We start from the raw sequence: 57671 nt of genomic DNA on the forward strand, positions 1-57671 counted from the left end.
AGCCGCGCGGTGATAAGTCCGGCCTTCTCGGTATCGAGATAGAGGATCGTGTCCGCGCCCAGATGCTCCACATGCAGGACGATGCCTTTCCAGTCGCCCGAGGCGGGATCGACGGTTATGTGCTCTGGCCGCACGCCAAGGGTGCTCGCCCCTGACTCCCCTAGCCGTTCCGCTTCGATGAAGTTCATTTTGGGCGATCCGATGAACCCTGCCACAAAGAGATTTGCCGGGCGGTTGTAGAGGTCCATTGGCGTGCCGATCTGCTCGACGCGGCCGGCGTTCAGGATCACGATGCGGTTGGCAAGCGTCATCGCTTCGACCTGGTCGTGCGTGACATAGATCATCGTGGCCTTTAGTTCGCGATGAAGTTTTGCGATTTCCAGGCGCGTGTTCACGCGAAGCGCCGCGTCGAGATTGGAAAGCGGCTCGTCGAAGAGGAAGAGCTTCGGATTGCGCACGATGGCGCGCCCGATGGCAACGCGCTGGCGCTGGCCGCCTGAGAGCTCGGCAGGGCGGCGATCCAGATATTCGTCAAGGCCGAGCATCTTGGATGCGGTGGCCACACGCGCTTTGATCTCTTCTCTTGGGCGGCCGGCCTGCTTCAAGCCAAGGCCCATATTGTCGCGTGCGTTGAGGTGGGGATAAAGGGCGTAGCTCTGGAAAACCATGGCGATGCCGCGTTTGGCAGGCGGCACGTTGTCCACCGGCTGTCCGTCGATCAGCACTTTGCCGGAGGTGGCGTCTTCAAGCCCTGCGATGACGCGGAGCAGGGTTGATTTCCCGCAGCCTGAGGGACCGACGAAGATGACGAATTCGCCATCCCGGACGTCGAGATCGATGCCCTTCAGCACCTCGACGCTGCCGAAAGATTTGCGGATGTTTTCGAGCGTCAGCGAACCCAAAGTGTCCTCACAATTTCACGGCGCGCCCGGTGCGCACGCTTTCGTCGGCGGCAAGGCAGATCTTCAGCGACTGCACCGCATCTTCCATGTGGCGGGTAAGGTCCAGGTCCTCCCGGATCGCCTTTAAGAGAAAAGCCTGCTCGCGCTCGCAAAGCTCCTGGTGGCCAGGCTCACCTTCCATTCGCAGGATCTCGTCGGGTGCGGCGAAGCGGCCGTCCGCTCCACGCTGCGCGCGATGCACGCGAATGGTGGCGGTCTTGGTGTGCGTGTCGATGTCGTCGGACTTGGCGCCCTCGTCCATGACGATGGAAACGCTGCCCTTGGGCGACATGATGTCTTTCACGAAGAAGGCCGTCTCCGAGATCATTGGCCCCCAGGCTGCCTCGTACCAGCCGACCGAGCCGTCATCGAACAGAACCTGCAGGTGGCCGTAATTGTACATATCGGCCGCGATCTCGTCGGAGAGCCGCAGGCCCATGCCGCGCACCTCAACGGGCTTGGCGTCGGTGATTTGGCACATGACATCCACATAGTGCACGCCGCAGTCGACGATGGGGGAGGTGGTCTGCATGAGCTGCTTGTGCGTCTCCCAGGTCGGGCCGCTAGACTGCTGGTTCAGGTTCATGCGGAAGACATAGGGGCCGCCCAGCGCGCGGGCCTCGGCGATCAGCTTCTGCCAGGAAGGGTGGTGGCGCAGGATGTAGCCCACAACGAGCTTCCGGCCGTTCGCCTTCGCCGCCGCCACGACGCGCTCGGCATCCTTCACCGTGGTCGCCAGAGGCTTCTCCACGAAGACATGCGCGCCCGCCTCCAGTGCCATCACGGCATAATCGGCGTGGCTGTCGGAATAGGTATTGATGGAAACAGCATCAGGCAGCTCGCGTTTCAACGCCCCCTCGAAGGAGCGTTCGACCGTGTAGCCGGAAAGCTCGCCATCGAGATCCACGGCTGAACGGTTGACGAGGGCCGCGATCTCGAAACCGGGATTGCGGTGATAGGCGAGCGCATGGCTGCGTCCCATATTGCCGAGGCCGGCAACGACCACGCGCAGCTGCTTTTCGCTCATTTGACGGCTCCTGCTGTGATCCCGCGGATGAGCTGGCGGGAGAAGATGAGGTAGAGGATGAGGACGGGCAGTATCGCCAGCGAAAGCGCGGCGAGGACCGCATTCCAGTTGGTGACGAACTGACCCAGGAAGATCTGCGCCCCGAGCGTGATGGTCTTCGTGGATTCTGCGGGGGCCAGGATCAGCGGGAACCAGAGATCGTTCCAGATCGGGATCATCGTGAAGACTGCGACCGTAGCCATGGCCGGGCGAACCAGCGGCAGAACGAGGCGGAAGAAGATGCGGTATTCCGAAAGGCCGTCGATGCGACCGGCATTCTTCAGGTCGTCGGAGACCTGTTTCATGAATTCGGAGAGGATGAAGACGGCAAGCGGAAGCCCTTGCGCCGTATAGACCAGAATCAGTGCGGTAAGGGTGTTGACGAGGCCGCTTGCCACCATGAGTTGGAGGATAGCGACCGTGCCCAGCCGGATCGGGATCATGATACCCAGCGCAAGGTAAAGACCCATGAGCGTGTTGCCGCGAAAGCGATATTCGGCCAGCGCGAAGGCGGCCATGGCGCCGAACAGGAGAACGAAGAAGAGCGAGGCAACCGTGACGATCAGGCTGTTCTGGAAATAGAGGAAGAAATCGCCCTGGGCGAGCACGGTCTGATAGCCGATCAGGCTGAAGCTCTTTTCGTCGGGGAAGGCGAGGGGAGAGCGGAAGATCGCCTGGCGCGTCTTGAACGAGTTGATAATGATGACGATGACCGGGAACAGTGCGATCGCCGTATAGGTGATGAGCGCTGCATGGGCCGCAACGCTGCGCCAGGGGGAATGGCGGGCCTTGCTCATCTTCGCCTCAAAACTGATAGCGGCGCAGCCGCGTCTGGATGGCGAAGAGATAGAGGCAGACGCCTGCCAGGATGATGAAGAACATCATGGAGGCGATTGTCGCCCCCATATTCGGATCGCCGATCTGCAGCTGGAAACCGAAAAAGGTGCGGTAAAGGAACGTGCCCAAAATGTCCGTCGAGAAATTCGGGCCCGCAAGTGCGCCCTGGCTCGAATAGATCAGGTCGAAGGCGTTGAAGTTGCCGACGAAAGTGAGCACCGAAATAATGCCGATCGAGGGCAGGATAAGCGGCAGCTTGATCTTCCAGAACTGCGCCATTCCGGTGATGCCGTCGCATTCGGCCGCTTCCAGGATCTCGTCGGGTATGGAAAGCAGCGCTGCGTAGATCAGCATCATGGGAATGCCCACGAACTGCCAGACGGAAATAAGCCCGAGCGTCGTCAGCGCATATTCCTCCTTGCCAAGCCAGGGAGCAAACAGGCTCTTCAAGCCGACAAGATCGAGCAGGCCCGGCGCGACGCCCCAAATGGGACTGAGGAGCAGTTTCCATACGAAGCCGACTATGACGAAGGAGAGAATGGTCGGCACGAAGATCGCCGTGCGGTAGAAGCCGCGCAGGCGCAGGCGCGGATTGGACAGGAGGGCGGCGAGCAGGATGCCAATAGGGTTCTGCACCAGCATGTGGATGATAAAGAACCAGACATTGTTCCACAGTGCGTTCCAGAAGCTCGAAGACCAGCGGGGATCGCCGAGAAGTGTCCGGAAATTCTCCAGCCCGACGAAAACCTGTCCCCCCGAGGTACCGCGGAACAGCGAAAGCTGAAGCGTGCCGAAAAGCGGCAGGATCATCACGATGGTATAAACGAGAAGCGCCGGCGCCAGGAACACGGCGATGTGCCAGCGGATCGGCCTTTTGTGCGCTAGCATGAGTTACGCCCGGTTAAGCCCAACTGGTTGTCCCATCCGCGTTCACCACCCCTCTCTTACATTCCAAGGACTTAGCTTTGCTAAGCCCAGGAATTGTTTCTCCCGGCCAAGGGGAGATAAGGCGCGCCGCGCGGTCGCTACTGCAAATCGCCAACATTGGTGATTGTCGGCAAAAGCCCGATGCGGCGCATCTCCCCCTGACGGGGGAGAAAGAGATCACAACGCCCTAGCCGAAAGCTAAGTGTTGGAAATCGCAAGAGAGGGACTGATTGGCTCCCGATCGCGAATTCTCAATTCCCCTGCTGCGGCTTGTACCAGCTCGCCAGTCCCTCCTGCAGCCGCTCTGCCGCTGCCTCCGGCGTCTCTGTTCCATTGATCACGTTAGCCGACGCCGTCCAGGTCTCGTTTTCGAGATTGGGCGTGCCACGGGACAGGATCTGATAGGTAGAACGGATCGTAGGCTGGCACTTCTCGCGCCAGGAGACGAATTCCCGCGCCAGCGGATCTTCCATTTCGACGGGTTTCGAGGAAAGGCTGAAAAACCCGGGGAGCGCGTTGGCGTAAATCTTCGCGAATTCGTCGGAAGCCACCCATGTCAGGAATTTCTTTGCCGCCTCTGCATTCGGGCTCTTCGCGTTGAGGCCGATGCCGATATCCGTGTGATCGGAGATATAGCAGGTGTCACCGGCATTTTTGACCGGCGGCGGGAACGCACCCATCTCGAATTCGGCCTGGGTGTTGAAGACGGAGATCTCCCAGGAGCCGGCGGGATAGATCGCAGCGCGGCCAAGCGTAAAGAGGTTCTGGCTATCCGGATAGGTCTGCGCCTCGAATCCGTCGCCCAGATAGTCCTTCCAGCGCGCCAAGGTCCTGAACGGGTCGACCCACTGCGGGTCCGTCAGCTTTTGCTCGCCCTTTATGAGCGCCAGCCGGCCTTCCTCGCCCTTCCAATAATTCGGACCGATGTTCTGGTAGCCCATGGTTGCGGCTTCCCAGAGATCCTTGGTTCCCATGGCCATGGGAATGTAGTTGCCGTCTTCCTTGATCTTGTCGAGCAGGGCGAAGAACTCGTCCTCCGTCTGAGGCACCTGCAGCCCCAGCTCGTCAAAAGCGTCCTTGTTGTAGATGAAGCCATGGATGACGGAGGCCATGGGCACGCAGAAGGTCGCCGAACCGTCATCGGTCTGCCAGGCGGCCTTGGCCACATTGGAGAAGTTCTCCATGCCGGGAAGCTCGGTGAGATTCGCGAGCTGGCCCTTGTTAAAAAGTTCCAGAGAGGCATCGAAGGGGCGGCATGTGATCAAGTCTCCCGCCGACCCCGCATCCAGCTTGGCGTTCAACGCCGCGTTGTACTCGGTCGGTGCGGAAGGAGAGAAGACGACCTTGATGCCCGGATTCTGCGCCTCGAATGCAGGAATGAGCTGTTCCTGCCAGATGGCGAGATCGTCGTTGCGCCAGCTCTCGATGGTCAGCGTCACATCCTGTGCCGCGGCGATGCCTGCCGTCCCAACGAGCATGCTTGATGCCGCCAGAAACATCATCACCCTGTTCTGCTTCATAACTTCCTCCCTCATGGCTTGGACGCCTCTGTTCCTTCCTCCCGGGGGCGCCTCCAGAAACGCCGCATAAGCCAGCGATTGCATTCGTGGTCGGGCGGGATGGCCGTAAGTTCCTCAATATCATTGGGAAAACGGCTACCCCAGCCCCGCCGCCTTCTACGCCTCTTACTTCCGGTTGCGGACATGTTAAGAACATTCCGCTGCGCTTTTCCAGCACCAAAATTAAAGGATTGAGCAATATTGGCAGTTGGAGAATGCACGCGCGGGCCGGACGCGCACGCGCGCGCGTCATGGCTCAACGGTTGGGTGTGCACGATGAATCTCGTAGCTGTGGACGGCGGTGGGACCGGGTGCCGGGCGATCGTTGCCAATGCCGAGGGCGCGGTGCTTGGACGGGGCGAGAGCGGCCCTGCCAATGTGATGACCGATCTCGACGGCTCCCTCACGCATATCCTAGAGGCCGTCGAAAGGGCGGGCAGGCAGGCGGGTATCGAACCGGAGTTCTCCACGTCCAAAGCCGCCCTGGCATTGGCCGGCGCCAATGTCGGGCGTTTCGGCGAGGAGTTGTTGCAGAAGCTGCCCTTCGCTGAAAGCATCGTGGAATCGGATGCAACAGCCGCGGTCCGCGGCGCTCTGGGCCCGCATGACGGGGCGGCCGGCATTCTCGGCACCGGTTCCGTGTTCGGGGCAAAGTCGGGTGGAGAAATCCGAATCATCGGCGGCTGGGGCTTTCTGCTGGGCGACCAGGCAAGCGGAGCAAGACTCGGCCGCGCTCTGCTTGAAGAGACCCTGCTTGCACATGACGGTATCGTTTTGGGTTCCGCGCTGACGGAAGCTATCCTTGCGCGTTTCCAGGAAGATCCTCGCGAGATCGTGGTGTTCGGAAAGCGCGCGCGCCCCGCGGATTTCGGCGCATTCGCGCCGGAGGTCTTCGCTTATGCCGAAAAGGGTGACGCGGTTGCCGGGAGAATTCTAGCCGACGCAGTGGGCTGGATCGAGGCTTCCCTCGATGCGGTGATGCCGGAGGGCTGCGATCGCGTTTGTCTACTCGGCGGACTCGGGCAGCCATACGCGCCTTATCTCAGCGAGCCTTTTAGGAACCTGCTTCGGCCACCGCTTGGGAATGCGCTCGACGGAGCGCTGGCGCTGGCAGTGGAAAAATTCGGGCAATCCTGAATATCCCCATGGCCGAACCCCGAGGCTTCCTGAGTCAAGCCCTTCACTCGAAAATTTTGCGAAGCACCAGCCGTTGACATGACTCCTGCTTGGGCTACTAGATATAGCCATCACGGTGCTGTCGAGTCCTAGGGTCGAGAGCTTAAGAGGGAAGCCGGTGAGAGGCCGGCGCTGCCCCCGCAACTGTAAGCAGCGAGTTGCCGTCGCGTAATGCCACTGGTGCTTTAAGGCGCTGGGAAGGCCTGACGGCAGCGATGACCTGCGAGCCAGGAGACCTGCCGTGATCGAGCTTTTGAACGTCCACGGGCGGGGTGTCCCGGCGGTGCGCTTGATCGCGGCGGTTCATACCTGCTGCTGTCCGGCATGCTTCGCGAAACCCCGTCAACAACCACGGGGGTTTTTCATGTCGGCGAGTGCCGCTCACTTTTCCAACGGAACGGCCGCGATGCCGGTCCTTGCTCATCCGGCCGAAGTCCGAATGGAGTCCGCGTATCGCGTCATCCGTCGCAACGCTTCGGTCACGCCGTTCGATCCGGGCAAGATCACCATCGCCTTGACCAAGGCTTTCCTTGCCGTCGAAGGTTCGGTGGCTGCCGGTAGCCGCCGTGTGCACGAGGTCGTGGAGGAACTGACGGAGCAAGTCGTTTCCGCGCTCACTCGCCGCGGCGAGGCGGGCCGTACCTTCCACATCGAGGAAATCCAGGATCAGGTGGAACTCGCCCTCATGCGCGGCGGCCATCACAAGGTGGCGCGTGCCTACGTGCTCTACCGCGAGGAGCGGGCGCGCGAGCGGCAGGCAAGCAGCGTCGCCGAGATCCCTCAGCCATCTTTGCACGTGACGCTGCAAGACGGCAGCAGGGCGCTCCTCGATGAGGCGCGGCTTGCCGCGATCGTGGTGGAGGCTTGCCACGGGCTGGAAGCGGTCTCGGCCGAGGCCATCCTCACCGAAGCGCGGCGCAACCTCTATGACGGCATCACGCTTGACGAGCTCTCGCTGGCGCCGATCCTTGCCGCGCGCACCTTGGTAGAGACCGAGCCGAATTATGCGCAGGTGAGCGCGCGGCTGCTTCTCGACAAGCTGCGCCGCGAAGCGTTGAGCTTCGTGGAAGGCAGGCCCGCACAGGCCACGCAGACGGAGATGGCCGATCGCTATCCCGCCTATTTCGAAGCCTTCATCAAGGCAGGCATAGAGGCCGAGATGATCGACCCGGAGCTTGGGCGCTTCGATCTCAATAAGCTTGGAGCCTCGCTTCAGCCCGAGCGCGACCTACAGTTCCAGTATCTCGGTCTGCAAACGCTCTACGACCGCTATTTCCTGCACAAGGACGAGGTTCGTTTCGAACTGCCGCAGGCCTTCTTTATGCGCGTGGCGATGGGACTTGCGGTGCGCGAGATCGACCGGGAGGCTCGGGCGATCGAGTTCTACCAGCTCCTCTCCTCCTTCGATTTCATGTGCTCGACGCCGACCCTCTTCAATGCCGGCACGCTGCGGCCGCAGCTTTCGTCCTGCTTTTTGACGACCGTTTCCGACGACCTCGACGGCATCTTTAAGGCCATCAAGGACAACGCGCTTCTGGCGAAATATTCCGGCGGGCTCGGCAATGACTGGACTCCGGTGCGGGGCCTGGGCGCGCGCATCAAGGGCACCAACGGCAAGAGCCAAGGCATCGTGCCTTTCCTGAAGGTGGCAAACGATACGGCGATCGCAGTCAACCAGGGCGGCAAGCGCAAGGGCGCGGTCTGCGCCTATCTGGAAACCTGGCATATCGACATCGAGGAATTCCTGGACCTCAGGAAGAACACCGGCGACGACCGCCGCCGCACTCATGACATGAACACGGCCAACTGGGTGCCGGATCTCTTCATGGAGAGGGTGGAAGCGGATGGCGAGTGGACTCTATTCTCGCCCGACGAGGCACCTGATCTGCATAACCTCTATGGCCCGGCTTTCAAGACCGCCTATGAGGCCTATGAAGCAAAGGCGGCGCGTGGAGAGATCCGTGTCTTCAAAAAGGTCCGTGCGGTGGAGCTGTGGCGGCGCATGCTCACCATGCTCTTCGAGACCGGCCATCCGTGGATCACTTTCAAGGACCCGTGCAACCTGCGCTCGCCGCAACAGCATGTGGGCGTGGTGCATTCGTCGAACCTGTGCACCGAGATAACGCTGAACACGTCCAGCGATGAAGTCGCTGTGTGCAATCTCGGCTCCGTCAACCTTGCCGCTCATGTGAGCGAGAGTGGGCTCGACCTGGAAAAGCTGGCACGTACGGTTTCCACCGCGATGCGCATGCTGGACAATGTCATCGACATCAATTTCTACACCATCCCCGAGGCGCGGCGCTCAAACCTGCGCCACCGGCCGGTGGGCCTCGGCCTGATGGGCTTTCAGGACGCGCTGCAGGCGCTGAAGCTGCCTTATGCTTCGGAAGGAGCGGTGGAATTCGCCGACCGCAGCATGGAAGCTATCGCCTATCATGCCATCTCTGCCTCGGTGGAACTGGCAAAGGAGCGTGGAGCCTATGCAAGCTTCCAGGGCTCGCTCTGGTCGAAGGGCGTGCTGCCGATCGATTCCATTGGCTTCGTGGCCGAATCCCGCGGCGTCGAAGGCATGGATCGCAGCCAGACGCTCGATTGGGAGAGCCTGCGCAATCGCGTCATGGAGCATGGCATGCGCAATTCCAACACCATGGCGATCGCGCCGACGGCGACTATCTCCAATATCTGCGGCGTTTCGCAGTCGATCGAGCCCAGCTACCAGAACCTGTTCGTGAAATCGAACATGTCGGGCGACTTCACCGTGGTGAACGCCGCACTCGTGCGCGATCTCAAGGCGCGCGGTCTCTGGGACGAGGTCATGGTTTCGGACCTCAAATATTATGATGGTTCTCTCGGTCAGATCGACCGTGTTCCGGATGACCTGAAGGCACTCTATGCGACCGCGTTCGAGATCGATCCGGCGTGGCTGATCGAGGCAGCCTCGCGCCGGCAGAAATGGATCGACCAGGCGCAGTCCCTCAATCTCTACATTGCCAATCCCTCCGGCAAGAAGCTCGATGAACTCTACCGGTTGGCCTGGAGGAAGGCGCTGAAGACCACTTACTACCTGCGCTCGCGCTCGGCGACCCATGTGGAGAAATCGACGCTGAAACGCTCGGACGGGAAACTCAATGCCGTGGCGGTGACACCGCAGCCGACTGCTTTCGAGTTGGATGGCGTGAAGGCTTGCGCCATCGACGATCCCGAATGCGAGGCTTGCCAGTAGGCGCGGCGGAGACCCTTACCGTCTCGGGCTCTGCCCGATTCACCTCTCCCATTTGAGACCGGAGCCGAGCTTTGCGGCTAATCCCTCTCCCCAGCATAGCGGGAGAGGGTGCTGGGCATCAGCAAGGCGGCAACCGGATTATAAACCTATGATATCTGGAGAATGGCATGCTGAACTGGAACGAGCCGAGCGCCAATCCTTCTCAAGCAGCACCCGCCGGCGAGGTTGATGCTACCGGCCTTGGTACCATCGACCGGGGTGCGGCGCGCGTATCGGTTGACGACAAGCGCATGATCAATGCGCGGGCCGACGTGAACCAACTCCTGCCGCTGAAATATCGTTGGGCCTGGGAAAAATATCTGTCGGGCTGCAACAATCACTGGATGCCGACGGAAGTTTCCATGCAGGCCGATATCGCGCTCTGGAAGTCCCCCGACGGGCTTACGGACGACGAACGGCGCATGGTGAAGCGCAATCTCGGCTTTTTCGCCGCCTCTGAGTCCTTGGTAGCGAACAATATCGTGCTCGCGATCTACCGCCATCTCACCAATCCGGAGTGCCGGCAGTATCTCCTGCGCCAGGCTTTCGAGGAGGCGGTGCACACGCACACTTTCCAATACATCGTGGAAAGCCTCGGCCTCGACGAGGGCGAGCTGTTCAACATGTATCGTGAGGTCCCGTCCATCACCGACAAGGCGGCCTGGGCACTGGAATATACGCGCCATCTGGACGACCCGAATTTTTGCACCGGCACGCCGGAAGCAGACCGTGCTTTCCTGCGCGACCTTGTCGCCTTCTACGTCGTCTTCGAGGGCATGTGGTTCTATACCGGCTTCGCGCAGATCCTGTCGCTCGGGCGGCGCAACAAGATGGTGGGGATCGCCGAGCAATACCAATACATCCTGCGCGACGAGTCGATTCATTTGAATTTCGGCATCGACGTCATCAACCAGATCAAGCATGAGAACCCGCATCTATGGACGCCCGCCTTCCAGGAAGAGGTGCGGGGCATGCTCCGGGATGCCGCGGAGCTGGAGGCAGCCTACGGCCACGACACGATGCCTCGCGGCTTCCTCGGCCTCAATGCGGGGCTCTGCGAGAAATACATGCACTTCATCGCCAACCGTCGCTGTGCGCAGCTTGGCCTTGCGCCCGTGTTCGCCGAGACGGAGAACCCGTTCCCCTGGATGTCCGAGGCGATGGACCTGAAGAAGGAGAAGAACTTCTTCGAAACGCGCGTGATCGAATACCAGAATGGCGGCGCGCTCAGCTGGGATTGAGTCGCCAAGTTCCTCGCCTCAATGATTTGGGGCGAGGGAAACCTCCCTGCCTCTGGGCAGCATTTCGGATCACTTAAAGATATAAACATTTCTTTATATGGTCTCTTGACTCCTGATCCCGCTTGAGGGACTTTGCCCATGTCGTGGTTCCCCGACGTTCGCGCGTCGGGGCGAAGAGGGAATTCGGTGCGCCGCTACAGCGGTGCGTTCTTCGAGACGCACAACTGTGGGGCTTATGTAATCGCGCTACCTGAAACCGATTCCGGTTTTCAGGAGCGGATGCACTGGCAATGCCGAAGCTGCCCCCGCAACTGTAAGCGGCGAGCCTTTCTCCAACATGCCACTGGGACATCCCGGGAAGGCGGAGAGGGCGATGACCCGCGAGCCAGGAGACCTGCCACGGCATGAGAATGTCCACGGGCGGGGTGTCCCGGTGGCTGCTGGGCGAGCCTGTCTCGCCCAAGCGTCCGCGTGCCCATGCCCCCAATCCAAGGGGTCAGATCCATGTTCCAAATACCTGTTGCTACGCTCGGTTTGCCGCGCATCGGCCGGCGACGCGAACTCAAATTCGCGCTGGAGGACTACTGGGCCGGTAAGAGCTCGGAGGCGGAGCTTCTTGCCACAGCCGCGAAGATACGCGCCGAGAACTGGAGCCTGCAAAAGGCAGCAGGCGCCAGTGTCATTCCGTCCAACGACTTTTCTCTTTACGACCACGTGCTTGACATGGCGGTGACCGTCGGGGCGATTCCCGAAATCTACGGCTGGGATGGCGGCGCCGTGCCGCTTGAGCTTTATTTCGCCATGGCGCGCGGCAGTCAGGGCAGCGAAGACGAATGCTGTCATTTGCACAACGGCGGAACCGGGGTGCCGGCGCTGGAAATGACGAAATGGTTCGACACCAATTATCATTACATGGTGCCTGAATTCTCAGCCGATCAGCAGTTCCGGCTGGCGTCTACAAAGGCGGTTGACGAATTCAGGGAGGCAAGGGAGCAGGGTTTCCATACGCGGCCGGTGCTGCTTGGGCCCGTTTCCTTTCTGAAGCTCGGCAAGCGCAAGGACGGCGGTGATCCGCTTTCGCTGCTGCCGCGGCTGGTTCCGGTCTATGCCGATCTGCTCAAGCGGCTGGCCCAAGCCGGAGCCGACTGGGTGCAGATGGACGAGCCTTGCCTCGTGCTCGATCTTACGGAAGAGGAGCAGCAGGCCTATAGGTTCGCCTATGACGCCTTGGCTGCGGCGCGTGCGCCGAAACTGATGCTTGCTACCTATTTCGGGGCGCTCGGGGACAATCTGCCGACCGTGGCGGCCCTCCCCGTAGCAGGGATCCACGTGGATCTCGTTCGCGCGCCTGAACAAATCGGCAGCCTGGTGGGTGCGATACCGGAGGATCGGATCCTCTCGCTCGGTGTGGTGGATGGGCGCAACGTCTGGCGCACGGATATCGCCCCGCTTCTCGACCGGCTGGAGCTTTTGGCAAAGGACAATCCCGGACGGTTTCAACTCGCGCCATCCTGCTCGCTGCTTCATGTGCCCTTCGATCTGGGCCTCGAAACCGGCCTTGATCCGGAACTGAAGAGTTGGCTTGCCTTCGCGGTCCAACGAATTGAAGAACTCGCGGTTATCTCGCACGCGCTTTCGGTCGATCGCGCGAATGTCAGCTCCTTCATCGCGGCGGCTTCGCGGGCGCTTTCGGTGCGTGCTTCCTCTCCCCGCGTGCACGACGCCCGCGTTGCTGGCCGGCTTGCCGAGGTCTCACCGACGATGACGCGGCGCTCCCTGCCATTTGCCGAGCGCCGAAGGTTGCAGCAGGAAAAGCTGGCGTTGCCCGCCTTCCCGACGACGACCATCGGCTCCTTCCCCCAGACGGCGGAGGTGCGCAGGGCGCGTGCAGCCTATTCCAGGGGAGAACTGAAGCCAGCCGATTACGACACCTTCCTCAAGAGCGAGACGGACAAAGCCATCCGGTGGCAGGAGGAAATCGGGCTCGACGTGCTCGTGCACGGCGAGTTCGAGCGGAACGATATGGTGCAGTATTTCGGCGAGCAGCTGACGGGTTTTGCCTTCACCAAGCAGAGCTGGGTGCAAAGCTATGGCTCGCGCTGTGTCCGCCCGCCCATCATCTTCGGCGATGTCCACAGACCACAGGCGATGACAGTCGAGTGGGCTAGCTATGCTCAGTCGCTCACGGATAAGCCGGTGAAGGGCATGCTCACCGGGCCGATCACGATGCTCCAATGGTCTTTCGTGCGTGATGATGCGCCGCGTGAAACGGTCTGCCGGCAGATCGCGCTCGCGCTCCGCGATGAGGTCCAAGATTTGGAGGAGGCCGGCATAGGCATCATCCAGATCGACGAGCCCGCCTTGCGTGAGGGATTGCCGCTGCGCAAAGCCGACAGGTCTGCCTATCTCGACTGGGCGGTGGAGTGTTTTCGCCTTGCTTCGGCCGGCGTGAAGCCGGAAACGCAGATCCACACCCATATGTGTTACGCCGAGTTCAATGAGATCATCGATGCGATCGCGGCAATGGACGCCGATGTCATCTCTATCGAAACATCGCGATCCAGAATGGAGCTTCTGCAGGCGTTCCGCGCTTTTCGTTATCCCAACGACATCGGGCCAGGCGTTTTCGACATCCATTCGCCTCGCGTGCCGCCTGCGGAGGAGATGACAAACCTGTTGCGCAAGGCAGGTGAAGGGCTCCGCTCCAGCCAGATCTGGGTCAATCCCGATTGCGGCCTAAAGACCCGCAAATGGGAGGAGGTGCGCCCCGCACTCGCCAATATGGTGGCAGCGGCGCGCCAGATGCGAGTGGTGCAATAGGCGCTGAACGTCCTGGTATGGGAACGCCGCCCGGGTGGCGGCGTTCTGCCTGTTCTAAGCAGGACGTGTCATGGCCGCTCGTGCACCGGGAACATCCACAGCTGGAAATAGGGACCGACCGGCAATCGGGCCGGTTCCGCCGATGGAAGCCAAACTGGTGGAAAGCTTGCCGGACGGGGCAGGCTGGGAATTCGAGCCGAAATGGGATGGTTTTCGCTGCCTCGCTCACCGCAGCGGCGATGAGATCGAGCTTTATGCGAAATCCGGCAAGCCGCTGGGCCGCTACTTCCCCGAAGTGATCGAGATTGTGCGGGCGCTGCCGGGCGGCCAATTCATCCTGGATGGGGAGCTCGTCATTCCCGTCGGTGAGACCCTTTCCTTCGATGCCCTGCAATTGCGGCTCCATCCGGCAGAAAGCCGCATCCGCAAACTGGCCCGCGAAACGCCGGCCATTCTTATCCTCTTCGACATGCTGCTGACGCCGGATGGCGAAGATCTCACGGGAGCGCCGCTCACGGAACGGCGCGCTGCCTTGGAGCGATTCCTTGCCAAGGCTGAGGTTCCCGGTATCCGGCTCTCGCCCTACACGCGCGATCGCAAAGAGGCCGAAGCCTGGCTCGAGCGCGCCGGCGGCGCGCTCGACGGCGTCATCGCCAAGCAGCTCGACGGGCCGTATGAGAGCGGCGAGCGTGCGATGCTCAAGGTGAAGCGGATTCGCTCGGCCGACTGCGTTGTCGGCGGCTTTCGCTACGGCAAGGACAGCAATCTCGTTGGCTCGCTCTTGCTTGGCCTCTTCGACGATGCCGGAAAGCTGCATCATGTCGGCTTCACCTCCATGATCAGCAATGAGGAGCGGCCGGCACTGACGCGAAGGCTGGAAAAGTTGAAGGGCCCGCCGGGTTTTACGGGGCGTGCGCCAGGCGGCCCCAGCCGATGGGCGACGGAGCGCAGCGGCGAATGGGAGCCGCTGAAGCATGAACTGGTGGTGGAAGTTACCTATGACCAGGTGACAGGCGACCGCTTCCGGCATGGAACGCGGCTCCTGCGATGGCGCCCCGACAAGGATCCACGCCAATGCACGTTCGAGCAGCTCGAACAGGAGGCGCGGCCCGGCAAGCTGATCGAGGACGTTATCCGGAAGACCTGAGACGGGTTCAGGTCAAAAGCGCGTCGTAGATGAGCTTGGCGGCAACGAACCCTAGCAGGATCAAGATCATGCGATCGAAGTTTTCCCGCGACAGCCTGCGCGCCAGCGCGGCGCCCACCGGCATGAAGGCGAGGATCGGAAGCATTGCGAGCAGGCTGATCAGCGCGCCATGGACCGAGAAGATACCGAGGAAGCTGAGTGAGAGGACCTGAAGCGACGTCACGGCTACGAAGAGAAACGAAATCGTCGCGATGAATATCTGCCGGTCGAGGCGCATGGCATTTAGGAAGGTGATGGAGGCCGGAGCGGAAAGCCCCGCTGCGCCTTGCAACATGCCAGCTAGAAAGCCCGCCGGCATGCTCAACCGGGAGGCTAGCGGAAAAGCTATCTTCCAGTCGGGCCGGGCAAGGCGAAGCGCGATGTAGCCTACGACAGCGCCGGCCACGATGAGCGAGAGCGCCTTTTGCGAAAAATGGGTGAGCATCAGCGTGCCTAGGAGAACACCCAATATACCTGCACCGGCGAAGCGCAGAAGGAACGAACCCGGCAACAGATGCCGGCGGAAACGCCACCCCTGCCACACATTGGTGAGCAGGTTAGGCATCAGCATCACGACCACGGCGAATTTCACGTCAAAGATCATCGCCAGCGCCGGCACGGCGAGGATGGGTGCGCCTGCGCCGGTCGCACCCTTGAGAACCCCGCCGGCGGCGAGACAGATGAAGATGATGGCAAGTTCTGCCGGCTGCAAAGTCACGGGAAGGTCTCTTTGAGATGACTCGGGCCGGAAGCCGCCCGACGTAATGGAAGCATCTATCAGCAGGTGCTTCTATCCCCCGACGAGGGTGGAATCAATCTTGAACGCATCGGTTAGGTTGAAGCAGGCGAATTTCAGTATACATTTCGGGTGAGGATGGCTGGATCAACGGTGCTCTCTAGGAGGAGCTGTTCGTTTCATATCCCTGGCTTCGCCTCGCTCGCCATAGAACGGCGAATGCAGCGGAACAGCGGGATCTCTCTTCCTCTAGGCCCGGGGACCAAATTCGCTCGGGCCTCTGGATATTTCCATCGGAGTGCCCACAGCGCGATTGACAGGCGGCATTCGGAATTGCAAATTGTATACCGACGGAATGCACAAATGAGTGCTGGGAGGAACCGATGCTGATGCCTCAGCAATGGATGCATGACGAAAGGGCGGCTCTTGCCGGGCTGCTCGGTACCTATTCCGTCGAAGTGACATCTAGGGACACGAAATCGCTCGCGGACGTGAGCCGCATTCTGCCGCGGGGCACGGAGGTTTTCGTTGCCAATCTTCCGACCGAAAGCGCCGATGTTCTGATCGAAGCTGCCGCACGGTTGAGGTCGGCGGGACTGATCCCGGTTCCCCACATCGTGGCCCGAAATGTCGCGAGCAAACGCGATCTCGAACATATGCTTGCCGGTTTGGCATCCAAAGCCGGCGTGGAGAGGGCGCTGGTGCTGGGCGGTGACCGAGACCAGCCTGCAGGCGAATTCGATGCGGCCCTCCAAATTATCCAGAGCGGCCTTCTGGAGAAGAATGGTATTCGCCGGATTGCGATCGCCTGTTATCCGGAGGGACATCCCAGGATTCCCGGCGATGTGTTGCGCGCTGCGCTTAAAGCCAAGATCGCTGCGGCTGCAAGTGCCGGTCTCGATGTCCTTCTGGTAAGCCAGTTCGCCTTCGATCCCGCTCCCATCATCGATTTCGTGTCGGAGCTCAGAAGAGACGGCATGGAAGCACCGGTCCGTGTCGGCGTGGCCGGTCCCGCCGACCGGCTGAAACTCGTCAAATACGCGATCCGCTGCGGCGTCGGCGCATCTCTCCGGGTGCTGCGCGAGCGCAGTGAGCTGGCGCGCAACGTGCTTTCGGGGGAGACCCCGGACGATCTGCTCGGTCAAGTGGCGCTGGCACAGGCGAGCGATCCTTCGCTCGGCATAGCTGGTGTGCACTTCTTCACCTTTGGAGACCCGGCGCGGTCGGCGCGTTGGGCAGAGGAGCAGAGATCAGGGGCGAATTGAGCCCACGGCAGGAATGCCGGGAACCTATCCACATCCCAAGACCAACACCCAAGCAGGGGAGGAAATAATGGCAGTGAAAAACCTGGAAGAGAAGCTGAAGAGCGCGAGCAATCCCGTGGAGATGCTGCGCAACTCGCAGATCGGCGCCTATGTCTATCCGGTGGTGCCGGCCGAGTTCACCAACTGGCGGGACGAGCAAGCTGCCTGGCGCAAGACCGCCGTGCTTTTCGACCAGTCGCACCACATGGCGGAGATCATGCTGGAAGGGCCGGACGCGCTGAAGCTCATCGGCCGTCTCGGTATCAACAGCATCGAAAACTTCCCGGTGAATCGCGCCAAGCAGTTCGTGCCAGTCAGCTATAGCGGGCACGTGATCGGCGACGTGATCCTGTTCCGCCTGGCAGAAGAGCAGTTCCTGATGGTCGGACGTGCACCAACCATCAACTGGGTGCAGTTCCATGCCGAGACCGGCGGCTATAACCTGACCTTCGATCGCGACGACCGCTCGCCTTCGCGCCCGATGGGCAAGCCGGTGCTGCGCCGTCGCTATCGCTACCAGGTGCAGGGCCCGAATGCCTGGAAGATTCTCGAGAAGCTGAATGGCGGGCCGATCCCCGAAATCAAATTCTTCAATATGGGCGAGATCAATATCGGCAAGCGCCGGGTCCGGTGCCTGCGCCACGGTATGTCCGGGGCCCCGGGCCTGGAGCTCTGGGGACCCTATGAGGAAGGTGAGGAAGTCCGCGCCGCAATCCTGGAAGCAGGTGCGGAGTTCGGCATCGTGCCCGTGGGATCGCGCGCCTATGCCACGAACACCCTCGAATCGGGCTGGATTCCCTCGCCGCTGCCGGCCGTCTACACGGATCCGGAGATGAAAGCTTATCGCGAGTGGCTTCCCGCGGACAGTTACGAGGCCACCGGCTCGATCGGCGGCAGCTTCGTGTCCGAGAGGATCGAGGACTATTATGTCACGCCTTATGAACTCGGCTACGGTCCGTTCGTGAAATTCGATCACGACTTCATCGGCCGCGAGGCGCTCGAGAAGATCGCAGGCCAACCGCAGCGCAAGAAGGTGACCTTTGCGTGGAATGCGGATGACGTGGCGAAGGTATTCCGCTCCATGATGGAGCCGGGCATCGAGAACTACAAATATATCGACCTTCCGCTTTCCAACTACGCTTCCGCCAATTACGACGCGGTGATGAAGAACGGTAAGACCGTGGGCTTCTCGATGTTCTCGGGCTACAGCTTCAACGAGCGCTCGATGCTGTCGCTCGGTACCGTCGATCCGGATATCCAGGTGGGCGACGTGCTCACGCTCGTCTGGGGCGAGCCAGAGGCCAATGGCGGTTCGCAGAAGACCACCGTGGAACGCCACAAGCAGCTCGAGATCCGCGTGAAGGTTGCGCCGGTGCCCTATTCGCGCGACGCCCGTGAGAACTACGCCGAGAGCTGGCGCACGAAGCAGGGCGTCTGAGACTGCCAAAAGTTGGGGGCGGTTCTGGTGCACGGCCGGAATCGCCCCTGTGACGGTTAGACAGATGCTTGAAGAACTGTACACACGAGATACTCTGCGCTTTCGGGGTGGGCCCGAAAGCGGGCGGTATGCAAAGGGGTTCGAGGCGCCAGGCCGATGAGACGGGCGGCGGACGGAAAACGGGACAGTCAGACCTTCAAGGCGCTTCTCGGCGTGCGCGATCTCGTGCTCGGCGGCCGGGTCGCGCCGGGTGAACGGCTTTCGGAAGCTGCGCTTGCAGAGCGGCTCGGCATTTCGCGGACACCCCTGCGGGCTGCCCTCGCGCGGCTTGAGCAGGAGGGGTTGCTTGAGCAGATTCCTTCCGGCGGATATTCGGTGCGAAGCTTCTCGATGGCGGACGTGTTCGACGCCATAGAGCTGCGCGGCGTCATGGAAGGAACGGCGGCCCGCCTTGCCGCCGAGCGCGGCGTGATGCCGGCCAAGATGAAGGCGATCAAGCAGCTCGTGGCGGATCTCGACAAGTGCTTCCGGGACAGGCCGGAAGACATGCTGTTCGACCAGTATGTGGAGCTCAATGCGGAGTTCCATGCCGCCCTGGCCGAGCTTCCTGGAAGCGAGATGATGCGCCGCGAGGTGGAGCGGGCCGGCCGGCTGCCCTTCGCCTCGCCCAGCGCCTTCCTGGAAAAACAGGAGGATGTGCTGGCATTCCGGCTTTCGCTCGTGCGGGCGCAATGGCAGCATAGGGAGATCGTTGCCGCCATAGAAATGCGCGAAGGAAGCAGGGCGGAGGCGCTTGCACGCGAGCACGCACGGCTCGCGCGCCAGAACATGGAATTCGTGTTGGGCGAAGACCGCAGCCTGATCCCCCGTGTTCCGGGGCTGGCGCTGGTCTCCGCCTAGAACCTTTTCCCTTCCGGTCCGTGCCGGAATCAGACAAAGGCGGTGCAGGATTTCACCGCTGACAAAAACCGAGTGGAGGAAGCGATGATCACAAGAAGAATGTTGATTGCAGCGGCAGGCCTTGCCGCTTCGGCGCTGGCAGGCGCGCCCACTTTCGCGCAGGAGACCGTCAAGGTCGGGCTGATCGTGCCCATGACGGGGCCCTTCGCCTCGACAGGGCGCCAGGTGGAAGCCGGCGCGCGGACCTATATGGCGATGCACGGCGACACGGTTGCCGGCAAGAAGATCGAGCTCATCCTGCGTGACGATGCGGGCACTGCCGACCAGACCCGCCGCATTGCACAGGAACTCGTCGTCAATGATGGAGTGAGCGTGCTTGCCGGCTTCGGTCTGACGCCGCTTGCGCTCGCGGTCGCGCCCGTGATCGGCCAGGCGAAGATCCCTGCCATCATCACATCGGCCGCTACATCCTCGATCACCGAGCAGTCCGACTACTATGTCCGCTCGAGCTTCACGCTGCCGCAGGCGGCGGTGCCGGTGGCGACCTGGGCCACCGAAAACGACATCAAGCGCGTTGTCACGCTCGTTTCGGACTACGGTCCGGGGATCGACGCGGAAACCTGGTTCACGAAGGAGTTTACCGCCAAGGGCGGCGAGATCGTCGAAGCAGTCCGCGTGCCGCTGCAGAATCCGGACTTCGCGCCCTACCTGCAACGGGTACGCGACGCGGATCCGGACGCCATCTTCGTGTTCCTTCCTTCCGGTGTCGGCTCGTTGTTCATGAAGCAGTTCGCTGATCGTGGCCTGGCGGACGCGGGCATCAAGCTCATCGCGACGGGTGACGTGACCGACGATGATATCCTGAACGACATGGGCAAGCCGGCGCTCGGCGCCATCACCGGCCAGCATTATTCGACGGCACATGATAGCCCGGAAAACAAGGCTTATGTCGAAGCTTACAAGGCTGCCTATCCGGATATGCGCCCCAATTTCATGTCGGTCGGCGGGTATGACGCCATGCATCTCGTCTATGCGGCGCTTGAGAAGACCGGGGGCGACGCTACCGGCGATGCCCTGATCGAAGCGATGAAGGGCCTTTCCTGGACGAGCCCGCGCGGCCCGGTCTCCATCGATCCCGAAACGCGTGAGATTATCCAGAACATCTATATGCGCGAGGTCAAGGAAGTCGACGGAGAGCTCTACAATGTGGAGTTCGCGACCTATGAGGCTGTGAAGGATCCGGCCAAGACTTCCGACCAATAGGAAACCGTGTCATCTATTGCGGCGGGGAGAAAGCTCCCCGCCGTTTCTTGTGAACGCCGGGCGGTATTATGCTGACCATCCTGTTCGACGGCATTGCTTATGGAATGCTGCTCTTCATCATCGCCGTGGGGCTTGCCATCACGCTGGGGCTGATGAACTTCATCAACCTGGCGCATGGCGCATTCGCGATGGCCGGCGGATACATCACCGTCGTATTGATGAACCGCTACGGCGTCTCCTTCTATCTCTGCCTGCCCATTGCGTTCCTCGCCATGGCGGTCGTGGGCGTCGTGCTGGAGCGGACGCTCTACCGCCGTCTCTATTCGGCTTCCCACCTCGATCAGGTGTTGTTCTCGGTGGGCCTCGTTTTCATGTCGGTGGCTGCCGTGCAATATTTCATGGGCGGCCAGCAGCAACTCATCCATTTGCCGCCGGAATTGAGCGGACGCACGGAGATCTTCGGCATCGGCGTTGGCCGGTATCGGCTCTTCATAACCATCGTCTGCGCCGTGCTGGTCGTCGCCCTGCAACTCGCTCTGACGAAGACACGATTCGGCAGCCAACTCCGCGCCGCTGTCGATGACGGTCGCGTCGCGCGTGGACTTGGCATCAATGTCTCGACGGTCTTTGCGCTCACCTTTGCCGCTGGTTCCGGCCTCGCGGGCCTTGGCGGTGCGATGGGAGCGGAAATCCTTGGGCTCGACCCCAATTTTCCGCTTAAGTTCATGGTCTATTTCCTCATCGTGGTGACCGTCGGCGGCACGTCGACCATTACCGGCCCCTTCCTCGCCGCATTGCTCCTGGGCATCGCCGATGTGGCAGGCAAGTATTACGTGCCCGAGATCGGCGCATTTGTCATTTATGCGGTGATGGTCATTATGCTTGTGCTCAGGCCCCATGGCCTCTTCGCGCGTGAGGGCGGTCGATGACAGTGATCGGGGAAACCACGGCGGCCGTTTCCAGCACCGGCCCCGAGCATGTGGCTGCAACGCAACTGCGCCGGCGCAACGCTTGGCGGGCCTACGAGATCGTGCTTTGGCTCGTCGCCATCGCGCTCATTTTCATGCTGCCTTCCAAGGCCTTGCTTCTCACCGAGATTGCAATTCTCGCTCTTTTTGCGGTGTCGCTGGATCTGGTGCTCGGTTATGCGGGCATCGTTTCGCTGGGCCATGGCGCCTTCTTCGGGCTCGGCGCCTATGTGGCCGGGCTCTTCGCGATGCACTTCTTTCCCGAACCGGTCACCGGATTGCTGGTGGCAGGGCTTGTAAGCGGGCTCCTCGGCTTCGTCACGAGTTTCCTCGTGCTGCGCGGCTCCGATCTTACGCGGCTTATGACCACGCTGGGCATCGCACTCATGCTTGCCGAGCTTGCAAACCAGATGGCGTGGCTGACCGGAGGCGCAGACGGGCTTTCAGGTTTCACGGTGGGGCCGATCCTCGGGCTCTTCGAATTCGATCTTTGGGGGCGCACCGGTTACATCTATTCGCTCGTCGTGCTCTTCCTCGCCACCTGGGCGGCCCGGAGGATCGTCAACTCACCGTTCGGCCTGTCGTTGAAGGCCGTCCAGGGCAACCGCGTCCGTGCGGCGATGGTGGGTGTGCCGGCCAAGAGCCGGATCGTCGTGATCTATACGATCGCTGCGGTCTATGCGGGATTTGCCGGCGCCCTTCTCACGCAGACGACCAGTTTCGTCTCGCCGGACGTGCTTGCATTCCACCGGTCGGCAGATGTGCTCCTGGTGCTGGTGCTGGGCGGCGTGGGATACCTCTATGGCGGGATCATCGGCGCGATCATCTTCACTCTGCTGCGCGATTGGTTTTCCGTCATCACGCCTCAATACTGGATGTTCTGGATAGGCTTGGTTCTGGTGATCATCGTCATGGTCGGCCGTGAGAACATCACCCGCTGGCACACGTTCCTGCCGGCACCGATCCAGCGGGCTCTCGCCCGCGCCGCCAATTGGCGCCCGGGACCGAAGATTGGAGGCGGCCAATGAGCGCCGTGCTCCAAACCCGCAATCTGATGAAGCGCTTCGGCGGCTTTGTCGCAACCAACGACGTCTCGCTCTCGGTGGAGCAGGGCGCCCGGCATGCTCTGATAGGCCCGAATGGTGCAGGCAAGACCACGCTCATCAACTTGCTGACCGGAGCGCTGAAACCCACATCGGGACGCGTTATCCTGCAGGGAGAGGACATTACCGACCTTCCTCCGCACCAGCGCGTGCGCCGGGGCTTGGCGCGCACATTCCAGGTCAATCAGCTCTTTCCGGAATTCACGCCGCTTGAAGCAGTGGTATTGGCCATCAACGAGCGGGAACAGCTGGGCGCTTCCGCCTGGAAACCCCTCGTCCGATATCCGCAGGTGGTTGACGAGGCTGCCGCGCTTCTGGAGCGGTTCGGCCTTTCCGACGTGATGGGAGAGCGCACATCCCGCCTGCCTTACGGGAAGCAGCGGCTGCTGGAGATGGCGCTTGCCTTTGCCGCCAAGCCGCGCGTGCTTCTTCTGGACGAGCCCGCGGCCGGTGTGCCGGAGGAAGAGCGTCATGAGGTGCTTGCGATCGTGCGCGCACTGCCATCGGATGTGACCGTCGTTCTGATCGAGCACGACATGGATCTCGTCTTTTCCTTTGCAGACCGGATCTCCGTTCTGGTTTCCGGCGCGCTCTTTACCGAAGGCACGGTGGCTGAGATCGCTGCCGATCCGCGCGTGAAGGCCATCTATCTTGGAGAGGATGCCTGATGGCCGAGCTTCTGCGCATCGAAAAGCTTGTTGCCGGCTACGGCGAAGCGCGCGTTCTTTCCGAGATCGATCTTACGCTTGGAGAAGGCGAATCGCTGGCGCTGCTGGGCCGCAACGGTACCGGCAAGACCACCCTCGTGGACACAATCGCCGGTGTTACGACGCTCCATTCCGGCAGGATCCATTTCGCGGGGGCCGACATCACGCGCATGAAGCCCGAGAAGCGCGCCGCGGCGGGAATCGGCTGGGTGCCCCAGGAACGCAATATTTTCCGTTCGCTGACGGTTGAGGAGAATCTGACGGCCATAGCCCGGCCGGGTCCATGGAACATGGAACGCGCTTACACGATGTTTCCGCGCCTCAAGGAACGGAGAGGCAATCTTGGCAATCACCTTTCCGGCGGCGAACAGCAAATGCTGGCGATTGCTCGCGCATTGATGCTGAATCCGAAATTGCTGCTTCTCGATGAGCCGCTTGAAGGCCTGGCTCCCGTCATCGTCGACGAATTGCTCGCGGCGTTGCGCAAGATCATTTCGGGCGAGGGGATGTCGGCGATCATCATCGAGCAGAAGGCTCGCAAGGTCCTGCCGCTCACCGATCATGCGGTGGTGCTGGAGCGCGGTGCGATCGCCTGGAAAGGCGACAGCGCGTCGCTTCTCGCGGATGCTTCCGCCATGGACCGGCACCTCGGGGTAGCCAGCGGCAAGATCGCGCGGGCCGGATGACCGCATCCGACTGAAGAAGCGTTCCTCAGCAACCGCCCCGTGGAGGCGGTACGCGGCTTTCCCTGCCGGCGCCAGACGGTCGGCATGGGTGCGGGGCATTTGTCGCCTCAAGCTGCAAGCCTCCATTCAGGGAAGGCGCCGACGCAGCAGAGATTTGGTAACCGGAAGGGCTAAACAAGAGCAACTGCTGGCAAATTCGCGCGCCTCACAAACGTCCATAAGCGATGCACGCTGCCTGTGCTGTTCCATCTGCGATATAGCGATGGATAAGGATATCGCCTTCGTCACCGTGATATGATGCGGTCGATGGAAGCCTAACCAGGCGCTTATAATTTTTCCTCAGACATACATATGCGACTATCGCAGGATACCGTTTGTAAAGTATACGGTCCCCCGCGGATGCCGAATGGGGTCCGATGGTTATGCAAAATCAATTTGTTATCGGAGATACGCACTGTGAACTTAATTGTGAAGTTCTTCGAGCTCATCGAAAGTTTGACCTGGGGTTGGTCGCTTGTCCCCATTCTGGTGGTGTTCGGCCTGTTCATCACCGTGGCGAGCGGCTTCGTCCAGCTGGCATATTTCGGCCGGATGTTTCGGGTTCTGTCGTCGAAAGTTCAAAGTGCCGACCCGAACGCTATCAGCGCCCGCGAGGCACTGTTGATGTCGGTTGGCGGGCGTGTTGGGGGAGGCAATATAGCCGGCGTGGCCGTAGCGATAACGGGGTGGCCCTGGCGCGGTGTTCTGGATGTGGGCGATAGCGGTCGTGGGAATGGCCACCAGCCTTGTCGAGGCATCCCTGGCGCAGCTCTTCAAACGCTCCGTCGGGGATGGGACCTTTCGCGGCGGGCCGGCAGGATATATCATATACGGCCTCGGGGAGCAGTATCGTTGGCTCGCCATTCTATACGCAGTCTGCCTGATCGCCGCCTTCGGGCTGGGATTCAATGCATTTCAGGGCAACACCTTTGCCGGCGCGGTCGAGGATAGCCTTGGAATCGAGCGGCTATGGACCGCCCTTCTGCTGGCCGCCATCACGGGGTTCATCGTTTATGGCGGCATCAGGCGAATTGCCAAGGCGGCCGATATCGTCGTTCCCGTTATGGCGCTTGGTTACATCGCGATGACATTGGTGATCATCCTGCTCAATATCACCGAGTTGCCGCATGTTCTGTGGACGATCGTAACCAATGCCTTCGGCTTCGAGCAGGCTGTAAGCGGCGGCATGGGAGCCGCGATCGCTCAGGGTTTGCGGCGCGGGCTTTTCTCGAATGAGGCAGGGCTCGGTTCCGCGCCCAATGTGGCGGCGACGGCGGATGTGCGCCACCCGATCAGCCAGGGCATCACCCAGTCGTTCTCGGTGTTCATCGATACGATCATCGTGTGCTCGTGCACGGCCTTCATCATTCTGCTCAGCGACGTCTACGTGCCCGGGGCTGCGCATATCGACGGCGTGGTGCTGACGCAGCAATCCCTCGTATCCCATGTCGGGGAATGGTCGAAATATTTCCTGACCTTCTCGATCCTGCTCTTCTCCTTCAGTTCCATCATGTACAACTACTATCTGGGCGAGAACGCGCTGACCGTCATGACCTCGCACCCGGTCATGATCCATGCGCTGCGATTAGCAGTGGTCGTGCTTGTGTTTCTGGGCGCCACCGCGCCGGGAGCAACGGCGGTCTTCTTCTTCTCCGACCCGCTGATGGGGCTCCTGGCTTTGGTGAACCTGCTTGCGATCATGATGCTCTTTCCTGTCGCCATGCGCATCCTGCGGGATTTTCGCGAGCAGCTGAAAGCCGGTGTGGACCGCCCGGTGCTGGTGCCGGAAAAGTTCAAGGACCTCAATCTTGATCCGACGGCCTGGCACAATGCCGCGCCGAGTGCCCACCCGAACGCATAGGGTGCTACGCTGCATCGAGCGCTCGATCGTTGTCCGATCGCCGTGCCGATGCAGCAGCAGGAACAGTGCCGGCGGCCCGGCGTTAGTCGGCTTCGTTTGTGCGTTGTCCCCAAACAAGGACCAACAAAAAGCCGGGCAGCATGCTGCCCGGCTTATGAATTGAACCTGGGCGCGGCTCTTCTCGCGCTGCGCCCTTTTGCTTACACTTCTCCCCAGATTGCTTCCGCGGTCTTGATCACCAGTTCCAGCTTCCGCTTCTGGTCATCCTCGGTGATCTTGTTGCCCTCTTCGGTCGAAGAGAAGCCGCATTGCGGTGCGATGCCGAGCTGGTCGAGATCGGCATATTTGCTCGCGGCGTCGAACTTGCGCTTAAGATCGTCCAGGGACTCAAGCTCCGGCACCTTGGTGCTGATGAAGCCCGGCAGAACGCGCTTTTTGCCCTTGGGCAGAAGGCGCAGCGGCTCAAGCCCACCCGCACGCTCGGTGTCGTATTCCATGAAATAGATGTCGACGCCGGTCTTGTTGAAAATGGCATCGGCTGCCGGATCGTAGGCGCCCTCGGCCACCCAGGTGGAGCGGAAATTGCCGCGGCACATATGCATGCCGATCACCATGTCCGCCGGCCGGTCCTTGATCGCCTCATGCATCATCCAGGCGTATCTGTCGATCAGCCAATCGGGATCGAGGCCGTCGGCCTTTTTCTCCTCGCGAATCTTCGGATCGCAGAGATAGGCGAAATAGATGTCATCCGTCTGCAGATACCGGCAGCCGGCTTCGTAGAACTTCTGCACCGCCTTGGCATAGGTGCGGGCGAGATCCGCGAAGAGTACCTCCAGATCCTGGTATTCCTTGGGCAGGATGTCGGCCTTGGCCACGCGGAAATGGCAGCAGCTCGGGCCGGGGATGGAGATCTTCGGCGTGACCTTCGTCACCGAAGCAAGATACTTGAAGTGATCGAGCATCGGGTGGTCGTCAGGGAAGTCCAGCCGGCTGGTAATGGTCGGGAACACCGGACGCACGCTGGCGCCGTGGAACTGGAGTCCCTGCTGTCCCTCGCGCTCCACCAGATCCAGGCCTTCGAGATCGCCCATGAAGTCATAGTGCCAAAAGGAGCGGCGCAGTTCACCATCGGTCACGACCTGAAAGCCGATGTTCTGCTGCATCTTCACGATGTCGGTAACGGCGGCATCTTCCACATTCTTGAGCTCTTCCGCCGAAATGGACTTGTCCTCGTAAAATTTCTTCCGCGCTTCCTTCACGGCTGCCGGGCGCAGGAGAGAACCGACATGATCGGCGCGATAGGGAGGTGTGTGAGTCGTCATCGTATCCTCGATTTCGGCTGATGGCGGACGTGGTCCGCGGCGAATGGAGTCTGTTTAGACCTTTGGGCGGGCGCTGCAAAGCTTTCCCTGCGGAACTTGCGCCAAAATCAGCCAGTCTTTCGAAGCGAGTCTTGTAAGTGTAGGGTCGCTGGCGGGAGACTGTTGGGAGGTAGCGCGATGACCTTGCAAACCGAGGAAATGAACTGCGGACATTTCGTCGGGCGCGTATGGCGCCCGGATGTCCTTGGGCCTTCGATCGTGACGCTGCGTGAGGGGCGTCTTCTCGACATCACATCCCGCCAGGCACCGACGATGCGCGATCTCCTCGAGATGGAGGATCCTGTCTCCTTCCTTGAAGGCGCAGACGGGAGGGATCTCGGTTCGGTCGAGGAAATCGCCGCCAACTCGCTCGAAGGAGGAGCCGACGCACTTCACCTGCTCGCGCCTTGTGATCTGCAGGCGGTAAAGGCATGCGGCGTGACTTTCGCCCGCTCTATGATCGAGCGGGTGATCGAGGAGAGGGCAGCGGGCGACCCGGCAAGGGCAGCGGCCATTCGTATGCGCGTGGGGGAGATTATTGGCGCTTCCTTGCACAACCTCGTGCCCGGGTCACCAGAGGCCGCGCGCGTGAAGCAGGCGCTGATCGAAGAAGGTGTCTGGTCTCAGTATCTCGAAGTCGGAATCGGGCCGGATGCGGAGGTTTTCACCAAGGGTCAACCCATGTCTTCGGTGGGGTGGGGAGCGGCCGTAGGCCTCCATCCTGTATCCCGATGGAACAATCCCGAGCCCGAGGTGGTGCTGGCGGTCGACAGTCGTGGCCGGGTGAAGGGGGCGGCGCTCGGCAATGATGTCAATCTGCGCGACGTGGAGGGCCGGTCCGCTCTGCTGCTGGGCAAGGCTAAGGACAACAACGCCTCCTGCGCGATCGGGCCGTTCATCCGCCTGTTCGATGATGCTTATGGCATCGAGGATGTGCGCAGCGCCGAACTCCGGCTTCTGGTCGAGGGGAAGGACGGTTTCGTCCTCAAGGGTCGTAGCTCGATGAAGGAGATCAGCCGCGATCCGCTCGATCTCGTCTCGCAGACCATCGGACGGCATCACCAGTATCCCGATGGACTGGTGCTGTTTCTCGGAACGCTGTTTGCGCCCATAGAGGATCGCGATGTGCCGGGTCAGGGCTTCACGCACAAGATCGGAGATGTGGTGAGCATCTCGAACGAGAAGCTGGGAGTTCTCAGGAATACGGTGCGTCTTTCGACCGAATGCGCGGAATGGACCTTTGGAGCCGCTGCACTCATGCGCAATCTCGCCGCGCGCGACCTTCTCTGACCTGTTTAGCGGCATACCGGGGATTGCTCGTTAGCCGTCTAGCTCGCTTGCGGTAGCGGAACATTCTCATGGCTGGGAAGTTTTTCTGCGCGGGCAGCAAAGACTTAGCTGAATCCTTGCGCAGCCGGAGAGGCGGGCACGACCGCGCCGTCTCTCCGTGTTCGCCGCCTCCGGATTGAGGGGAGACAGCCCTGGATGAGGAACACAGCATAAGATGAACACGGCATTTCAGAACGATATTGCGCGGCGGATCGCCGAACTCGGTCCGTGGTTCCAGAACATGACCATCGGAGGCATCGAAACAGCTCCTGACCACTTCCTGGGAGACTATCCAAATTTCAAATGGCAGAGCTTCGCGCATATCATTCCGGAGGACTTGGAAGGACGCTCCGTTCTCGATATCGGCTGCAATGCTGGGTTCTACGCGATCGAGATGAAGCGGAGGAATGCCGGCCGCGTGCTCGGCATCGACAGCGATCCTCATTACCTGCGGCAGGCAGAATTCGCCGCTGAACAGTTGGGTGCGGATGTCGAGTTCCAGCAGATGTCCGTCTACGAGATCGGGCGGCTGAAGGAGAAGTTCGACCTGGTGATCTTCATGGGCGTCCTCTATCATTTGCGGCACCCGTTGCTGGCGCTTGACCTCATCTACGAACATGTCGCGAAGGATCAGATGCTCTTCCAGTGCCTTCAAAGAGGATCCGACGCGATAGCGGATATTGAGGAGGATTATCCCTTTTCGGAGGAGAATCTATTCTATCGGCCCGACGTTCCGAAGCTCCATTTCATCGAACATCGCTACACGGGTGACCCGACGAACTGGTTTTTTCCAAACCGTGCGGCGGTCGAGGCGATGCTGCGCAACAGCGGCTTCGAGATCGTCGAGCATCCGGAGCGCGAGGTTTATCTCTGCCGCAGGGCAGAGCGCGGCTTCGCGGTCGATCCGCCGCCGATCGGCTGAGCATCCGCTTTCGCACAGACCTGAAAGGATCCATAGCGGACTTGGGCCTGACGACGCTGGATTTGGCCATGCAGTTGGACACATTAACCGAAGCCGCTTCCCTGGCTGACGAATGGTGGGAGCTATGGCACCGCGATCCGCAGGCAACCCCGTTCCAGAGCCCTGCATGGCTGCTTCCTTGGCGTAGACATTTCGAGGATGGCGAGAACGTCATCCTGACGTTGCGACAAGATGGGCGGCTTGTCGGGCTTTTTCCGTTCATGCGCCTGGACGGCAGGCTGCTCCTATGGGGCGCCGGAACGTCCGACTGGCTGGGCGGGGTGTTCGATCCGGGCCTCGAGCCGGGAACATTGGCCGATGCGCTTACCGAAATGGAAGCGGCGCTCGACCTCTTTCAGCTCCCGGAGAACTCCCCATTGCTGCGGGTGCCTGCGCCCGGCGGGTGGGAGGACCGCTTGGCCTTTTCGGAAAGCTGCGCCCTGCTTTCGCTGCCGGCCGAACTCAGTCCGAACATGCGCCAGAACCTGCGCTATTACGGGAAGCGCGCCGCACGCGCCGGCATCGCAGGGCCAGAACGGGCGAGCGCAGCAAACGTGGAGCGCTTGGCCGAATTGCACACGCGTCGCTGGGAGAAGCGTGAAGAGGCCGGTATCTTCGCAGATCGCCGCATCCTCGCCTGGCTCAGGGAGGCGGCACCGCTGATGGAGAGAGCGGGGCTCCTTCGCCTTTATGCGATGAGACTGCGAGGAGATATCGTTGCTGCGATGTGCGTACTGCATGGAAAGGGGCGGGCCTTCTACTACATTGGCGGCTTCGAGCCGGAATATGCGAAACTCGGGCTCGGCACGGTTCTCATCGGACACGCCGTCGCCGAGGCGGAGGGCGAGAACTTTCGCAGTTTCGATTTCCTGCGCGGACAGGAGGATTACAAGTATCGCTGGGGTGCGAAGGACTGCCCGACTTATGCACGCCGCCTCGCTCCAGCAGCAAAAAGGGCAGCCTGATGAAGATGCTCGGCATCCGCTGGACAATTGGCGATGTATCTCCTCGCGGTTTCGAGGCGCTGCGCCTTTCGATGTGGGGCGCGCTCCGCGCCTTCGGCGAGGAGATCGGAATGGCGGTGGTCGTCAATTCCCTGTCGCCGGAGGAGGCGAAGGAGAGGACAGGCAAGGTGCCGAAGCGTGTGGAGTGGCTGCCTGCCGGCAGGCCTCCTGGCGTTCTTCTGAACTTTCTCGACCGGGACATGGCCGAGGGCGTGGCATGGAAGCTGGCACCGCTGAGGATCTTTCCCGATATCTACGAGCTTTCGCTCGACAACGATTGCATACTGTGGAGCGTGCCTCCGGCGGTCTTCGCCTGGATGGAGGAAGAAGATCCCCGCTGTCTGATCGCGGCGGATGTAAAGCTTGCCCTCGGTGCATTCGCTGAGCTCACGCGGCCAGAGCCGCGCAATACAGGCATCAGGGGCCTGCCGCCGCATTATGATCCCGCCACCGCATTTGCGCGGGTACTCCAGGAGCATCCGGTGAAGCTGCGCTCGGAGCTCGATGAGCAGGGCTTACAGGCGGTTGCCTTCGATCTCGACCGGCCTGCTCATATCGTTTCCACCGCCGATGTCTCGATCTGCTCTCCCTTTTGGCCGCACCAGCCGGATCTCGGGCGTCATGGGGCGCATTTCGTGGGCCTTAACGCGCGCTCGCTGCCATGGAATTATTATGATCGGCCTGCAAGCGAATGCATTGCCGATCATTGGGAAAAGCACCGCCTCGAACTCTATCGGCGCGTGGGGTTGGGGGAGCCGGGCTAAGTTGAAGCTTTGCCGGCTTCCAAAAGAAGGCGTTACGCGGACCGTCCCCGGAAACCGAGCGATTTCAGTTGTTTGTCGACGTAGCCGGCTCGCGTGGCCCAGGCGCTCTACCGCGCTCCAAGCTTCAACTCTGGAACAAAATCGGGGCATGCCTGTTTCCCTTCGGCCCGGAGGGAGCAGCGCGGTGCCAGGGCCTACACCGCTGATCTCAGCTTCCTTGCCAGAACGGAGACGAGACTATGCATGGTGCTCAAGTGCGCGTGGGTATTGTCGGCGTTGGCAACTGCGCATCTTCATTTGTGCAGGGGCTCGCCTATTACCGTGGCGTGCGCTCCAACAACCCCATCCCCGGGATCATGAATGCTGATATCGGCGGCTACCACATCGACGATATTGTCGTCAGCTCCGCTTTCGACGTGAACGCCTCGAAGGTGGGGCGCGACGTTTCAGAGGCGATCTTTGCCGAACCGAACAATACGATCCGGTTTGCGGATGTGGAGCCAATGGGCGTTCCCGTCTCGCGGGGAAGAACTCTCGACGGCATCGGTAAATATCTGCGCGACGAGATTCAGGAATCGGAAGAGCCCGAGGTCGATGTCGCCGGCGTGTTGATGGAGAGCAAGACGGAAGTGCTCGTCTCCTATCTTCCGGTCGGGTCGGAGCAGGCCGCACGCTTTTACGCGGAAGAAGCCTTGAAGGCCGGCTGCGCCTTCGTGAACTGCATGCCTGTTTTCATCGCTTCGCGGCCGGAATGGCGCAAGAAGTTCGAGGAACGCGGCCTGCCCATCATAGGCGACGACATCAAGAGCCAGGTCGGAGCGACCATCGTTCACCGGGTGCTCACAAATCTTTTTCGCGAGCGTGGTATCAGGCTCGATCGTACCTACCAGCTCAATTTCGGCGGCAACACCGATTTCCAGAACATGCTGGAGCGGGAGCGGCTGGAATCGAAGAAGATCTCCAAAACCCAAGCGGTGACGAGCCAGCTCGGGGTGCCGATGGAACCGGAGAACATCCATGTCGGCCCGAGCGATCACGTGCCGTGGCTCTCGGACCGCAAATGGGCCTATATCCGCATGGAGGGCACCACCTTCGGCGGCGTGCCAATCAACTGCGAGCTGAAGCTTGAAGTCTGGGATTCCCCCAACAGCGCAGGCGTGGTGATCGATGCCGTGCGCTGCGCCAAGCTCGCGATGGATCGCGGCGAGGCAGGCGCGCTGGTCGGACCTTCCAGCTATTTTATGAAATCGCCGCCCGAGCAGTTCACGGACGCGGAAGCGAGACTCCGCACGTTGCAGTTTATTTCCGGCGAGGACGAGATAACGACCGGTCTCAAGCAGTGAACACGGTATTCCACCTATTGCGTCATGCCTCGCACGGTCATGTCGGTGCGGTCTTGACCGGGCGGCTTGCCGGCGCGCCACTTACGCCATTCGGAAGTGAGCAGGCTTTGGCGATCGGTCGCCATCTCATGGGGAAGAAGCTGGATGCCGTTTACACCAGCCCCCGGCTGCGCGCGCAGCAAACGGCGGAAATCCTTGCTCGTGAGACAGGGGTCGAGAGCGAGATCGCTCCGGAACTGGACGAGATCGATTTCGGGAGCTGGTCCGGCCGCAGTTTCGAGGAGCTCGAACGGGATCCTGCCTGGAAGCTGTGGAACGAGGAGCGCGACACAGCGGCAACGCCGGCAGGCGACACCATGGCGGCGACCGCCGCCCGGATCACCGGCTTCATGGATCGGCTGCGCGGAGAATATCCCGGCAACACTTTCGTGCTGGTGAGCCATAGCGATGTGATCAAGGCAGCGCTTTGCCAGACCTTCGGAATCCCTTTTTCAAGCGTGCATGACTTCGAGATCGCGCCGGCGTCAATCACCACCCTTTCCTTCGACAAAGACGGCCCAAGCCTCGTTTCACGCAATATAGAAGCCGTGCGGCTGACCGTGGGAGGCATTGCATGAAGCTCGTCATCTTCGGCCTGAGCATCAGTTCGTCCTGGGGGAACGGCCACGCCACTCTCTGGCGCGGCTTGGTCCGAGCGCTCGGACGGCGTGGCTGGACCGTCGTCTTCTTCGAGCGCGACCTTCCATATTACGCGGGCGCGCGGGATCTCCACGAGATCGAAGACGGAGAACTGATCCTCTATGGAGATTGGGATGAGGCGCTTCCGATCGCGCGCAGGCATCTTGCAGATGCGGATGTGGCGCTCGTCACATCCTATTGTCCGGACGGGATAGCCGCGTCCGATCTCGTCCTTTCCTCGCCGCGTCCGCTGCATGTCTTCTATGACCTCGATACACCGGTGACGCTCTCCGTGCTCGATCGTGGGGAGGCCACGACCTATATCGGTCCGCGCGGCCTGAAGGATTTCGATCTGGTCCTGAGTTATACAGGCGGCGATGCGCTGGACGCTTTGAAGTCGCGGCTCGGTGCGCGCATCGTGGCGCCGCTCTACGGCCATGTGGACCCGTGCGTTCACCGGCCCACCGCTCCCGCAGCAACTTACAAGGCGGATCTGTCCTATATCGGAACCTATGCGGAGGACCGGCAGGCAGGCGTTGAGGCGTTTTTCCTGGAGCCCGCCAGAAGGCGGCCCCATCTACGCTTCGTGATCGCGGGTGCGCAATATCCGCAGGACTTTCCTTGGGCGGACAATGTCTATTTCGTGCGGCATCTCCCGCCCGAGGAGCATCCCGCCTTCTACTCATCCTCGCGGCTGACGCTGAACGTCACGCGCCGTGCAATGGCAAAGACCGGATGGTGCCCCTCCGGGCGCCTGTTCGAGGCGGCTTCCTGTGGCGTGCCGATCGTCTCCGATTGCTGGGACGGCCTTGAGGCTTTCTTGGAACCGGGGCGCGAGATCCTGGCCGCCGTTACCTCTGACGACGTGACGGACGCGCTTGATCTTACCGATGCCGAACTCCGGCGCATTGCCGAGGCCGCGCGGGATCGGGTGCTTTCCTGCCATACTTCGGAGCACCGCGCTGCCGATTTCGAAGCCATCGTCAACGACGTCAGATCAGCCGCCGCCGGTCGGGCGGCATAGACGTGCAGGGAGATACTCCCATGTGGGGAATTATTCCGGCTGCGGGATGCGGAAGCCGAATACAGCCTCTGGCCTTTTCCAAGGAGCTTCTTCCGGTAGGAAGCCGGCTTGCCGACGGATCCGAACGCCCTTGCGCCGTCAGCGAATATCTTTGCGAGCGCATGCTTGAGGGAGGGGCGGATAAGCTCTGTTTCGTCATCGCGCCCGGAAAGTCCGATATCCTGGAATATTACGGTGGAACCTACGGGAACGCTTCCATCGCCTATGTCGTGCAACCGGAGGCAAGCGGGCTTTGCGATGCAATCTTCCGCGTCGCTCCGCTGGTTTCTCCGGAGGAACATGTGCTTGTCGGCCTGCCGGATACGATCTGGATGCCGGCCACCGGTTATCGGTCGCTTCCCGACGGCGTCCTCTCCTTCCTGCTCTTTCCGGTCGACAACCCCACCGTATTCGACGCGGTGGAGACGGACGAGGCGGGCAATGTGCTGGAAATCCAGGTGAAGCGAAAGGATGCTTCCACAAACTGGATCTGGGGCGGGTTCAAGATGCCGGGCCGCATCCTGCATGAGCTTCTGGCGCTCTGGCGCGAGCGCGACCGCACCGACGAATATATGGGCACGCTGGTGAATGCGTATCTTGCGAAAGGCGGGCAAGCGCGGGGCATCAAGGCCGGCGAAGCCTATGTGGATGTGGGCACGCTCGAGGGATATCGCGCGGCCAACGACCTCTTGCGGCAAACGGCGGTCGAGGAGGGCGCTCCCGCACCCGGCACGCATGTCACGGCGGGCGCTCCCGCGGGGCGCCAATTACTGGCACACCGCCGTGAACTCGTAATGTCCTTCAAGCAAGTGGAACGAGGGGTTTGACTGATGATCGAAGCTGCGATGATCTGGAACGAGCCGAACAACAAGTCCCACTGGGATCCTGAAATCGATCCCGACTGGTCGCGCTTTGCGGAAATGGCGATCCTCGCGGCGGATGCGATCGGCAATGTGAATCCCGACGTGGTGCGTGTATTGGGCGGCATTTCGCCCATCGATCCGCTTTTCATCCAGAATTTGCAGGGCAAGGGGGTGCTCGATCACCTGGATGCCATCGCGGTCCATGGCTTTCCGCTCGACTGGAATCTCTGGCAGATCCATGAGTGGCCGCAGAAGCTCGCGGAGATCCAGCTGCTGACGCATTTGCCGGTATGGGTGAGCGAAGTCGGCATTTCCACCTTCGGCGCCGAAGAAGTACAGGTATGGGGCCTTCAGCGCACCTTTGAGCTGTTGAAGGGACGCGCCCCTCGTATCCAGTGGTACAGTCTTTTCGATCTGCCGCAGGCCTGGGGCGCCACCACGCGGCACAGGGAGGCGGAGGGGTCCTCCTATTACCGCCATTTCTATATGGGCCTCATCCGCGAAGACGGTACACCGAAGCCGGCGCTCGAGAAATTCGCCGAATGCACACCGGAATTCGGCCTCTGCCAATGGTTCCATTTCGAGGATCCGAGGCTTGATGAGGCGGTTGCCTGGATGAGGCGGCTCGGCGTCAAATATCTGCGCACGGGGCTTTCCTGGGCAGACAGCTTCCGGCCGAATGCGCTCGACTGGTTCGACCGGCAGATGGAGGCGCTCGCCGATTTCGATGTCACCGTGACCTTCTGCTTCACGCCGGAGCATCGGGGGATCGCTCCCCACCATACCAGCGCCCCGCAAGTGCCGCAGGAATTTGCGGATTTCTGCGCCTCTATGATCGAGCGATACGCGGGAAGAGCGGACGGCCGGATGCGAGGTGCGGCATGACGGCTTTGCCCGCTGCTAGCGAGGAGGAGCTTTTCGAGCCTGCCGAATCCCTGCTGGAACTTATCTGCTCACCGGAGGGATATTCCTTCGACTGCCATGATGTGGCGGTGGTGGTTGCCCATCCGGATGACGAGACGATCGCGATCGGCGGTCAACTTGCGCGGATGCGGGGTGTTCGCATCGTGCATGTGACGGACGGCGCGCCGGCTGACATGAAAGATGCGGACGCGAACGGTTTTGCGCGTCGCGAAGATTACGCTTCTGCCCGTCGGCGTGAAGTGGAAGCGGCGGTGGCGATCGCGGGCGTCAGGCCCGAGGCGTGCCATCTCATCGGGATCCCCGACCAGGCTTCTGCTTATCGCCTTGGCGAGATCGCTTCCCGGCTCGCGGAATTTTTCGAGTTTCACAAGATTGGCACGGTCTTCACCCATGCGTTCGAGGGCGGGCATCCCGACCACGATTCCACGGCCTTTGCAGTGCGGGCCGCGGGCCATCTGATGGAGCGGCGCAATCTGGCGCCGCCCGCGATTTTCGAGTTTCCGCTTTATCGGATGAAGCGCGGACAAAGCGTCTTCCAGGACTTCATTCCCAATGGGGAGCCGGAGTACATGATCGCACTCGACCACGAGACGGCCGAGTTGAAGCAGCGGATGCTCGCGGCCCATGGCACCCAGCAGCGTGTGTTGGGATCGTTCAAGACGAAAACCGAGCGCTTTCGGCCTATTTCGCCCTGCGATTTCCGCAAGCTGCCGAGCGAGGTGCTCTACGCCCACTACGATTGGGGCCTTCAGCCTTCCGACTGGCCCGATCTCATCGACAAGGCAAGCCGGGAACTTGAACTTCCGCAATGGCTCTGACCGTCCTCAGCGTCGCCTATCCCTTTGCTCCGGTCGGACCGGACGCGGTGGGCGGTGCGGAACAGGTGCTGTCCGCCCTCGATAGGGCTCTCGTGCGGAATGGCCATCGCTCCATCGCGATCGCCTGCGAGGGATCGCGGGTGGCGGGGGAGCTTGTGCCCCTGCCTCTGCCCGGAGGCACCATAGACGACCTGGTTCGGAAGCAAACCTGGGCGAAGCTGCGCGGGCTTATCGGCGAAGTCCTCGCGCGCGAGCCTGTTGACCTGGTGCACATGCATGGGATCGATTTTCATGCCTATCTGCCCGAAGAGGCTCCCACGCTTGCAACGCTGCATCTGCCGCTCGATTGGTATCCGGATTGGATTTTCGAGCGTCGCATGAATCTCTGGCTCCACTGTGTTTCGGCAGCACAGCACAAGACGGCTCCGGAGGGCGCCACGCTCTTGCCTCCAATCCCGAACGGCGTCCCGCGCGAGTTGTTCGAGACGCGCTGCCGCAAGCGCGATCATGCCATCGTCCTCAGCCGGATCTGCCCGGAGAAGGGAATCCATCTAGCAATGGAAGCCTGCCGGCTCGCCGGTCAGCCCTTGCTCATCGGCGGCCAGGTCTTTCCCTATGAGGAACATGAGCGCTATTTCCGCGAACAAGTAGTACCTTTGCTCGCTCCGGCGCGCCGCTTCCTCGGGCCTCTCGGCTTTCACAGGAAGCGGCGGCTCCTCGCATCGGCCAGATGTGCCATCGTGCCGAGCCTGGTTGCCGAGACCAGCTCGCTCACGGCCATCGAGGCGCTGGCCTGCGGCACGCCGGTGATCGCTTTCCCGCATGGCGCCCTTCCGGAGGTGATCGAACATGGGCGGACGGGCTTCATCGTCAAGGACGTGCCGGACATGGCGCGGGCCATCGCCGCCGCATCCTCTCTCGACCCCGAGGTCTGCCGGAAGGCCGCATGGGAAAGGTTTTCGCCGGACCTGATAGAGCAGCGCTATCTCAGCCTCTATCGGGAAATTGCCCTCGCCGCGGCACCTATGCATGCCCCGGTCCGAAACGGCTAGGCAGGGATCGCATCGTCGCAATGATCGTGCTTAATGCCGGGAAAGCGCCATGGACACACCCGACGCGATAAGGACGCTGCCGACCAGGCGATTGAGGTGCGCGAAGATGCGACCGGATTTCAGCGCCCTGCCGAGAAGCACACCTGCGAGCACATAGAGAAGCACCGCCAGCACTTCGAGCAGGAGAAAGGCGCCGCCCATGGCGGCAAGCTGGCTCCATGCCGGCGCGGAAGCATCGATGAACTGCGGGAAAAAGGCGGTGAAGACCGCTATGGCTTTCGGATTGCTGATGGCGATCAGGAAGTCGCGGCGCATCAACGCCTTGAGCGCCGATTCCTTGGACTGCGCCTCGGCCATTGCCTTCGCCTTGCGCCAAAATTGCACGCCCACATAGATCAAGTAGATCGCGCCTGCGATCTTGATGATCGTGAAGGCCATTGCCGAGGTGGCAAGGACGGCGCCTAATCCGACGATCGTCACCAGGATAAGCAGTGCGAACGCCGGCATGCGGCCAAATCCGCCCAGCAGCGCAGGCAGGAAGCCAAGGCGTGCTCCATTCGAAAATGCCAGCATGTTGTTCGGCCCCGGCGCGCAATTCAGCGCGAAGCAGGCGGGGATGAAGATCGACCAGGCAATCATCGTGTTCCTCGAGACAGTCGTGCCCTTGGGAGCCTCGCCCGATCCATAATCAACCGGGTCGGGAGGAGGGGAGGATCGCACACCTCGCCTGCCCAAGGAAGAGGTGCGTGCGGGAGAGCCGGCTTCTCCTCATCTGTTGCACGAGGGCGGCTCCGGTTCGCGAAATTTTCGCCTGCTTCGATTCTGCAACGGAACCACCGCGCAGGGACTGCGTTGGCTTGAGCGTGGGGAAATTCTGATGAGAGATTTTTAGGAAATGGACCGTCCCGGCCAGGCGCTCCTGCAAAAGCTTGCTGCAAACCGAATCGCCATCGAAACCGTCGAACCTGCAATTGACGGCGGACGTTTCGCCGCCAAGACGATTGTCGGCGAGCGTTTCAGGATCGAGGCCGACATATTTTGCGACGGCCACGAAATCATAGCGGCCGCCGTGCTTCATCGCCGGCGCGGCGAAAGGACCTGGAGCGAGACGCCGATGCGGCATCTCGTGAATGACCGCTGGCGCGCCACCGTCGTCTTCGATGAGGTTGGTCATCACGAGTTCAGGATCGCTTCTTGGCGCGATCTCTTCGCCACATGGCGCATGGACACCGCAAAGAAACACGAAGCGGGGCAGCAGATAGCGCTGGAACTGCAGGAAGGGCGGTTGCTGGTCGAGAAGGCCCTCGGCGTGCGCACCAGCGGGACCCCTCATGACCGCTCGGCGCTAAAGGCGCTCCTGGCGGAAGTGACTTCCTCGGCATCGGAAGGCGATGCGCTTGCGGTTTTGATGAGCGAAGACATGGCGGTGTTGATGCGCCGCCTCGCCGTGCGCGTAAACTTCACCCAGACGGATACGATCTTCCCGGTGTTCGTTGACCGGGAAAGGGCAGGCTTTTCCGCCTGGTATGAACTGATGCCGCGCTCGCAGTCAGGCAGTCCGGACCGTCACGGTACTTTTGATGACGTGATCACCAGGCTTCCCTATGTTCGCGATCTCGGCTTTGACGTGCTTTATTTTCCGCCGATCCACCCGATCGGCCGCACCAACCGAAAGGGGCGCAACAACAGCCTCACCGCGGGTCCCGATGATCCCGGCAGTCCCTATGCCATTGGTGCCGAGGAGGGCGGTCACGATGCAATCCACGCCGAACTTGGCACCTTTGAGGATTTCGCCAGGCTGGTGCAGGCGGCGCGGGAGCATGGGCTCGAGATCGCCCTCGATTTCGCCATCCAGTGCTCGCCCGACCACCCGTGGATAAGGGACCATCCGGAATGGTTCGATTGGCGGCCGGACGGCACGATCAAATTCGCCGAGAACCCGCCGAAGAAATACGAGGATATCGTCAACGTCCATTTCTACCGCGATGCGATCCCCGGCCTCTGGTACGCGTTGCGCGACATCGTCCTCTTCTGGCTTGAGAAGGGTGTCCGCATCTTCCGCGTAGACAATCCGCACACAAAGCCGTTGCCCTTCTGGGAGTGGATGATCGAGGAGGTGCGTCAGGTCGATCCGGGCGTGATCTTCCTCGCCGAAGCGTTCACCCGGCCGAAGATGATGAAGCGGCTCGCCAAGGTCGGCTTCAATCAGTCCTATTCCTATTTCACTTGGCGCAACACGAAATGGGAACTTACCGAATATCTGACGGAACTCACACAGACGGACTGCCGCCATTACATGCGGCCGAACTTCTTCGTGAACACGCCGGACATCAATCCTTATTACCTCCAGACGAGCGGGCGCCCGGGTTTTCGGGTGAGGCTGATGCTCGCTGCCACACTAGGCACGAATTACGGCGTCTATAGCGGGTTCGAGCTTTGCGAGGCAGAGGCCATGCCGGGCAAGGAAGAATATCTCAATTCGGAGAAATACGAGATCCGAGCATGGGATTGGGACCGGTCAGGGAACATCAAGGTCGACATCATGTTCGTGAACAGGCTGAGGCACGAAAACCCGGCGCTCCGGCAGTTCACCAACCTCAAGTTCTACAATGCTTGGAACGACAACATCCTCTATTTCGGGAAGTACACGGACGACCTGTCAAACTTCCTGCTCTTTGCCATCAATCTCGATCCCCATAACCCGCACGGCGCCCATTTCGAGGTGCCGCTGTGGGAGTTCGGGTTGACCGATGATGCGATGATCGAGGCGGAGGACCTCGTCACCGGCCAGCCCTTCACTTGGACCGGGAAGGTCCAGCACATGTTTCTCGACCCGCACCAGCGCCCATACATGGCCTGGCGGCTGATACCTCCAGGAAATCGCCGATGAACACCATGGAAAGGCTTGCTTCGGAGATCGCAGCGCCCGGTGAGGACGAAGCGTTGCAGGTTGTGGCGCCCGCTGGCCCAACGCCACCGGACTGGTACAAGGACGCTATCATCTACCAGCTCCACATCAAGGCCTTCCACGATTCCAACGGTGATGGAATGGGAGACTTCAATGGCCTGATGCAGCGGCTCGACTATATCGAGCGGCTGGGCGTGAACGCGATCTGGCTCCTACCATTCTATCCTTCGCCGCTCAGGGACGACGGCTACGACATCGCGGACTACCGCTCCATCAATCCTTCCTATGGGACGATGCGCGACTTCCGCCGTTTCGTCGCCGAAGCCCATCGCCGCGGCATCCGCGTGATCACGGAACTCGTCATCAACCACACCTCGGACCAGCATCCCTGGTTCCAGAGGGCGCGGCACGCACGAAAGGGTTCGGCTGCGCGCAACTTCTATGTCTGGAACGATGACGACGAGCGGTACCCCGAGACGCGCATCATCTTTCTGGACACGGAGAAATCGAACTGGACCTGGGATCCGGTTGCCGGCCAATTCTTCTGGCATCGCTTCTATTCCCACCAGCCGGACCTCAATTTCGATAACCCCCGGGTGCTGGAGGCGGTTATCAAGATCATGCATTTCTGGCTGGACATGGGGGTGGACGGCCTGCGGCTCGACGCCATCCCTTATCTGGTCGAAAGGGATGGGACGAACAACGAAAACCTCCCCGAGACGCATGAGATCCTGAAGAAGATCCGCCGCGCGCTGGACGAGAAATATCCGGACCGGATGCTGCTCGCCGAGGCGAACCAGTGGCCGGAGGACACCCGGCCCTACTTCGGCGAGGGCGACGAATGCCACATGGCGTTCCATTTCCCGCTGATGCCGCGCATCTATATGGCGCTGGCGCAGGAAGACCGTCATCCGATCTCCGACATCATGCGGCAGACGCCGGAAATCCCGGAGAGCTGCCAGTGGGCCATCTTCCTGCGCAACCATGACGAACTCACGCTCGAAATGGTCACGGATCGGGAGCGCGATTATCTCTGGCGCACCTATGCAGAGGATATGCGCGCGCGCATCAATCTCGGCATACGCAGGCGGCTTGCCCCGCTCATGCAGAACGACCGGCGCAAGATCGAGCTGATGAACGCACTGCTCTTCTCCATGCCCGGCACGCCTGTCGTCTACTACGGCGACGAACTCGGCATGGGCGACAATATCTATCTCGGCGACCGGGACGGTGTGCGCACGCCCATGCAGTGGTCGCCCGACCGCAATGGCGGCTTCTCGCGCGCCAATCCGCAAGCACTCTACCTGCCGCCGATCATGGACCCGGTCTACGGCTACCAGACGATCAATGTGGAGGCGCAGGAAGCAGATCCATCGTCGCTGCTCAACTGGGTGCGGCGCATGATCGGAGTGCGAAAGCAGCACTCCGCTTTCGGGCGTGGCGACTTCACGATGCTCTATCCGCGCAACCGGCGCATCCTCGCCTACACACGCAGCGACGCCAACGAGACAATACTTTGCGTCGCAAATCTGTCGCGCTCGCCTCAGGCAGTTGAGCTCGATCTTTCAAAGTATCGCGGCTGCGTGCCGATCGAACTCGTCAGCCAGTCGCCATTCCCGCCGATCGGCGATCTTCCCTATATGCTGACACTTACCGGCTACGGCACCTTCTGGTTCGTGCTTGCGAGCGAAGCGCAGGCGCCGGACTGGCATAGCAATGTGCCGGAGCCGCTGCCGGAATTCATCACGCTCACCATGGTGGGCGGCCGGATCGAGCGGGCGCTCGAGGGCCGCGAGCGGCGACAGCTCGAGCAGGATGTGCTGCCGCAATTCATGCTTCGGCAACGTTGGTATGGGGCCAAGGGCGAGGCGATACGCTCAGCCGGTATCCGGGAAATCGCCAAGCTGGGCGACGAGGCGGGCCTGCTCACCATCGCAGACGTCGAGCTCTCTATTTCCGGACGGCAGCAATATCTCCTGCCGCTGACCGTGCTCTGGGGTGAGGAGAATGTGCAGTTCGGAGCGCCCAAGCTTTCGGTGACGCTTGCGCGCGTGCGCAAGGGGCCGCAACTCGGCGCCCTTATCGATGGCTCCTATGACGATCGCTTCGCTGCCGAGCTGATGCGCCGCATGCAGGAGAACCAGGAGATCGAGGTCTCAGGCGGGCGCCTGCGCTTCTATGGCAATGAGCAACTCTCGGCCCTTCGTTTCGAGGAGCCACCGTCGCCGCTCATGGGAGAGCAGAGCAACGTCTCGGTGGCATTCGACCGGCAGGTTCTTCTCAAGATTTTTCGGCGCCTGAGGCCTGGCGACCAGCCGGAAGTGGAGGTGGCGCGGTTCCTGACGGAAGTGGCCGGCTTCCGGAACACACCCGCCTTCCTCGGGATGGTGGAATATGAGGAGGAGGCCGGCGCGAAGACGGTTATCGCCAGCGTTTCCGGTTTCGTGGAGAACCAGGGCGATGCCTGGAGCGTCTTCGTGCATGCGCTCGAGCGGCAGATCGAGGATGAGACGCTTGCGCCCCCCGCCGCGGGCAACGGCGCGCCGACAGAAGGACAAACAGCGCAGTTCCTCTATCCGCTGGATCTGCTTCGCACGCTCGGGGAGCGGACCGGAGAAATGCATTCGGCATTCGCCATCGAGACCGATTTGCCGGCATTCCGCTGTGAGCCGATACGCCGCTCGGATATCTCGAGCTGGATCAAGGACCTGAAGCAGCAGGTCGCACTTGCGCGGGAAGGGCTGGTTCGCAATCGGGACCGCCTGCCCCTCAATACGAGGGAAAATGTCGAGCAGCTTCTCTCATTGAAGCACCAGATCGACACTCGCGTGAACGAACTCAGCAAAATTGCGCCTTCCGGCAAGAAATCGCGCATTCACGGCGACTATCATCTCGGCCAGGTGCTCGTATCGAAGCAGGACCTCTACATCATCGATTTCGAAGGCGAGCCGCGTCGAAGCCTGGAAGAGCGCCGAGGGAAAAGCTCGCCCTTGCGCGACGTTGCCGGCATGCTGCGTTCCTTCGACTATGCCGCGTGGACCGCGGTGCGGCAGGTTGCTGCCCGTCTGCCCGACCAGGCGCGCGACAGCGCCGCTCTTGCTCGCCAATGGCAGCGCCGCATGAGCGAGGAATTCCTGGAGGGCTATCGTGCGGCTGCTTCGGGCGCACAGAACCAGCCGCAAGACGAGACTGCGTGGCAAGCATCGCTCGAACTTTTCCTGCTGCAGAAGGGTTTCTACGAAATCAATTACGAACTCTCCAATCGTCCGGATTGGGTGGGCATTCCAGTCCGAGGCGTGCTCGACCTGGTTCAAGGGAGAAGCGGATGAATATCGCTGCCGAAGCGGCCCCTTGGAGGCTCGACGACCCGCACGCCATCGGCGCGCTGGTGGCTGGCAGGTGTAACGACCCGTTCTCGGTGCTGGGGCCGCACGAGACCGCAGCCGGGATCGTGCTGCGCGTGCTCCGACCGGAAGCCGAAACGGCAGAAGCGGTCGAGCCGGATACAGGCAAGAGCCTCGGCAAGTTGCTTAAGCGCCATGCGCGAGGCTTTTTCGAAGGACTGATCTCAAGGGAGCCGACGGTTCCCCGGTACCGGCTTCGCTTCACGCGCGAGGGGGAGAGTTGGGAAGAGGAAGATCCTTATCGCTTCCCCAGCACTTTTGGCGAACTCGACCTTTATCTGATGGGGGAGGGGCGTCACCAGCGCCTCTACGAAAAGCTCGGCGCGCATCCGATGACCTGCGACGGAGTGGCAGGCACCCGCTTCGCCGTGTGGGCGCCCAATGCGAGCCGCGTCAGCGTCGTGGGCAACTTCAACGGTTGGGACGGCCGCCGTCACCAGATGAGGCTCCATCCAGGCGTCGGCGTGTGGGAGATCTTCGTGCCCGATGTCCGTCCGGGAGAGCTCTATAAATACGAGATCATCGGTAACGGTGGTGAACTGCTTCCACCAAAAGCCGACCCCGTTGGTTTTCGCGCCGAAATACCTCCGGCTACGGCCTCGATAGTCCACGGCTTGCCGCGGATGGAGTGGAGCGACGGTGAGTGGATCGAACACCGCATCGGGAAAAACGACCGGCGTGCACCCATCTCGATCTACGAGGTGCATCTCGGCTCCTGGCGTCGGCACGAGGACGGCGCCTACCTCACCTATGACGAACTTGGCGATCAGTTGATCCCCTATGTGAAGGAGATGGGCTTCACCCATATCGAATGCATGCCGGTCAGCGAGCATCCGTTCTCCGGCTCATGGGGCTACCAACCAGTCGGGCTTTACGCGCCGACGAGCCGCTTCGGCACGCCGGAGGAGTTCGCCCGTTTCGTCGATCGCTGCCACCAAGAAGGCATCGGCGTGATCGTGGACTGGGTGCCCGCGCATTTCCCTTCCGATGCGCACGGGCTCGCCCGCTTTGACGGCACGGCGCTCTACGAACATGCCGACCCGCGGCTCGGCTTTCACCGCGACTGGAACACGCTGATCTACAATTTCGGACGACGCGAGGTGGCGAACTTCCTGACGGCGAACGCTCTCTTCTGGCTCGATCAATACCACATCGACGGGCTGCGCGTGGATGCCGTAGCCTCGATGCTCTACCTCGATTACAGCCGCCAGCCCGGCGAGTGGGTCCCCAATGTGCACGGAGGCAACGAGAATCTGGAGGCGATCGCCTTCCTCCGGGACACGAATACCGCGCTTTTCGGCGCACATCGCGGCGCCACCTCGATCGCGGAGGAATCGACGGCGTTTCCGGGCGTGTCGCGGCCCGTCTATGCGGGCGGCTTGGGCTTCGGCTTCAAGTGGAACATGGGCTGGATGCACGACACGTTGGACTATATGCGCCACGAACCGATCCATCGGCGGTTTCACCACGACCGCATGACCTTCGGCCTGATATACGCCTTTTCGGAGAACTTCATCCTGCCCCTTAGCCACGACGAGGTGGTGCACGGGAAAGGCTCGCTGATCGGCCGCATGCCCGGCGATCGCTGGCAGAAATTCGCGAACCTGCGCGCCTACTTCACCTTCATGTGGACCCATCCGGGCAAGAAGCTCCTCTTCATGGGCGGCGAGTTCGCCCAGGAGAGGGAGTGGAACCATGACTGGCAGCTCGATTGGCACCATCTGGAAGACCCGATGCATCAGGGCGTACGCGATCTCATTCGCGACCTGAACCTGATCTATCGGAACGAACGGTCGCTGCATGAGCTGGATTGCGAACCGGAAGGCTTCGAATGGATTGATGCTTCGGACCCCGGCATCAGCACCTATGTCTACCTGCGAAGGGGCACGGGAGATGCGCGGCCCGTCGTCATCGCATGCAACTTCACCCCCGTCGTGCGCGAGGATTTCCGCATCGGCCTGCCCCATGCGGGAAGCTGGCAGGAAATCATCAATAGCGACGACCGGCGCTACGGCGGCTCCGGCGTCGTCAATGGAACCGTTACAGCGACGGAAGAACCGTGGCACGGGCGGCCGGCTTCAGCCAGCTTGAGGCTGCCTCCATTGGGTGCCGTCGTGCTTGCCGGTGCTTCATGACAGGGGTTTCCTACTTGCGCGTAGATACTGGCCTTCCATATCCGCTCGGCGCCACCTGGGACGGGTCCGGCGTCAATGTCGCCGTTTTCTCGGCCCATGCCGAAAAGATCGAACTGTGCCTTTTCGATGCCCAGGGGCGGCGAGAGATCCGCCGCATTCCCCTGCCGGAATATACGCATGAGGTATGGCACGGTTACTTTCCGGATATGCGGCCGGGGCAGGTTTATGGATTGAGGGCCTATGGCCCGTATGATCCCGCCAAGGGACATCGGTTCAATCCGAACAAGCTCTTGATCGACCCTTATGCGAAGCTGCTCATCGGCGATATCCGCTGGCATGACGCTTGTTTCGGTTACCGGGTCGGCGGCGCACGGCAGGATCTCGCGATGGACCGACGCGACTCCGCTTTTGTCATGCCGAAATGCGTTGTGACGGACACGGCGGCCACATGGGGCAACGATGTGCGTCCGCATCGGCCCTGGGAAGAGACGATCATCTACGAGGCCCATGTGAAGGGCATGACCGCGCTCCATCCGGACATTCCCGAACAGATGCGCGGCACCTTTGGCGGGCTCGCGGACTCCCGGGTGATTGACTATCTCGTCAAGCTTGGCATCACGGCGATCGAGCTCCTGCCTGTGCAGGCGTTCTTCGACGACCGTTACCTGGTCGAGAAACGCCTTACGAACTATTGGGGCTACAACACCATCGGCTTTTTCGCGCCGGCTCCGCGCTACATTTCACCGGGCGGCGGCCTGCACGAGTTCAAGCGGATGGTGCGCAAGCTGCACGAGGCCGGCATCGAGGTGATCCTCGACGTGGTCTATAATCATACGGCTGAAGGGAGCGAGCTTGGGCCCACGCTTTCCTTCCGCGGGCTAGACAATGCCAGCTACTACATCCTCGGCGATGATCCTCGTTACTATTACGACACGACCGGCTGCGGAAACACGCTGAACCTGAAGCATCCGCGCGTGTTGCAGATGGTGATGGATTCGCTGCGTTACTGGGTCGAGGAATGCCATGTGGACGGCTTCCGCTTCGATCTCGCAACGGCGCTCGGCCGCGAGCGCGACAGCTTCGAGCCATCCTCGGTGTTCTTCGATACGGTGCGGCAAGACCCTGTCCTGTCGCGTGTGAAGCTGATCGCGGAACCGTGGGACTTGGGTCCGGACGGCTATCAGCTCGGCAATTTCCCTCCGGGCTGGGGCGAGTGGAACGGTGCCTATCGCGACTGGGTCCGCAGCTTCTGGCGCGGCGACGAACGGGCAGCGCCGGATCTCGCGAGCGGTCTGCTCGGTTCGGCCGGCATGTTTGACCGGCGAGGTCGCAGACCGTGGGCGAGCGTCAATCTCATCACGGCGCATGACGGTTTCACGCTGCACGACCTCTACGCCTACAACGAACGGCACAACGAGGCGAACAAGGAGGACAATCGCGACGGGCACAGCGACAACCGAAGCTGGAACTGCGGTGTCGAGGGCCCGACCGACGACGAGAACATCAAGGCGCTCAGGGCCAAGATGCGCCGCAACGCCATTGCCACTCTGCTTCTCTCCCAGGGCACGCCCATGATCCTCATGGGTGATGAAGTCGGCCGCACGCAGAACGGCAACAACAATGCTTATTGCCAGGACAATGAGATAAACTGGCTGGCATGGGGCAATCGGGAGCCGGAGGATGATGCCTTCCTCCAATTCGTCCGCCGGCTTATCGCATATCGCCGCGCCCATCCGCGTCTGCGGCTGAAGGATTTCCTGCACGGAAAGATCGTCGCGGAAAAGTATCGCGACGTTTCCTGGCTGCGGCCGACGGGCGAGCCGATGACGGACGAGGATTGGGCCGATCCCGGTCTCAAATGCTTTGGGCTGATGCTCTGCGATGAGCGCGGCACGTGCATATTGATCCTGTTCAACGCCTTCCACGAACCGCTCGAGTTCAATCTTCCGCGCGAACTCGGTGCTGCCGGATGGAAGGTGACGATGCGTACGGACACCGGACAGTGGCCGGTATGGGAAGCAATGCGTGCTCCGCATACCCTGGAACTCGCCGACCGCTCGATGGTTGTGCTGGAAGGCCGTGTACGATGAACAATTCCTCCTTCCAGACGCGCTGGGGCGCTCAACTCCGCGACGATGGCGCCGCCGTTTTTCGGCTGTGGGCGCCTGCGGTGGACAAGCTGGTTCTGCGGCTTGGCGAAGACGACGACCGCGAAATGGAACGCCGCGATCACGGCTGGTTCGAACTGGAAGCAAATCGCTTGGAGGAGGGAACTGCATATCGGTTTATCCTTCCGGACGGCATGGCGGTTCCCGATCCTGCTTCTCGCGCACAGGAGAGCGACGTACACGGCCCGAGCCTGTTGATGGGCTCCTCCTTCGATTGGCAAGCGGAGAACTGGGCCGGGCGGCCATGGGAGGAGGCTGTCGTTTACGAGCTCCATCCGGGCACTTTCTCACCGCACGGCGGGTTCGATGGGATTCGGCGCAAGCTGGACTATCTTGCGGAAATAGGCTTCACCGCCATCGAGCTTATGCCGGTGGCCCAGTTTTCGGGAAACAGGGGCTGGGGATATGACGGCGTCCTGCCCTATTGTGCCCACTCGGCCTATGGCGGTGCGGCCGGCTTGAAACAGCTCGTGGACGCCGCGCACGAGCGCGGCCTGATGATGATCCTCGACGTCGTCTACAATCACTTCGGGCCGGACGGGAACTATCTAAGCCTCTACGCTCCTGATTTCTTCGACCCCGACCGGCATACCCCGTGGGGGCCCGCGATCCGCTTCGAGGAGCCGGCAGTTCGTGCCTTCTTTCTCGATAATCCGATCTACTGGCTCGAGGAGTTCCGCTTCGACGGCCTCCGTTTCGATGCCATCGATCAAATCAAGGACAAGAGCGAAAAGCCGATATTGGAAGAGATGGCACGCAATATCCGCGCGACTTTCCCGGACCGGCATATTCATCTCATGACCGAGGATGAGCGCAACATCGTGGAACTCCACCCGCGTGACAGCGCAAACAGCCCGATTCTTTTCACGGCGGAATGGAACGACGACTTTCATCATGCAGCGCATTGCCTGGCGACGGATGAGGATGCCGGTTACTATGCAGGCTTTGCGGACGATTCCGTTGGGCATCTCGCGCGGGCGCTGGCAGAAGGCTTCTGCTATCAGGGCGAGCCCTATGCTCCGCGCGAGGGAAAACCGCGAGGGGTGCCCAGCGCGGGGCAGCCGCCGCTTGCCTTTGTCGATTTCCTGCAAAATCATGACCAGATCGGCAACCGTGCGTTCGGAGAGCGACTGACGGTCTTGACGGACGAGGAAACGGTCGAACTGCTGACGGCGGTGCTTCTCCTCAATCCGCAGGTTCCCCTCGTCTTCATGGGGGAGGAGTTCGGAGAGACAAATCCCTTCCTCTTCTTCACCGACTTCCACGGGGACCTAGCCAACGCCGTAAGGGAGGGGAGGCGGCGCGAGTTCAAGGATTTCGGGCATTTCAGCGGCGAACAGGCCGAGAGGATTCCCGACCCCAACGCGCTTACCACCTTCGAAGCATCCATGTTGAACTGGGATCGCGTGGAGACCGAAGAAGGGCGCAAGCGGCTCGATCTTTTCCGTCGTCTCTTGGAGGTGCGCAAAGCGCATCTGGTGCCTTATCTTGGTCGGATGCCTTCGATGCAGGGGCAGGCGGAGCGGCTCGCAGACAAGGCCTTCTCCGTGCGCTGGCGCATGGATGGACGCCTCTTGCTCATGGCGGCGAATTTCGGCAGCGACATGGCTGTTGCCGGAGAAGGCTTTGCGCGTTCCAGGGCAATTTACGAGAGCAGGCAGGGCGTGGAGGCAGCGCTGCTGAGAGGGGCATTGCCGGAACGCAGTGTGGCATTCCTCGTAACTGAAGAAGCCGACACATGACCGACGAACTCGACAGGCTTGCAGCCGCACACGGCATCGTCCGATCCTACCGAGCGCTGGACGGCACGATCTCACATGCCTCGGATGACGCGGTGCGGGCGATCCTTGGCATTCTCGGCGTGGAAGGGAGTGCGGAAGAGGGCAATGACCCTCACGGTCAATTTCCCCCTCCGCCGCAGGCGCCGCAGGGGGCCGCATGTTTCCTCCCCGACTTCCTGCGCCATGGCCGGGCTTGGGGCATCACCTGCCAGCTCTACGGTTTGAGGTCCCAGCGGAACTGGGGGATCGGCGACTTCGAGGATCTTGCCCGCCTCGGGGAATTCGCGGCTGGAATGGGCGCGGATTTTCTCGGCGTCAATCCTCTGCATGCCCTGTTTACCGCCGAACCGCAGAAGGCAAGTCCATTCTCTCCCAGTGACCGCACCTTCCTCAATCCGCTTTATATCGCGGTGGATCGAGTAAAGGGGTTCGATACAACGCTCGATCTCGACGAAAGTGCTTTGGCGCCTCTCAGACAAAGCGAGTTGGTGGATTACAGAGCCGTGGCGGAACACAAGCTTGCCGTGTTGCGCCGGATCTTTCAGCGCACTCGCGAAGACGATCTCCAGGGCAGCGCCACCTTCAGGGAGAAGGGCGGCGAGCCCCTGTGGCGTTACGCCTTGTTCGAGACAATCAGCCTCGAAATGGTGCGTCAGGGCGGCGGAACGGGTTGGCATGCCTGGCCTGAAGAGCTCCAGGATCCGACAAGCGAAGCGGTAAAGCGGTTCGCGGAAGAACGGCGGGAGGAGATCGAGTTCCAGATCTGGCTTCAGTGGGTGGCCGATCAGCAGCTGGAGCAGGTATCCGGACGGCTACGGTCGGCCGGCATGCGCATCGGGCTCTATCTCGATCTCGCTGTAGGTACTGCGCCCGATGGAGCCGCCACCTGGAGCGACCGCAGCTTGACACTGGTGGGCGCGGAGATCGGAGCCCCGCCGGATATGTTCAATCCCGAGGGCCAGCGCTGGGGCTTGGCCCCCTGGTCGCCTTCGGAAATCGCAGCGCGTGATTTCCGGCCGGTGCGGCGCTCCTATGAAACCATCCTGCGGCACGCCGGCGCGCTCCGGATCGATCACGCCATGAGCCTCTACCGGCTCTTCTGGATCCCGAACGGCTTTCCGGCCGGGCAGGGGGCCTATGTCCTCTATCCCATGCCGGAGGTGGTCGGCGTCCTTGGCGAGGTATCCCAGCAGTCCCGCGCGGTCATCATCGGCGAGGATCTGGGCGTCGTGCCGGAAGGCTTTCGCGAGCAAATGGACCACGCAAACCTGCTCGGCTATCGCATCTTCTATTTCGAGCGGAACGACCATGGCTTTATTCCGCCCGAACATTGGCCACGTTCCGCACTCGCGTGCATCGGCAGTCATGACACCAACACGCTTGCGGGCTGGTGGACGGGCAGCGACATCGACGAGCGCCAGCGGATAGGTCTTTACGACGAGGAAGCGGCGCATCGGGAGCGCGAGCGGCGGCGGCGCGAGAAGAATGAGGCGATCGAGATGTTACGGGCGCGCGGATACGAAGCGGGCGAGGATTTCAGCGAAGCCGTTGCGGCCGGCATCCATCGCCTTGTGGCCAGCTCGCCCAGCTATCTCTTCGCTGCACAGATGGAAGACCTGCTCGGCCTGACCGAGCAGCCCAATATCCCGGGGACTGTGGACGAGCATCCGAACTGGCGGCGTAAGCTTCCCGTCTTGATCGAGGAATTGGGAAGTGCATCCATCCTGCGCACGGTCATCGATGCGATCCGGCAGGAGAGACCGTGCGACAGATGACGCTTCCCTGTGCGACATACCGGCTGCAATTCCGCGAAGGCATGACCTTCGAAAGGGCGGCGGAGATCGTGCCTTACCTGGCTGAGCTTGGCATCAGTCATCTCTATGCCTCGCCCATTTTCACGGCCGCTCCCGGTTCCACTCACGGCTACGATGTGGCCAACCACCAGGAGCTCGACCCCACGCTTGGCGGCGAGGAGGGGTTTTCGCTCCTGGCAGAAGCGTTGAAGGGTCACGGCATTGGCCTGCTTCTGGATATCGTTCCCAATCACATGGCAGTCTCGACGGCCAATCCGTGGTGGCGAGACGTGCTGAAGCATGGCAGGCAAAGTGCCTATGCCAGCCATTTCGACATCGACTGGAATGCGCCGAAACTGCTCCTGCCCGTCCTGGGCGAACCCTATGGCGAGGCACTTGCAGACGGCAAACTCCAGCTCCGTATGGACGAGGAAACGGGTGAGCCGGTCTTTGGCTATTACGACCTTTCCTTGCCGCTTTCGCCCGACTCCCTTTCCCTTCTGCCGGACAGCGATCCGGATGATCCCGCCGCTTTCGGCCTGATGCTGGAAAGGACGAGCGACGATAAGGACTTCCTGCACCAGCTTCACGAAGCTCAGTGTTGGCGGTTGGCCTATTGGCGTCTCGCCCGAGAGGCGCTCACCTATCGCCGCTTTTTCGAAATAGCCGATCTGATCGGGGTAAGGGTGGAAGATCCGGCCGTATTCGCCGACGTTCACAAGCTGCCTCTGCGGCTTGTAAAGGATGGGATCGTGGACGGTCTGCGGATCGACCACATTGACGGGCTCGCCGATCCGAAGGCCTATCTGGCGGAACTGCGGAAAGCCTCCGGCCTAAATTATGTCCTGGTGGAGAAGATCCTCGGGCCGGATGAGGATCTGCGCGGCGAATGGCATTGCGCGGGCAGCACCGGATATGAGGTGGCGCGGCTGATCACCGCGCTGCAAGTCGAGTCAAGCCACCGCGATGCCATGAACAAGGGCTGGACCGGGTTCACCGGCAACGACGCCCAGTTCACAAGCCAGGTGCTTGCGGCCAAGCGTCGGATCCTGACCATCAATCTCGCTGGAGAATTGGACGGGCTCGTCCGCATTGCGGAAGCGATCGCCTCAGAGGACGTAGCCACGCGCGATTTCGGTCGTGATGCCCTGCGGCTTGCGATCGTGGAGCTTGCTTCCGCCATGCCGGTCTATCGCAGCTATATCGACGGGGACGGCGCTTCCGACGAAGACAGGCAAGTGATCGAGAAGGCGGTGAGCCGGGTGGAACGCGGGCGCGAGGTGGAAGACGATCGGGTGATCGCCTTCATCGCATCGCTGCTCCTCGAACCCACCGGCGGCTCAAGCACGCGGGCACAATTCGTCACCCGGTTCCAGCAGACGACCGGGCCGCTGATGGCGAAGGCTGTCGAAGATACGGTCTTCTATCAATTCAACCGGCTGATCGCATTGAACGAAGTGGGAGCGGAGCCGGATGAGTTCGGGCTCGACCCCGAGGTCTTTCACGCGGCTATGATCAAGAGGGCGGAGATCTGGCCGCATGCGCTGTCGGCAACCGCCACGCATGATACCAAGCGCGGCGAGGATGCACGTGCCCGGCTTGCCGTCATCAGCGAAATGCCCCAGGAGTGGGCGGCGGCCGTGACACGCTGGCACGAGGCCGCGGAGGATCTGTGCACAAATCTGCCGCGCGGGCCTGCCCCTACGCCCGGCACCGAATGGTTGTTCTACCAGGCTTTGGCAGGCGCTTGGCCTGCCGACCTCTCCCTACAGGACGAGGCGGGCCTGCAGGAGCTTGCCGATCGCCTTTCCGCCTTCATGACCAAGGCCCTGCGCGAGGCGAAGCGCCAAACCAGTTGGACCGACCAGAACGAACCTTACGAAAAGGCCGTCGAAGATTACGTTCGTGGCGCCTTCGCGCCGGAGCGACGAAGTTTCCTGCGGGAGGTGCGCGCCATCATTGCGACCATCGAGCCGGCCGGCATCATCAACAGCCTGAGCCAACTCGTCATGAAGCTTACGCTTCCCGGGATTCCCGACATCTATCAAGGGTGCGAACTCTTCGATTATAGCATGGTCGATCCCGACAACCGGCGCGCCGTCGATTTCGATCTGCGGCGGAAGCTTCTTCACGAGGTTCGCGACATGCCCGTGACCGAAGCAATGGAGCGCTGGCGGGAGGGGCTGCCGAAGCTTTGGCTGCTGCATCGCCTGTTGCGGCTTCGCCGCGCACATGAAGGCATCTTCGCTTATGGCGATTACGAGCCCGTCGAGATCACAGGCGACGAGAACATGCACGCGATCGCCTATGCGCGTGCCCTGGAAGGAAGGCGCGTGGTCGTGGCGGTGCCGCGCCTAGTACTCAGGCATTGCGAGCCCGGTCGCCCCTCCTGGATCAGCAGCGCGTTCGGGCGCACGATGCTGCAGCTGCCCAGCGGCTCCGGGCGCTACAGGACATTGACTGGGCAGGTCGTGGAAGAGCGGGAGATACCGCTTTCAATGGTTTGGAGAGAGCTTCCGGTTGCCGTGCTGGAATCCGCTTGAGGCAGGCTCCGGCTCGGCGCGGGGCAGTGGTGCCCCGTCTACATTGTTTTCTTGGCGCGTCTGGAGGGAGCGCCATTGTTGGTCTTGGCGCCATTACGGCGGGTACTATTGGAGGAGGCTTCCTCCTTCTCCGGAAAATCTTCAGGCATAGGCGGGATTTCCGCGGATTCCGGATCTGCCTGTCCGCCCTCTTCGGCCTCGACCTCTCGCGCCGCCTGCACCCAGTGATCCCACGCACGGCCCTCCGGACGCCCTTCCTGCTCCCATAGTTCATAGGCTCGTCGCCGGATCCTGTCTTCTTTCTCCGATGTCATGATCGTCCCTCCGTTTGCGGCAAAACCCCCATGCCAGGCACATGGTTCCGAGGGTAAGCCCTTCGAGGGACGAAAAGACGCAGGCGTGGCGGCCACACTTGCGCCCGCCGTTCAGCCAGGTCCGAAAGGCCGGTTTCATAAGGAAAACGGCCTTGATTGCCGATGCTAATAGACGACCACGCTTCTGATGCTCTCGCCCGAGTGCATGAGATCGAAGCCCTTATTGATCTCATCAAGCGTCAGAATGTGGGTGATCATCGGATCGATCTCGATCTTTCCGTCCATGTACCAGTCGACGATCTTCGGCACATCGGTGCGGCCTCGCGCTCCGCCGAAGGCCGTGCCTTTCCACACGCGCCCGGTGACAAGCTGGAAGGGACGCGTTGAAATCTCCTGGCCCGCGCCGGCCACGCCGATGATGATCGACTGGCCCCAGCCGCGATGAGCAGATTCGAGCGCCTGGCGCATGACCGTTACGTTGCCCGTGCAGTCGAACGTGTAATCGGCTCCACCGATCGTGTCGGCGCCGCGTTTTGTCAGGTTGACGAGATAGGGAACGAGATCCCCGCCCACTTCCTTCGGATTGACGAAATGCGTCATGCCGAAGCGCTCGCCCCATTCCTTCTTGGAATTGTTGAGGTCGACGCCGATGATCATGTCCGCGCCGGCCAGCTTCAAGCCCTGGATGACGTTGAGGCCGATGCCGCCAAGACCGAACACGATCGCTGTCGAGCCGATCTCCACCTGCGCCGTGTTGATGACGGCGCCGATGCCGGTCGTCACGCCGCAGCCGATATAGCAGATCTTGTCGAAGGGGGCGTCCGGATTGACCTTCGCCACGGCGATCTCGGGCAGCACGGTGAAGTTGGAGAAGGTGGAGCAGCCCATGTAGTGATGCAGCTTTTCGCCATTGAGCGAGAAGCGCGAAGTGCCGTCGGGCATCACGCCCTGGCCCTGGGTAGAGCGGATTGCGGTGCAAAGATTCGTCTTGCGGGACAGGCAGGAAGGGCACTGGCGGCATTCGGGCGTATAGAGCGGAATGACGTGATCGCCCTTCTTGACGCTGGTCACGCCCGGGCCCACGTCGACAACGACGCCTGCGCCTTCATGGCCGAGGATCGCCGGGAACAGGCCCTCCGGGTCGGCGCCGGACAGCGTGAAATCATCGGTATGGCAGATGCCGGTCGCCTTGATTTCCACCAACACCTCGCCCTCGCGCGGCCCCTCGAGGTCCACTTCCATGATCTCAAGCGGCTTACCGGCGGCAATGGCTACGGCGGCACGGGTCTTCATGGCTCTGTCTCCTTCTTGTCTCGGCGGGCCGGCCGCGAAGACCGGCCCGAGGAATCTCATTGGGCGTTGTTACATGCTTTACGCAGGGGTGCCAGAGCCAGAGAGCGCCTGGCGACATGCCCGGCGCCTGCTGATCTTGTCCTTTACGCAAAGCCCTTCGTGAGCTCCAGTGCCTGCCGTTCGAAGAGCCGGCGGTAGATGCCGCCCTCGAGCCGGATGAGCTCAGCGTGGTCACCCTCCTCGACGACCCGCCCCTTGTCGAAGACCAGGAGGCGGTCGAGAGAACGCACCGTCGAGAGCCGGTGCGCGATGACGAGGGTCGTGCGCCCGACCATCAGTCGCTCCATCGCCTGCTGGATCAGAACCTCCGATTCAGAATCGAGGCTCGAGGTTGCCTCGTCGAAGATCAGGATCGGAGCATCTGCCAGGAAGGCGCGGGCGATCGCCACGCGCTGGCGCTCGCCGCCTGAGAGCTTCACGCCCCGTTCGCCCACCAGCGTTGCGTAGCCCTTCGGCAGGCTGGCGATGAAATCATGCGCGCTGGCGAGCTTTGCCGCGTGCTCGATCTCTGCCATGGTAGCGCCTGGTCGCGCATAGGCGATGTTTTCCGCCAGCGAGCGGTGGAAAAGGATCGGTTCCTGCTGCACGATCGCGATCTGCGACCTGAGCGACGATTGCTGGACCTTCGAAATGTCCTGCCCGTCGATCAGGATTCGACCGCCGGTCACGTCATAAAGCCGCTGGATCAGCTTGACGAAGGTCGTCTTGCCGGATCCGGAATGGCCCACCAATCCGACCCGCTCGCCGGGCCTGATGGTGAGCGAGAAATCCCGGTAGAGCGGCAATGCATGGCCGTGATAGTGGAAGGTGACCTTCTCGAAATCGATCTGTCCGTCACGCACGAGAATAGGCTTTGCGCCGGGCCGGTCCTCCACCCCTAGCGGCTCACCATGAATGGCGACGAGCTCTTCCAGATCGTTGACCGAGCGTTGCAGGTTGCGCACGTGCATGCCGACGTCGCGCAGATAGCCCTGCAGGACGAAGAATGCCGTAAGCACGAAGGCTATGTCGCCCGCCGTCGCCCGGCCACCCATCCACAACACGATGGCAAAGCCGATCACGGATGCCCGAAGTACCAGCAACGTGACGCCT

42 protein-coding genes, 1 pseudogene and 2 riboswitches (2 of these 45 running past the window's edge) are annotated in these 57671 nt (G+C 61.4%); of the genes and pseudogenes, 32 read left to right on the plus strand and 11 right to left on the minus strand.

Annotated elements, in window-relative coordinates; genetic code table 11:
• The 5 genes from CHEJ32_RS0106920 to CHEJ32_RS0106940 all read right to left on the minus strand — a co-directional run.
• Window positions 1–902, minus strand: the 5' portion of a protein-coding gene (locus CHEJ32_RS0106920) for an ABC transporter ATP-binding protein (protein ID WP_028033209.1). Its footprint begins 100 nt before the window's first position; only the first 902 of its 1002 coding nucleotides appear in the window; it begins with the start codon at window positions 900–902; its stop codon lies off the left edge, out of view.
• Window positions 903–909: 7 nt separating this feature from the next.
• Window positions 910–1968, minus strand: a complete 1059-nt coding sequence (locus tag CHEJ32_RS0106925; RefSeq protein WP_028033210.1) for a Gfo/Idh/MocA family protein — start codon at window positions 1966–1968, stop codon at window positions 910–912.
• Window positions 1965–2804, minus strand: coding sequence for a carbohydrate ABC transporter permease (locus tag CHEJ32_RS0106930; RefSeq protein ID WP_028033211.1), 840 nt, complete (start codon window positions 2802–2804; stop codon window positions 1965–1967). Before CHEJ32_RS0106930 ends, CHEJ32_RS0106925 begins: the two co-directional genes overlap by 4 nt.
• A gap of 7 nt (window positions 2805–2811) precedes the next feature.
• Window positions 2812–3732, minus strand: a complete 921-nt coding sequence (locus CHEJ32_RS0106935) for a carbohydrate ABC transporter permease (protein ID WP_028033212.1) — start codon at window positions 3730–3732, stop codon at window positions 2812–2814.
• A gap of 290 nt (window positions 3733–4022) precedes the next feature.
• Window positions 4023–5291, minus strand: coding sequence for an ABC transporter substrate-binding protein (locus tag CHEJ32_RS0106940; protein ID WP_028033213.1), 1269 nt, complete (start codon window positions 5289–5291; stop codon window positions 4023–4025).
• 315 nt (window positions 5292–5606) lie between these two features.
• Between CHEJ32_RS0106940 and CHEJ32_RS0106945 the strand changes: the two genes are divergently transcribed.
• The 5 genes from CHEJ32_RS0106945 to CHEJ32_RS24105 all read left to right on the plus strand — a co-directional run bounded on the left by CHEJ32_RS0106945 (window position 5607) and on the right by CHEJ32_RS24105 (window position 14976).
• Window positions 5607–6467, plus strand: coding sequence for a BadF/BadG/BcrA/BcrD ATPase family protein (locus tag CHEJ32_RS0106945; protein WP_028033214.1), 861 nt, complete (start codon window positions 5607–5609; stop codon window positions 6465–6467).
• A 96-nt stretch (window positions 6468–6563) separates the two neighbouring features.
• Window positions 6564–6765: riboswitch (cobalamin riboswitch) on the plus strand.
• Window positions 6766–6912: 147 nt separating this feature from the next.
• A complete protein-coding gene (locus tag CHEJ32_RS0106950; protein ID WP_051469521.1) occupies window positions 6913–9729 on the plus strand; it encodes a ribonucleoside-diphosphate reductase subunit alpha in 2817 nt (938 codons plus the stop codon).
• A 167-nt stretch (window positions 9730–9896) separates the two neighbouring features.
• A complete protein-coding gene (locus CHEJ32_RS0106955; RefSeq protein ID WP_034657993.1) occupies window positions 9897–11009 on the plus strand; it encodes a ribonucleotide-diphosphate reductase subunit beta in 1113 nt (370 codons plus the stop codon).
• 127 nt (window positions 11010–11136) lie between these two features.
• A riboswitch (cobalamin riboswitch) is annotated at window positions 11137–11426 on the plus strand.
• A gap of 87 nt (window positions 11427–11513) precedes the next feature.
• Window positions 11514–13829, plus strand: coding sequence for a 5-methyltetrahydropteroyltriglutamate--homocysteine S-methyltransferase (gene metE / locus CHEJ32_RS0106960; RefSeq protein WP_028033217.1), 2316 nt, complete (start codon window positions 11514–11516; stop codon window positions 13827–13829).
• A gap of 70 nt (window positions 13830–13899) precedes the next feature.
• Window positions 13900–14976, plus strand: a complete 1077-nt coding sequence (locus tag CHEJ32_RS24105) for an ATP-dependent DNA ligase (protein WP_051469522.1) — start codon at window positions 13900–13902, stop codon at window positions 14974–14976.
• Between the two features lie 7 nt (window positions 14977–14983).
• Here CHEJ32_RS24105 and CHEJ32_RS0106970 read toward each other — a convergent pair whose 3' ends face one another.
• Window positions 14984–15733 (minus strand): sulfite exporter TauE/SafE family protein, encoded by a 750-nt coding sequence (locus CHEJ32_RS0106970; protein WP_198023832.1) that lies wholly within the window; start codon window positions 15731–15733, stop codon window positions 14984–14986.
• A 401-nt stretch (window positions 15734–16134) separates the two neighbouring features.
• Between CHEJ32_RS0106970 and CHEJ32_RS0106975 the strand changes: the two genes are divergently transcribed.
• The 9 genes and pseudogenes from CHEJ32_RS0106975 to CHEJ32_RS24110 all read left to right on the plus strand — a co-directional run bounded on the left by CHEJ32_RS0106975 (window position 16135) and on the right by CHEJ32_RS24110 (window position 26020).
• A complete protein-coding gene (locus CHEJ32_RS0106975) occupies window positions 16135–17016 on the plus strand; it encodes a methylenetetrahydrofolate reductase (protein WP_028033219.1) in 882 nt (293 codons plus the stop codon).
• Between the two features lie 67 nt (window positions 17017–17083).
• Entirely contained in the window at window positions 17084–18493 is a 1410-nt protein-coding gene (locus CHEJ32_RS0106980) for an aminomethyltransferase family protein (RefSeq protein ID WP_028033220.1), read from the plus strand.
• 156 nt (window positions 18494–18649) lie between these two features.
• Complete coding sequence (locus tag CHEJ32_RS0106985) at window positions 18650–19393, plus strand: GntR family transcriptional regulator (protein ID WP_028033221.1); 744 nt, start codon at window positions 18650–18652, stop codon at window positions 19391–19393.
• 84 nt (window positions 19394–19477) lie between these two features.
• Window positions 19478–20656: an ABC transporter substrate-binding protein gene (locus CHEJ32_RS0106990; protein ID WP_028033222.1), complete on the plus strand. Its 1179-nt coding sequence runs from the start codon at window positions 19478–19480 to the stop codon at window positions 20654–20656.
• A gap of 68 nt (window positions 20657–20724) precedes the next feature.
• Window positions 20725–21585: a branched-chain amino acid ABC transporter permease gene (locus tag CHEJ32_RS0106995; RefSeq protein ID WP_028033223.1), complete on the plus strand. Its 861-nt coding sequence runs from the start codon at window positions 20725–20727 to the stop codon at window positions 21583–21585.
• Entirely contained in the window at window positions 21582–22652 is a 1071-nt protein-coding gene (locus tag CHEJ32_RS0107000; RefSeq protein ID WP_084032710.1) for a branched-chain amino acid ABC transporter permease, read from the plus strand. Before CHEJ32_RS0106995 ends, CHEJ32_RS0107000 begins: the two co-directional genes overlap by 4 nt.
• On the plus strand, window positions 22649–23395 hold the full coding sequence (locus CHEJ32_RS0107005) for an ABC transporter ATP-binding protein (RefSeq protein ID WP_028033225.1): 747 nt from the start codon (window positions 22649–22651) through the stop codon (window positions 23393–23395). The genes CHEJ32_RS0107000 and CHEJ32_RS0107005 overlap by 4 nt, the downstream gene beginning before the upstream one ends.
• Complete coding sequence (locus CHEJ32_RS0107010) at window positions 23395–24120, plus strand: ABC transporter ATP-binding protein (RefSeq protein WP_028033226.1); 726 nt, start codon at window positions 23395–23397, stop codon at window positions 24118–24120. The genes CHEJ32_RS0107005 and CHEJ32_RS0107010 overlap by 1 nt, the downstream gene beginning before the upstream one ends.
• A 456-nt stretch (window positions 24121–24576) precedes the next feature.
• Window positions 24577–26020, plus strand: a pseudogene (locus CHEJ32_RS24110) (alanine/glycine:cation symporter family protein).
• A 200-nt stretch (window positions 26021–26220) separates the two neighbouring features.
• Here CHEJ32_RS24110 and CHEJ32_RS0107020 read toward each other — a convergent pair.
• Window positions 26221–27342: a 5-methyltetrahydropteroyltriglutamate--homocysteine S-methyltransferase gene (locus CHEJ32_RS0107020; protein WP_028033227.1), complete on the minus strand. Its 1122-nt coding sequence runs from the start codon at window positions 27340–27342 to the stop codon at window positions 26221–26223.
• 177 nt (window positions 27343–27519) lie between these two features.
• Here CHEJ32_RS0107020 and CHEJ32_RS0107025 point away from each other — a divergent pair, with 177 nt between their 5' ends.
• The 11 genes from CHEJ32_RS0107025 to CHEJ32_RS24130 all read left to right on the plus strand — a co-directional run bounded on the left by CHEJ32_RS0107025 (window position 27520) and on the right by CHEJ32_RS24130 (window position 38180).
• Window positions 27520–28671 carry a fumarylacetoacetate hydrolase family protein gene (locus CHEJ32_RS0107025; protein WP_028033228.1) on the plus strand — a complete coding sequence of 384 codons (1152 nt, stop codon included), beginning with the start codon at window positions 27520–27522 and terminating at the stop codon, window positions 28669–28671.
• A 214-nt stretch (window positions 28672–28885) separates the two neighbouring features.
• Complete coding sequence (locus CHEJ32_RS0107030; RefSeq protein ID WP_028033229.1) at window positions 28886–29632, plus strand: TIGR04290 family methyltransferase; 747 nt, start codon at window positions 28886–28888, stop codon at window positions 29630–29632.
• A gap of 68 nt (window positions 29633–29700) precedes the next feature.
• Entirely contained in the window at window positions 29701–30636 is a 936-nt protein-coding gene (locus tag CHEJ32_RS26650; protein ID WP_156936636.1) for a GNAT family N-acetyltransferase, read from the plus strand.
• Entirely contained in the window at window positions 30636–31439 is an 804-nt protein-coding gene (locus CHEJ32_RS0107040) for a hypothetical protein (RefSeq protein ID WP_245261006.1), read from the plus strand. Before CHEJ32_RS26650 ends, CHEJ32_RS0107040 begins: the two co-directional genes overlap by 1 nt.
• A 239-nt stretch (window positions 31440–31678) precedes the next feature.
• Window positions 31679–32782 carry an inositol-3-phosphate synthase gene (locus CHEJ32_RS0107045; protein ID WP_028033231.1) on the plus strand — a complete coding sequence of 368 codons (1104 nt, stop codon included), beginning with the start codon at window positions 31679–31681 and terminating at the stop codon, window positions 32780–32782.
• Window positions 32779–33399, plus strand: coding sequence for a histidine phosphatase family protein (locus CHEJ32_RS0107050; RefSeq protein WP_028033232.1), 621 nt, complete (start codon window positions 32779–32781; stop codon window positions 33397–33399). Before CHEJ32_RS0107045 ends, CHEJ32_RS0107050 begins: the two co-directional genes overlap by 4 nt.
• Window positions 33396–34484: a glycosyltransferase gene (locus tag CHEJ32_RS0107055; RefSeq protein WP_028033233.1), complete on the plus strand. Its 1089-nt coding sequence runs from the start codon at window positions 33396–33398 to the stop codon at window positions 34482–34484. The genes CHEJ32_RS0107050 and CHEJ32_RS0107055 overlap by 4 nt, the downstream gene beginning before the upstream one ends.
• A 20-nt stretch (window positions 34485–34504) precedes the next feature.
• A complete protein-coding gene (locus CHEJ32_RS0107060) occupies window positions 34505–35350 on the plus strand; it encodes a sugar phosphate nucleotidyltransferase (RefSeq protein ID WP_028033234.1) in 846 nt (281 codons plus the stop codon).
• 3 nt (window positions 35351–35353) lie between these two features.
• Window positions 35354–36271: a beta-xylosidase gene (locus CHEJ32_RS24120; RefSeq protein ID WP_034657996.1), complete on the plus strand. Its 918-nt coding sequence runs from the start codon at window positions 35354–35356 to the stop codon at window positions 36269–36271.
• Window positions 36268–37128 carry a PIG-L deacetylase family protein gene (locus CHEJ32_RS24125; RefSeq protein ID WP_051469524.1) on the plus strand — a complete coding sequence of 287 codons (861 nt, stop codon included), beginning with the start codon at window positions 36268–36270 and terminating at the stop codon, window positions 37126–37128. The genes CHEJ32_RS24120 and CHEJ32_RS24125 overlap by 4 nt, the downstream gene beginning before the upstream one ends.
• The gene (locus tag CHEJ32_RS24130; protein ID WP_034657998.1) at window positions 37119–38180 is read left to right on the plus strand and encodes a glycosyltransferase; all 1062 of its coding nucleotides are present in this window, start codon (window positions 37119–37121) and stop codon (window positions 38178–38180) included. The genes CHEJ32_RS24125 and CHEJ32_RS24130 overlap by 10 nt, the downstream gene beginning before the upstream one ends.
• Before the next feature lie 30 nt (window positions 38181–38210).
• Here the strand turns inward: CHEJ32_RS24130 and CHEJ32_RS0107080 are convergent, their stop codons facing one another.
• The gene (locus tag CHEJ32_RS0107080) at window positions 38211–38900 is read right to left on the minus strand and encodes a LysE family translocator (protein WP_245261007.1); all 690 of its coding nucleotides are present in this window, start codon (window positions 38898–38900) and stop codon (window positions 38211–38213) included.
• Between the two features lie 175 nt (window positions 38901–39075).
• Between CHEJ32_RS0107080 and CHEJ32_RS0107085 the strand changes: the two genes are divergently transcribed.
• From CHEJ32_RS0107085 to treY, 7 genes are read left to right on the plus strand one after another with little or no spacing between them, the layout of a single operon-like run.
• On the plus strand, window positions 39076–41070 hold the full coding sequence (locus CHEJ32_RS0107085) for an alpha-1,4-glucan--maltose-1-phosphate maltosyltransferase (protein WP_028033236.1): 1995 nt from the start codon (window positions 39076–39078) through the stop codon (window positions 41068–41070).
• Window positions 41067–44417, plus strand: a complete 3351-nt coding sequence (gene treS / locus CHEJ32_RS0107090) for a maltose alpha-D-glucosyltransferase (protein ID WP_028033237.1) — start codon at window positions 41067–41069, stop codon at window positions 44415–44417. The genes CHEJ32_RS0107085 and treS overlap by 4 nt, the downstream gene beginning before the upstream one ends.
• Window positions 44414–46627 carry a 1,4-alpha-glucan branching protein GlgB gene (gene glgB / locus CHEJ32_RS0107095; protein ID WP_028033238.1) on the plus strand — a complete coding sequence of 738 codons (2214 nt, stop codon included), beginning with the start codon at window positions 44414–44416 and terminating at the stop codon, window positions 46625–46627. The genes treS and glgB overlap by 4 nt, the downstream gene beginning before the upstream one ends.
• A 14-nt stretch (window positions 46628–46641) precedes the next feature.
• On the plus strand, window positions 46642–48717 hold the full coding sequence (gene glgX, locus CHEJ32_RS0107100) for a glycogen debranching protein GlgX (protein ID WP_156936637.1): 2076 nt from the start codon (window positions 46642–46644) through the stop codon (window positions 48715–48717).
• A complete protein-coding gene (gene treZ / locus CHEJ32_RS24135) occupies window positions 48714–50537 on the plus strand; it encodes a malto-oligosyltrehalose trehalohydrolase (protein ID WP_034658003.1) in 1824 nt (607 codons plus the stop codon). Before glgX ends, treZ begins: the two co-directional genes overlap by 4 nt.
• Complete coding sequence (gene malQ, locus CHEJ32_RS0107110; RefSeq protein WP_028033240.1) at window positions 50534–52351, plus strand: 4-alpha-glucanotransferase; 1818 nt, start codon at window positions 50534–50536, stop codon at window positions 52349–52351. The genes treZ and malQ overlap by 4 nt, the downstream gene beginning before the upstream one ends.
• On the plus strand, window positions 52348–54912 hold the full coding sequence (gene treY / locus CHEJ32_RS0107115) for a malto-oligosyltrehalose synthase (protein ID WP_028033241.1): 2565 nt from the start codon (window positions 52348–52350) through the stop codon (window positions 54910–54912). The genes malQ and treY overlap by 4 nt, the downstream gene beginning before the upstream one ends.
• A 38-nt stretch (window positions 54913–54950) precedes the next feature.
• Here treY and CHEJ32_RS0107120 read toward each other — a convergent pair whose 3' ends face one another.
• From CHEJ32_RS0107120 to CHEJ32_RS0107130, 3 genes are all read right to left on the minus strand, one after another.
• Window positions 54951–55226, minus strand: a complete 276-nt coding sequence (locus CHEJ32_RS0107120) for a DUF2934 domain-containing protein (protein ID WP_028033242.1) — start codon at window positions 55224–55226, stop codon at window positions 54951–54953.
• Window positions 55227–55391: 165 nt separating this feature from the next.
• Window positions 55392–56519 carry an S-(hydroxymethyl)glutathione dehydrogenase/class III alcohol dehydrogenase gene (locus tag CHEJ32_RS0107125; protein WP_028033243.1) on the minus strand — a complete coding sequence of 376 codons (1128 nt, stop codon included), beginning with the start codon at window positions 56517–56519 and terminating at the stop codon, window positions 55392–55394.
• 143 nt (window positions 56520–56662) lie between these two features.
• On the minus strand, window positions 56663–57671 hold the 3' portion of the coding sequence (locus CHEJ32_RS0107130) for an ABC transporter ATP-binding protein (RefSeq protein WP_028033244.1). It continues 794 nt past the right edge of the window; the window shows 1009 of its 1803 coding nt (coding positions 795–1803); its start codon lies off the right edge, out of view — the gene reads right to left on this strand; it ends in the stop codon at window positions 56663–56665.

The organism is Chelativorans sp. J32 (assembly GCF_000518985.1).
Lineage (GTDB): Bacteria > Pseudomonadota > Alphaproteobacteria > Rhizobiales > Rhizobiaceae > Chelativorans.

Bases quoted from the DNA above. Each gene is read 5' to 3' on its own strand.
- CHEJ32_RS0106925 (WP_028033210.1), bottom strand. From the start codon at position 1,968: ATGAGCGAAAAGCAGCTGCGCGTGGTCGTTGCCGGCCTCGGCAATATG.
- CHEJ32_RS0106930 (WP_028033211.1), bottom strand. From the start codon at position 2,804: ATGAGCAAGGCCCGCCATTCCCCCTGGCGCAGCGTTGCGGCCCATGCA.
- CHEJ32_RS0106935 (WP_028033212.1), bottom strand. From the start codon at position 3,732: ATGCTAGCGCACAAAAGGCCGATCCGCTGGCACATCGCCGTGTTCCTG.
- CHEJ32_RS0106940 (WP_028033213.1), bottom strand. From the start codon at position 5,291: ATGAAGCAGAACAGGGTGATGATGTTTCTGGCGGCATCAAGCATGCTC.
- CHEJ32_RS0106945 (WP_028033214.1), top strand. From the start codon at position 5,607: ATGAATCTCGTAGCTGTGGACGGCGGTGGGACCGGGTGCCGGGCGATC.
- CHEJ32_RS0106950 (WP_051469521.1), top strand. From the start codon at position 6,913: ATGCCGGTCCTTGCTCATCCGGCCGAAGTCCGAATGGAGTCCGCGTAT.
- CHEJ32_RS0106955 (WP_034657993.1), top strand. From the start codon at position 9,897: ATGCTGAACTGGAACGAGCCGAGCGCCAATCCTTCTCAAGCAGCACCC.
- metE (WP_028033217.1), top strand. From the start codon at position 11,514: ATGTTCCAAATACCTGTTGCTACGCTCGGTTTGCCGCGCATCGGCCGG.
- CHEJ32_RS24105 (WP_051469522.1), top strand. From the start codon at position 13,900: ATGGCCGCTCGTGCACCGGGAACATCCACAGCTGGAAATAGGGACCGA.
- CHEJ32_RS0106975 (WP_028033219.1), top strand. From the start codon at position 16,135: ATGCTGATGCCTCAGCAATGGATGCATGACGAAAGGGCGGCTCTTGCC.
- CHEJ32_RS0106980 (WP_028033220.1), top strand. From the start codon at position 17,084: ATGGCAGTGAAAAACCTGGAAGAGAAGCTGAAGAGCGCGAGCAATCCC.
- CHEJ32_RS0106985 (WP_028033221.1), top strand. From the start codon at position 18,650: ATGAGACGGGCGGCGGACGGAAAACGGGACAGTCAGACCTTCAAGGCG.
- CHEJ32_RS0106990 (WP_028033222.1), top strand. From the start codon at position 19,478: ATGATCACAAGAAGAATGTTGATTGCAGCGGCAGGCCTTGCCGCTTCG.
- CHEJ32_RS0106995 (WP_028033223.1), top strand. From the start codon at position 20,725: ATGCTGACCATCCTGTTCGACGGCATTGCTTATGGAATGCTGCTCTTC.
- CHEJ32_RS0107000 (WP_084032710.1), top strand. From the start codon at position 21,582: ATGACAGTGATCGGGGAAACCACGGCGGCCGTTTCCAGCACCGGCCCC.
- CHEJ32_RS0107005 (WP_028033225.1), top strand. From the start codon at position 22,649: ATGAGCGCCGTGCTCCAAACCCGCAATCTGATGAAGCGCTTCGGCGGC.
- CHEJ32_RS0107010 (WP_028033226.1), top strand. From the start codon at position 23,395: ATGGCCGAGCTTCTGCGCATCGAAAAGCTTGTTGCCGGCTACGGCGAA.
- CHEJ32_RS0107020 (WP_028033227.1), bottom strand. From the start codon at position 27,342: ATGACGACTCACACACCTCCCTATCGCGCCGATCATGTCGGTTCTCTC.
- CHEJ32_RS0107025 (WP_028033228.1), top strand. From the start codon at position 27,520: ATGACCTTGCAAACCGAGGAAATGAACTGCGGACATTTCGTCGGGCGC.
- CHEJ32_RS0107030 (WP_028033229.1), top strand. From the start codon at position 28,886: ATGAACACGGCATTTCAGAACGATATTGCGCGGCGGATCGCCGAACTC.
- CHEJ32_RS26650 (WP_156936636.1), top strand. From the start codon at position 29,701: ATGCAGTTGGACACATTAACCGAAGCCGCTTCCCTGGCTGACGAATGG.
- CHEJ32_RS0107040 (WP_245261006.1), top strand. From the start codon at position 30,636: ATGAAGATGCTCGGCATCCGCTGGACAATTGGCGATGTATCTCCTCGC.
- CHEJ32_RS0107045 (WP_028033231.1), top strand. From the start codon at position 31,679: ATGCATGGTGCTCAAGTGCGCGTGGGTATTGTCGGCGTTGGCAACTGC.
- CHEJ32_RS0107055 (WP_028033233.1), top strand. From the start codon at position 33,396: ATGAAGCTCGTCATCTTCGGCCTGAGCATCAGTTCGTCCTGGGGGAAC.
- CHEJ32_RS0107060 (WP_028033234.1), top strand. From the start codon at position 34,505: ATGTGGGGAATTATTCCGGCTGCGGGATGCGGAAGCCGAATACAGCCT.
- CHEJ32_RS24120 (WP_034657996.1), top strand. From the start codon at position 35,354: ATGATCGAAGCTGCGATGATCTGGAACGAGCCGAACAACAAGTCCCAC.
- CHEJ32_RS24125 (WP_051469524.1), top strand. From the start codon at position 36,268: ATGACGGCTTTGCCCGCTGCTAGCGAGGAGGAGCTTTTCGAGCCTGCC.
- CHEJ32_RS24130 (WP_034657998.1), top strand. From the start codon at position 37,119: ATGGCTCTGACCGTCCTCAGCGTCGCCTATCCCTTTGCTCCGGTCGGA.
- CHEJ32_RS0107085 (WP_028033236.1), top strand. From the start codon at position 39,076: ATGGACCGTCCCGGCCAGGCGCTCCTGCAAAAGCTTGCTGCAAACCGA.
- treS (WP_028033237.1), top strand. From the start codon at position 41,067: ATGAACACCATGGAAAGGCTTGCTTCGGAGATCGCAGCGCCCGGTGAG.
- glgB (WP_028033238.1), top strand. From the start codon at position 44,414: ATGAATATCGCTGCCGAAGCGGCCCCTTGGAGGCTCGACGACCCGCAC.
- treZ (WP_034658003.1), top strand. From the start codon at position 48,714: ATGAACAATTCCTCCTTCCAGACGCGCTGGGGCGCTCAACTCCGCGAC.
- malQ (WP_028033240.1), top strand. From the start codon at position 50,534: ATGACCGACGAACTCGACAGGCTTGCAGCCGCACACGGCATCGTCCGA.
- treY (WP_028033241.1), top strand. From the start codon at position 52,348: ATGACGCTTCCCTGTGCGACATACCGGCTGCAATTCCGCGAAGGCATG.
- CHEJ32_RS0107120 (WP_028033242.1), bottom strand. From the start codon at position 55,226: ATGACATCGGAGAAAGAAGACAGGATCCGGCGACGAGCCTATGAACTA.
- CHEJ32_RS0107125 (WP_028033243.1), bottom strand. From the start codon at position 56,519: ATGAAGACCCGTGCCGCCGTAGCCATTGCCGCCGGTAAGCCGCTTGAG.